General features: G+C 34.9%; 46 protein-coding genes (2 of these 46 only partly in view). 31 read left to right on the top strand and 15 right to left on the bottom strand.

The window, feature by feature from the left end; all coding sequences use genetic code 11:
* The 6 genes from BUB89_RS05220 to BUB89_RS05245 all read right to left on the bottom strand — a co-directional run.
* Nucleotides 1-1,293: the beginning of an efflux RND transporter permease subunit gene (locus tag BUB89_RS05220; protein ID WP_073242642.1), read on the bottom strand. Its footprint begins 1,956 nt before the window's first position; only the first 1,293 of its 3,249 coding nucleotides appear in the window; the start codon lies at nt 1,291-1,293; its stop codon lies beyond the left edge, outside the window.
* Between the two features lie 23 nt (nt 1,294-1,316).
* Nucleotides 1,317-2,399: an efflux RND transporter periplasmic adaptor subunit gene (locus tag BUB89_RS05225; protein WP_073242644.1), complete on the bottom strand. Its 1,083-nt coding sequence runs from the start codon at nt 2,397-2,399 to the stop codon at nt 1,317-1,319.
* A gap of 141 nt (nt 2,400-2,540) precedes the next feature.
* Nucleotides 2,541-2,966: a hypothetical protein gene (locus tag BUB89_RS05230; RefSeq protein WP_073242646.1), complete on the bottom strand. Its 426-nt coding sequence runs from the start codon at nt 2,964-2,966 to the stop codon at nt 2,541-2,543.
* A 158-nt stretch (nt 2,967-3,124) separates the two neighbouring features.
* Nucleotides 3,125-3,778, bottom strand: a complete 654-nt coding sequence (locus BUB89_RS05235) for an HD domain-containing protein (protein WP_073242648.1) — start codon at nt 3,776-3,778, stop codon at nt 3,125-3,127.
* Nucleotides 3,779-3,930: 152 nt separating this feature from the next.
* Nucleotides 3,931-4,917: an acyl-ACP desaturase gene (locus tag BUB89_RS05240; RefSeq protein ID WP_073242650.1), complete on the bottom strand. Its 987-nt coding sequence runs from the start codon at nt 4,915-4,917 to the stop codon at nt 3,931-3,933.
* A gap of 10 nt (nt 4,918-4,927) precedes the next feature.
* Nucleotides 4,928-5,662 (bottom strand): lysophospholipid acyltransferase family protein, encoded by a 735-nt coding sequence (locus BUB89_RS05245; RefSeq protein WP_073242652.1) that lies wholly within the window; start codon nt 5,660-5,662, stop codon nt 4,928-4,930.
* A 125-nt stretch (nt 5,663-5,787) separates the two neighbouring features.
* Here BUB89_RS05245 and rnpA point away from each other — a divergent pair, with 125 nt between their 5' ends.
* The 4 genes from rnpA to BUB89_RS05265 all read left to right on the top strand — a co-directional run bounded on the left by rnpA (nt 5,788) and on the right by BUB89_RS05265 (nt 9,520).
* On the top strand, nt 5,788-6,168 hold the full coding sequence (rnpA, locus tag BUB89_RS05250) for a ribonuclease P protein component (protein ID WP_073242654.1): 381 nt from the start codon (nt 5,788-5,790) through the stop codon (nt 6,166-6,168).
* Between the two features lie 61 nt (nt 6,169-6,229).
* Nucleotides 6,230-7,075 carry a DUF4349 domain-containing protein gene (locus BUB89_RS05255; RefSeq protein ID WP_073242656.1) on the top strand — a complete coding sequence of 282 codons (846 nt, stop codon included), beginning with the start codon at nt 6,230-6,232 and terminating at the stop codon, nt 7,073-7,075.
* Nucleotide 7,076: 1 nt separating this feature from the next.
* Nucleotides 7,077-8,714, top strand: a complete 1,638-nt coding sequence (locus BUB89_RS05260; RefSeq protein WP_073242658.1) for a S41 family peptidase — start codon at nt 7,077-7,079, stop codon at nt 8,712-8,714.
* Nucleotides 8,714-9,520, top strand: coding sequence for an OmpA family protein (locus BUB89_RS05265; RefSeq protein WP_073242660.1), 807 nt, complete (start codon nt 8,714-8,716; stop codon nt 9,518-9,520). The genes BUB89_RS05260 and BUB89_RS05265 overlap by 1 nt, the downstream gene beginning before the upstream one ends.
* Before the next feature lie 6 nt (nt 9,521-9,526).
* Here the strand turns inward: BUB89_RS05265 and BUB89_RS05270 are convergent, their stop codons facing one another.
* The 4 genes from BUB89_RS05270 to BUB89_RS05285 form a co-directional block, all read right to left on the bottom strand.
* Nucleotides 9,527-10,543 carry a DUF4837 family protein gene (locus BUB89_RS05270; RefSeq protein WP_073242662.1) on the bottom strand — a complete coding sequence of 339 codons (1,017 nt, stop codon included), beginning with the start codon at nt 10,541-10,543 and terminating at the stop codon, nt 9,527-9,529.
* 185 nt (nt 10,544-10,728) lie between these two features.
* Nucleotides 10,729-12,714, bottom strand: coding sequence for a LysM peptidoglycan-binding domain-containing protein (locus BUB89_RS05275; RefSeq protein ID WP_073242664.1), 1,986 nt, complete (start codon nt 12,712-12,714; stop codon nt 10,729-10,731).
* A gap of 105 nt (nt 12,715-12,819) precedes the next feature.
* Nucleotides 12,820-14,007: a phosphoglycerate kinase gene (locus BUB89_RS05280; RefSeq protein WP_073242666.1), complete on the bottom strand. Its 1,188-nt coding sequence runs from the start codon at nt 14,005-14,007 to the stop codon at nt 12,820-12,822.
* 463 nt (nt 14,008-14,470) lie between these two features.
* Nucleotides 14,471-15,367, bottom strand: a complete 897-nt coding sequence (locus BUB89_RS05285) for an SDR family oxidoreductase (RefSeq protein WP_073242668.1) — start codon at nt 15,365-15,367, stop codon at nt 14,471-14,473.
* Between the two features lie 116 nt (nt 15,368-15,483).
* Between BUB89_RS05285 and BUB89_RS05290 the strand changes: the two genes are divergently transcribed.
* The 3 genes from BUB89_RS05290 to BUB89_RS05300 all read left to right on the top strand — a co-directional run bounded on the left by BUB89_RS05290 (nt 15,484) and on the right by BUB89_RS05300 (nt 17,364).
* Nucleotides 15,484-15,816, top strand: coding sequence for a winged helix-turn-helix transcriptional regulator (locus tag BUB89_RS05290; protein WP_073242670.1), 333 nt, complete (start codon nt 15,484-15,486; stop codon nt 15,814-15,816).
* 51 nt (nt 15,817-15,867) lie between these two features.
* Entirely contained in the window at nt 15,868-16,740 is an 873-nt protein-coding gene (locus BUB89_RS05295) for a helix-turn-helix domain-containing protein (RefSeq protein ID WP_073242672.1), read from the top strand.
* Between the two features lie 72 nt (nt 16,741-16,812).
* Nucleotides 16,813-17,364, top strand: coding sequence for a cysteine hydrolase family protein (locus BUB89_RS05300; RefSeq protein WP_073242675.1), 552 nt, complete (start codon nt 16,813-16,815; stop codon nt 17,362-17,364).
* 199 nt (nt 17,365-17,563) lie between these two features.
* On the opposite strand, the gene BUB89_RS05305 is transcribed toward BUB89_RS05300, so the two are convergent.
* Together BUB89_RS05305 and BUB89_RS05310 are read right to left on the bottom strand one after the other, a co-directional pair.
* The gene (locus BUB89_RS05305; RefSeq protein WP_200806816.1) at nt 17,564-18,874 is read right to left on the bottom strand and encodes an MATE family efflux transporter; all 1,311 of its coding nucleotides are present in this window, start codon (nt 18,872-18,874) and stop codon (nt 17,564-17,566) included.
* Between the two features lie 271 nt (nt 18,875-19,145).
* Entirely contained in the window at nt 19,146-20,024 is an 879-nt protein-coding gene (locus BUB89_RS05310; RefSeq protein ID WP_073242679.1) for a helix-turn-helix domain-containing protein, read from the bottom strand.
* A gap of 339 nt (nt 20,025-20,363) precedes the next feature.
* Here BUB89_RS05310 and BUB89_RS05315 point away from each other — a divergent pair, with 339 nt between their 5' ends.
* The 12 genes from BUB89_RS05315 to BUB89_RS05370 all read left to right on the top strand — a co-directional run bounded on the left by BUB89_RS05315 (nt 20,364) and on the right by BUB89_RS05370 (nt 34,821).
* On the top strand, nt 20,364-23,393 hold the full coding sequence (locus BUB89_RS05315; protein WP_073242681.1) for a SusC/RagA family TonB-linked outer membrane protein: 3,030 nt from the start codon (nt 20,364-20,366) through the stop codon (nt 23,391-23,393).
* Between the two features lie 30 nt (nt 23,394-23,423).
* Nucleotides 23,424-25,070, top strand: coding sequence for a RagB/SusD family nutrient uptake outer membrane protein (locus BUB89_RS05320; protein WP_073242683.1), 1,647 nt, complete (start codon nt 23,424-23,426; stop codon nt 25,068-25,070).
* A 113-nt stretch (nt 25,071-25,183) separates the two neighbouring features.
* Nucleotides 25,184-27,808 (top strand): glycoside hydrolase family 31 protein, encoded by a 2,625-nt coding sequence (locus BUB89_RS05325; protein WP_073242685.1) that lies wholly within the window; start codon nt 25,184-25,186, stop codon nt 27,806-27,808.
* Between the two features lie 60 nt (nt 27,809-27,868).
* Entirely contained in the window at nt 27,869-28,225 is a 357-nt protein-coding gene (locus BUB89_RS05330) for an L-rhamnose mutarotase (RefSeq protein WP_234982525.1), read from the top strand.
* Between the two features lie 35 nt (nt 28,226-28,260).
* Nucleotides 28,261-29,994, top strand: a complete 1,734-nt coding sequence (locus tag BUB89_RS05335) for an alpha-L-fucosidase (protein ID WP_073242689.1) — start codon at nt 28,261-28,263, stop codon at nt 29,992-29,994.
* A 158-nt stretch (nt 29,995-30,152) separates the two neighbouring features.
* On the top strand, nt 30,153-31,301 hold the full coding sequence (locus BUB89_RS05340; protein WP_073242691.1) for a DNA polymerase III subunit: 1,149 nt from the start codon (nt 30,153-30,155) through the stop codon (nt 31,299-31,301).
* Between the two features lie 5 nt (nt 31,302-31,306).
* Entirely contained in the window at nt 31,307-31,690 is a 384-nt protein-coding gene (locus tag BUB89_RS05345; protein ID WP_073242692.1) for a DoxX family protein, read from the top strand.
* A 112-nt stretch (nt 31,691-31,802) separates the two neighbouring features.
* Nucleotides 31,803-32,312: an acyl-CoA thioesterase gene (locus tag BUB89_RS05350; RefSeq protein ID WP_073242694.1), complete on the top strand. Its 510-nt coding sequence runs from the start codon at nt 31,803-31,805 to the stop codon at nt 32,310-32,312.
* Between the two features lie 65 nt (nt 32,313-32,377).
* The gene (locus tag BUB89_RS05355; RefSeq protein WP_073242696.1) at nt 32,378-32,677 is read left to right on the top strand and encodes a nucleotidyltransferase family protein; all 300 of its coding nucleotides are present in this window, start codon (nt 32,378-32,380) and stop codon (nt 32,675-32,677) included.
* Nucleotides 32,670-32,954 carry a HepT-like ribonuclease domain-containing protein gene (locus BUB89_RS05360; protein ID WP_307723310.1) on the top strand — a complete coding sequence of 95 codons (285 nt, stop codon included), beginning with the start codon at nt 32,670-32,672 and terminating at the stop codon, nt 32,952-32,954. Before BUB89_RS05355 ends, BUB89_RS05360 begins: the two co-directional genes overlap by 8 nt.
* A gap of 273 nt (nt 32,955-33,227) precedes the next feature.
* On the top strand, nt 33,228-34,235 hold the full coding sequence (recA, locus tag BUB89_RS05365) for a recombinase RecA (protein ID WP_073243030.1): 1,008 nt from the start codon (nt 33,228-33,230) through the stop codon (nt 34,233-34,235).
* A gap of 178 nt (nt 34,236-34,413) precedes the next feature.
* Nucleotides 34,414-34,821: a hypothetical protein gene (locus BUB89_RS05370; protein ID WP_073242698.1), complete on the top strand. Its 408-nt coding sequence runs from the start codon at nt 34,414-34,416 to the stop codon at nt 34,819-34,821.
* Nucleotides 34,822-34,873: 52 nt separating this feature from the next.
* Here BUB89_RS05370 and BUB89_RS05375 read toward each other — a convergent pair whose 3' ends face one another.
* Complete coding sequence (locus tag BUB89_RS05375) at nt 34,874-35,635, bottom strand: lysophospholipid acyltransferase family protein (protein WP_073242700.1); 762 nt, start codon at nt 35,633-35,635, stop codon at nt 34,874-34,876.
* Nucleotides 35,636-35,737: 102 nt separating this feature from the next.
* Here BUB89_RS05375 and trpS point away from each other — a divergent pair, with 102 nt between their 5' ends.
* The gene (gene trpS, locus BUB89_RS05380; protein WP_073242702.1) at nt 35,738-36,709 is read left to right on the top strand and encodes a tryptophan--tRNA ligase; all 972 of its coding nucleotides are present in this window, start codon (nt 35,738-35,740) and stop codon (nt 36,707-36,709) included.
* Nucleotides 36,710-36,842: 133 nt separating this feature from the next.
* A complete protein-coding gene (locus tag BUB89_RS05385) occupies nt 36,843-37,655 on the top strand; it encodes a hypothetical protein (protein ID WP_073242704.1) in 813 nt (270 codons plus the stop codon).
* 235 nt (nt 37,656-37,890) lie between these two features.
* On the opposite strand, the gene dprA is transcribed toward BUB89_RS05385, so the two are convergent.
* Complete coding sequence (dprA, locus tag BUB89_RS05390) at nt 37,891-38,991, bottom strand: DNA-processing protein DprA (RefSeq protein WP_073242706.1); 1,101 nt, start codon at nt 38,989-38,991, stop codon at nt 37,891-37,893.
* 103 nt (nt 38,992-39,094) lie between these two features.
* Between dprA and BUB89_RS05395 the strand changes: the two genes are divergently transcribed.
* On the top strand, nt 39,095-40,036 hold the full coding sequence (locus tag BUB89_RS05395; RefSeq protein WP_073242708.1) for an HU domain-containing protein: 942 nt from the start codon (nt 39,095-39,097) through the stop codon (nt 40,034-40,036).
* Between the two features lie 223 nt (nt 40,037-40,259).
* On the opposite strand, the gene BUB89_RS05400 is transcribed toward BUB89_RS05395, so the two are convergent.
* The gene (locus BUB89_RS05400) at nt 40,260-41,210 is read right to left on the bottom strand and encodes a helix-turn-helix domain-containing protein (protein ID WP_073242710.1); all 951 of its coding nucleotides are present in this window, start codon (nt 41,208-41,210) and stop codon (nt 40,260-40,262) included.
* A 278-nt stretch (nt 41,211-41,488) separates the two neighbouring features.
* Here BUB89_RS05400 and BUB89_RS05405 point away from each other — a divergent pair, with 278 nt between their 5' ends.
* From BUB89_RS05405 to BUB89_RS05445, 9 genes are all read left to right on the top strand, one after another.
* Entirely contained in the window at nt 41,489-43,993 is a 2,505-nt protein-coding gene (locus BUB89_RS05405) for an L-rhamnose mutarotase (protein ID WP_073242712.1), read from the top strand.
* A 147-nt stretch (nt 43,994-44,140) separates the two neighbouring features.
* Entirely contained in the window at nt 44,141-45,211 is a 1,071-nt protein-coding gene (locus BUB89_RS05410; RefSeq protein WP_073242714.1) for a Gfo/Idh/MocA family protein, read from the top strand.
* Between the two features lie 12 nt (nt 45,212-45,223).
* Nucleotides 45,224-46,813, top strand: coding sequence for a sodium:solute symporter family transporter (locus BUB89_RS05415; RefSeq protein ID WP_073242716.1), 1,590 nt, complete (start codon nt 45,224-45,226; stop codon nt 46,811-46,813).
* Nucleotides 46,814-46,826: 13 nt separating this feature from the next.
* A complete protein-coding gene (locus tag BUB89_RS05420) occupies nt 46,827-47,681 on the top strand; it encodes a hypothetical protein (RefSeq protein WP_141384360.1) in 855 nt (284 codons plus the stop codon).
* A gap of 52 nt (nt 47,682-47,733) precedes the next feature.
* Nucleotides 47,734-49,935: an alpha-L-rhamnosidase-related protein gene (locus tag BUB89_RS05425; RefSeq protein WP_073242720.1), complete on the top strand. Its 2,202-nt coding sequence runs from the start codon at nt 47,734-47,736 to the stop codon at nt 49,933-49,935.
* A gap of 109 nt (nt 49,936-50,044) precedes the next feature.
* Nucleotides 50,045-51,664, top strand: coding sequence for a glycoside hydrolase family protein (locus BUB89_RS05430; protein ID WP_234982527.1), 1,620 nt, complete (start codon nt 50,045-50,047; stop codon nt 51,662-51,664).
* A 157-nt stretch (nt 51,665-51,821) separates the two neighbouring features.
* On the top strand, nt 51,822-52,952 hold the full coding sequence (locus BUB89_RS05435) for a glycoside hydrolase family protein (RefSeq protein ID WP_073242724.1): 1,131 nt from the start codon (nt 51,822-51,824) through the stop codon (nt 52,950-52,952).
* A 90-nt stretch (nt 52,953-53,042) separates the two neighbouring features.
* Nucleotides 53,043-56,324: a glycoside hydrolase family 2 TIM barrel-domain containing protein gene (locus BUB89_RS05440; protein WP_073242726.1), complete on the top strand. Its 3,282-nt coding sequence runs from the start codon at nt 53,043-53,045 to the stop codon at nt 56,322-56,324.
* 106 nt (nt 56,325-56,430) lie between these two features.
* Nucleotides 56,431-57,671, top strand: the beginning of a protein-coding gene (locus BUB89_RS05445) for a glycosyl hydrolase (protein WP_073242728.1). 2,188 nt of this gene lie beyond the right edge of the window; the window shows 1,241 of its 3,429 coding nt (coding positions 1-1,241); the start codon lies at nt 56,431-56,433; the stop codon falls past the right edge of the window.

Below are 57,671 nucleotides of genomic sequence, written 5' to 3' on the forward strand. Positions count from 1 at the left end.
TTTGAATGGTGTGAGATGTTCTTCTTCCATTTTTACATGGACGGCCTCGACGACGACAATCGCATCATCAACTACAATACCAATGGCCAGTACCAGTGCAAATAAAGTAATCAGGTTGATGGATAAACCAAATAGTTGCATGACAAAAAAAGCTCCAATCAACGAGACGGGTACTGCAATAACCGGAATAAGTGTGGAACGCCAGTCACCCAAAAATAAAAATACTACAATGGATACTAAGACAAAAGCATCTCTAAGAGTGTCTATTACCTGTTCAATAGAAGCATCTAAGAAACTGGAAACGTCATAACTAATTTTATAACCCACTCCGGGAGGAAGGTCTTTTTCTAATTCTTTTAATTTGCTTTTTACGTCTCTGATTACATCGCTACCATTAGTTCCAAGGGTTTGTTTTAAAACAATCGAAGCCGATGGTTTACCATCCAGATTATCGTAGATATCATAAAATTCACTTCCTAATTCTACATTAGCAATATCACCTAGTTTTATTTCTTCACCATTCGCATTTGCCCGTATTATTACGTCTTTATATTCCTGAGGCTCACTAAATCGGTCTCTGTAAGTTAATACATATTCAAGCGATTGTGATTTTACACCGGAACTTTGTCCTAATCTTCCGGGTCTTGCTAAGATGCTTTGTTCTTGCATAGCCTGCATTACTTCTTCTGCAGAGATATTATAAGCACGCATTCTGTCTGGTTTTAACCAAATACGCATGGCATATTTACGGCTACCCAGAATTTGTGCACTGGCAATTCCGTTGATACGTTGTATTTCACGAAGCATGTTTGTATAAGCATAATTGTATAGGAATTTTTCATCTACATCATGTCCTTTCTTGCTATACAAATCAACATACATCAACATACTTGGCTGAACAGGTGTAATGATAACACCTTCACGCTGTACTAAGTCAGGTAATAAAGGCATTACCTGATCTACTCGGGTTTTTACCCTGATTACCGCGACGTTAGGATCGGTTCCTGGTTCAAAAATTACACGAATGGTTCCTTCTCCTGCACTGGTAGCATCCGAAGCTATGTACCGCATTCCGGGTACACCATTAATGGCTGTTTCCAGAGGAATTAAAGTTGATTTTACCAATACATCTGAACTTGATCCCGGATAGGCTATAAAGATATTAACGGTAGTTGGTGCAATTTCCGGAAATTGCGAAATGGGTAATTGTTTGATAGCAAGCAACCCCATAAATACAATAATGACCGAAATAACAATTGCTAAAACGGGTCTTTGAATAAACTTTTTAAACATTTTGTTGTTTTTTAAGGGGGTTTTTATTCGGCGTAAACATCAAGAGTTGCTAGTACCTTTTTAGGATTTTCAACATTGAATTTCACTTTTTCATTGTTTTTAACCAGTCGTAATCCGTCTAATAAAATATGATCGTTTACATCCAGTCCTTTTTTTACTATAAAAAGGTTTTCTAAAGTGGCACCAATTGTAATTTCTCTTTGTCTGACTACACCGTTTTTATCAATTACAAAAACATAGCGTTTGTCTAATACTTCAAAAGTTGTTTTTTGCGGAATGATAAGTACGTTTTTTAAAGGAACAGTCATCAGTATAGTTCCTGTTTCTCCGTGTCTTAAAATACTTTTCGGATTAGGAAATGTAGCTCTAAAAGCAATATTCCCTGTTTCGTTATTGAATTCTCCTTCAATAGTTTCTACAATACCGGATTGATTGAATTGCATGTTGTTAGCCATGCGTAAATTCACTTTTTCTTTCTTGTTTTTGTCAGCACTTACAATATAATTCAGGTATTCTGCTTCAGGAACGTTAAAGTAAACCCACATTTTGCTGTTATCAGAAAGTGTCGTTAATAATTCTCCTTCTTCAAGCATGCTTCCTTCTCTTACATGAAAGTGATCGATAACTCCGTCAAAAAGAGCTTTAATACTGGTAAAGCCTAAGTGTGTCTGAGCAAGTGCTATTTCGGCATTAGCTCTGTCAAATTTAGCTTTAGAAAGCGCTAATTCATTAGGAGATACCACTTTGCTGTCTGCCAGAAGTTTGGTGTTTTTATATTCGATAAAAGCAGCATTTCCTTCGGCTTTTGCTTTTTGCAATTCGGCCTGATAAATGTTTGGCATGATTTGAAACATTTGTTGCCCTTTTCTAACTTTTTGCCCTTCATCAATATTTATTTTCTGAAGGTAACCTTTCTCCATTGCACGGAGTTCGATATGACGAATGGAATGGATCTGGCAAACATATTCTTTAACGATTGAGGTATCCATTGCTACAGGATTAGTTACCACAAATGTCCTTTCTTCTTTTTTTTCTTCTTTATGTGAATTGCAGCCAATAGTGCATAACGCGGCCATTAGACCAATGAAAATTGCGTTTTTTTTCATGATGATTCTTTAACTTTTTAAAACAATAAGGTATGTTGATTTGTATAAGCTGTAAAATGAGCTACAGCTTAGTTTCCCAGACTTACTAGCATAAGAAAAGGACTGATTTGCACAGAATTGTGCTTATAAAAAGTTAAAATATCATATTCGGAAAACCTCGAATATAAGGTAAAGAGAATTGCGTAAAGGTAAGTAAAACAGATTTTTAGAGAAATCTGAAGATTTTTCGAGATACAATATACCCGATTCGGCTATTTGATGTCTGAAAAAAGAGGGGTAAGAAACGGTTTTGTTTACTAATTTTTTATAGATGCTAACTTCGGAATCTTCTTCATCATTATCAACTACAATTTCTTTCTTGCTGTAAAGATCTTTTACCGGATGAGCTATATTAAATTGGTTTTCAAACAGATGTTGTACTATTAATCTGTTCGGTTTTTCTAAAGGAATTTTTTTGGTTACAGAAGTCGCAAAAAAAGGAGCTGTTAGTGTTTGAGCAAACAAAGAACCGGTGCTCAATAACAGCAGCATACATAATGGGATAATATGTCTTAGTGCTTTTTTCATTCCTGTTGCAAATCTATCTCTCGTAAAGTATTCTGGCAAGTATTAGTTAATAAATATTTGTTAATTAAAGCTAAAAACAATAAAAAAACCGATTAAAAGCAGTTTTTAGATTGAAAAATGCAATGTTTTGTTTAAAAACATGAGAAAAATAGTAAGACTTATTTCTCTCCTTCCCATTCGGCATAAAATTGAGCTAAGAAATTTTCCATGAAACGATGCCTTTCTTTTGCGATTTTTTTGCCTGTTGAGGTATTCATTTTATCTTTTAGCAGCAATAATTTTTCATAAAAATGATTGAGTGTAGGTGCCTGACTATTTTTGTATTCGTCAATTGTCATATTGGTATTTGGTGCGATTTCAGGATCGTAGAGCGCTCTGTTTTTAAATCCGCCGTAATTGAATGCTCTGGCAATTCCTATGGCTCCTATGGCATCTAAACGATCGGCGTCCTGAACAACATCTAATTCTGCTGAATGGAATTTTTTATCGAAATTGCCTCCTTTAAAAGAAATATTTTCAATAATTAGCACCACATGATTAATTATAGCATCAGGCACTTTTTCTGATTCCAGAAATTGGCGGGCTATTTTGGGACCAATAGTTTCATCTCCATTATGAAATTTACTGTCAGCAATATCATGAAGCAAAGCACTTAGTTGCACTACTTGCAAGTTGCAAACTTCTTCTTTAGCAATTAAAAGAGCATTTTTGTACACTCTTTCAATATGAAACCAGTCGTGTCCTCCTTCGGCATTTTCTAATTGTCCTTTTACAAAAGTGATGGTTTTGCTAATAATATCGGTGTTGTCCATGTTGTTCTTTTAAAAAAAATGTTGATTTTCAAAGCTTTTAAACTTCAAAAATCAACATTTTAAAATTAACTAATTGTGTTTTTAATTCAATGGCAATGGCAATTTCAATTTCAAAAATCAATTTCAATTTCTAAAAATCTAAAATCTGCATTCTATAATCTCGCCGGTTCTACCCATTTAAAAATATGTGATTCTTTAGGGATTACAATTCTTTCAGAAATTCGGGCCATTCTCGCAGGTAATTTCATTAGATAATCACGGGCTTTTTCAGCTTCATCAGTTAAACCTGCAATTTTATCAATTTCCCATTTATCGATTAATTTTTGCATAATTTCCACATAATCCTGAGCTGTGTACACTCCGATACGCTGTGCAGAATCAGAAAATAATTCGAATGCTGAGCTTATTTTTTGCCCTGATTCTCTCAGGAAATGAGCAGGCATCACAATCTTAGCTTTCATCATGTATTGAAAAGCAAGCATCATTTCGCTTGGATCTACTTTAAAAATTTCGCTCACAAAATGGCTGTAAGCATGGTGGTGACGCATTTCGTCCCCGGCAATCATTTTACACATTTTAGACAATTTCTTGTCACCATAATTTTTAGCTAATTGCGAAACTCTGTTGTGTGAAACATAGGTTGCTAATTCCTGAAAACTCGTGTAAACAAAGTTTTTATAAGGATCTCTTCCGGTACCAATATCAAATCCGTCGTTGATAAGGTGTTGCGTTGTCATTTCAATTTCGCGCATGTTTACACGACCTGATAAATACAGGTATTTGTTCAATAAATCGCCATGACGATTTTCCTCTCCAGTCCATTGGCGTACCCAGGCTGACCAGCCGTTTCTTTCTTCATTATCCACGCCTTCCACTTCCATTAACCAGTTTTCATAAGTAGGAAGGGCTTCTTCGGTAATCATATCACCTACCATAGCTACCCAGAAATCATAAGGTAAATCCTTTGATATTTCGCGTAATTCTTTTACTTCTTCTAAGAAATTATCTCCTTCAGAATTAGGTAAAAAATCGGATGGCTGCCATATTTGTTCTACCGGAATCAAATATTGATCCATATAGCCAGTCACGTTTTTTTCCAAAAACTGCATAACTTCTAATCGAATGTTTTTTATAGACATTGTATTTTTTTTAAAATTTTATTCCTTTTACTACTGCACTTTCAGTCTTCTCCATTAATTCAGGAAAATTATAGTCACTAACCTTTAAAGGCTTATGAACTACAAAGGTAAGATGATTTCCTAAACCTACAGGGAAAAAACCATATTTTACCATTTTCCATGAATTATTGATGCTTATAGGCACAATATAAGCTGAAGGTGCACTTTTACATAATATTTTTAAACCTGTTTGGGCAAATTCCTTTGGTTTTCCCGTTTTGCTTCGGGTTCCTTCGGGAAAAATTACCGCTGAACGTTTATTTTTCTCAATATATTCAGATAATCTTTTAATCTCCGGAATCGCCTGTTTAGGGTCTTTCCTGTCGATTAAAGCTCCGCCACCGTGTCTTAAATTATAAGAAACACTAGGGATTCCTTTACCTAATTCTTTCTTACTTACAAATTTACAGTGAAACCTTCGTAAGTACCAAATCATTGCTACAATATCATACATACTTTGATGATTAGCTACAAAAATTAAGGGTTTACCTTCCGGAATGAGTTCTCTGTTTTCGAATTTATAAGTTGTTCCTACTAAGTTAGTACATTTTAATAAAAAAAAGTTTAAATAGTCAACACTTTTTTTATGGGCATTATAACCAAAAACATTCAGACAAACCCATTGAATAGGGTGGAAAATTACTAACGTAAGTCCAAAACATAAATAATAAATTACGGATAGGGGATACGAAATAAGTTTTTGCATTCTTGAAAAAATTAGCTGCAAAAGTATGAAATAATTTTTTAGCGGTATTTAATTCTTAAACATTAATAGGTTTAGTGTTAAATTGTACCTTTGTCGTTTAAAAAAAATGTCTTTTCCCCGTAAAAATGAGTTTTAGCTATCCAAAAAACGAAAAATTAAAAAGTAAAATCAGCATTGGATTGTTGTTCTCTGAAGGTAAATCAGTTTCTAAATATCCATTGCGATTGGTTTATCATTCCGGTTCTTTAAACGAGAATGAAAAAATAAAAATGGGTGTTTCGGTTTCTAAAAAATATTTTAAAAAAGCCGTGGACAGAAATCGTTTTAAGCGTATTCTTCGTGAAACGTATCGACTCAACAAACATATTCTTCTGGACAATTTAGATCAGCCTTATGCCTTTATGTTTTTTTACCAAACTAAAGAGCGTTTGTCTTACGAAGAAATTAATACTAAAACCATTCAGTTATTCGAAAAATTTGTGGCTCAGAATATAAAAAAGGAATAGAATCATATTTTTTATACGAATATTCATTAATTTTAGTTTCTGATATTCTAAATCAATTTTTATGAAAAAACTATTCTTGTTTTTGATAATTGTACTGTTTTCTTTTAGTTGTAAAAAATCGGAAGCTCTTGGGCTAGATAAAGTAATGAAGGAAGATGAGGTAAATGTGCCTCCACCACCAAAAGTTAATCAGGTTAAACTTTTAAAACCTGTCATTATAAATTCTGAAGAAAGTATTGCTGTTGAAAAAATAGAACAGAAAATCATAAAAACTGGTGATATCCGATTTGAATCCAATGATTTAGAAGAAACTTACAGTCACCTAATTATTGCAGTAAAAAAACACCATGCTATTATTCAAAATGATACCGAAGGAAAAGATTATAGTTCGGTTTTTAGACGATTAGTAGTTCGTGTTCCAAGTAAAAACTTTGATTTATTTTTAGCTGACATTTCTAAAGGAGTAACTTATTTTGACAATAAAGATATTTCTTCTCAAGATGTAACGGAAGAATACATTGATATTGATGCCCGATTAAAAGCTAAAAAAGTACTGGAAGATCGTTATCTGGAACTTTTGAAAAAAGCAACTAAGGTTTCGGAAATGTTGGAAATCGAAGCGCAACTTTCTGCTATTCGAGAGGAAATTGAAGCTAAAGAAGGACAATTGCGTTATATGCAAAGCCAGATTTCAATGAGTACAATGACTATCGAATTTTATAAAACTGTTGCAAATGAAGGCGGTGCAACCATTTCTTATGGATCTAAAATTTGGAATGCCTTTAAATCTGGATTTAATGAAATTTCAAATTTCTTTATTACATTATTAAGTATTTGGCCTTTCTTGATTATTTTAGCATTAATTGCACATTTTATTAGAAAACGATTAAAGAAAAAAACAGTTTAAGATGATAAATCTTGTAAAGAAAAAATACATCCTTCCCGTAGTTGCTTCGGCCTTTTTGTTTATTGGTTCCAGTTTTAAAGATGATTTTTTTGAAATTGCCAAGCAATTAGAGATTTTTACGACGCTTTTTAAAGAATTGAATACCAATTATGTGGATGAAACTAATCCGGGTGAGCTGATGGATAGTGCCATTAAAGGAATGCTGGCCAGTTTAGATCCGTACACGGTTTATTTTAATGAGCAGGATGTCTTGAAATTTAAAATTAACAATACAGGTGAATACACAGGAATAGGAGCTTTAATCACCCAAAGATCCGGGAAATTAATATTGCGGGAAGTTTATAAAAATTTTCCGGCTGATAAAGCGGGATTTAAACCCGGTGATGAAATTATCCAGATAGGTGATGTGGCTATTGCCGATTTTAAGGATGATGCTTCCCAGTTGTTAAAAGGAGCAAAGAACACTAAAATTGATATACAATACATTCGTCAGGGAAAAACAAATACAACCCAGATTTTACTTAATGAAGTCGAAATCAAATCGGTTCCTTTTTACTCTAAAATTGATGATAAAACAGGCTATATCGTCCTGAGCCGATTTAATAAAAAAGCTTCGAACGAAACCAAAGAAGCTTTATTGGAACTTAAAAAACAAGGTGCTACACAGATAGTTTTAGATTTAAGAAACAATCCCGGCGGGCTTTTAGTCGAAGCCATCAATATTTGTAATTTATTTGTTCCAAAAAACGAAATCATTGTAACCACAAAATCCATTAATGAGAAGCATAATAATATTTATAAAACTACTGCTGAACCGGTAGATTTAGAGATTCCGTTAGTGATTATTGTGAATGATAAAAGTGCTTCGGCATCCGAAATTGTATCGGGAGCTTTGCAGGATTTAGATCGTGCTGTGATTATAGGAAGCAGAAGTTTTGGGAAAGGATTGGTTCAAAAACCAGTTGATTTAACCTATAATACGCAATTAAAAGTTACTATTTCAAGATACTTCACTCCTTCGGGAAGATGCATTCAGGCATTAGATTATGCTCATAAAGACAAAAACGGACTGGCAACCCGTACGCAGGCAACTAATTATAATTCGTTCAAAACCCGAAAAGGAAGAACGGTTTATGATGGTGGCGGAATTTTGCCTGATGTACCTATGGATGAGTCAAAAACCAGTGTGATTGCCAATGCATTGATCAAAAATGATGGAATTTTTAATTATGCTACGGCTTATTATTATAAAAATCCAAATCAGGGCAATCAGATTCCAACGTTCTCGAATGCTGATTTTCAGGATTTCAAGCAGTTTTTAAAAAATCAGAAGATCTCATTTGGTACAGAAACCGAAGAATCACTAAAAAACACTTTGGCAATAGCCAAAAAAGAAGCGATTGATGAAGCAATTATAAACGAATACAATCAATTATTAGCTGCCGTTCAAAAAAGTGAAGCCCAGCAATTAGACAATCATCAGGCTGAAATTAAAGATTTGATTTTAGAAGAAATTATAAAGCGCTATCAATATCAGGAAGGTTTTTATCAATATTATATGAAATCCAATTCGGTTATTAAAAAAGCGGTTACTATTTTGAATAATACTGATAATTACAAAACTATTTTAAAAAGCTGATGTTAAAATCAATTCTGATATTTTCTTTTTTTGGCTGGAGTACGTTAAGTGCTCAGGAGAAAAAAATTGGAACTGTTTATTTTGAATTTGACAAGTATGCTGTTGACGCCATTCAGGAACAAAATGTAGTTGATTTTGTTCGTGAGCTGGATACCACACTGGTAGAATCGATTCAGGTTTATGGATATTGTGATGACCGTGGCAATAATAATTACAATTTGAAACTATCAGAAAACAGGGTGAATGCTGTAAAAAGTATCTTGGTTGCCAATGGTTTTAATAAAAGTAAAATAGTCATTGTCGAAGGTAAAGGTCGTGTGCTTGTTGATGATTTTTCAGGCGGAAGTTTAGCTGATATCCGATCTAAAAACAGAAGGGTCGATTTATTAATTGTTAAGAAAAACAGCTTTGGCAAAGGGATTTACACTTCTTTTCAGGACAAGCATGAAGTGGGAGACCGCATTTATCTGGAAAACATTTTTTTTGACTTAGGAAGCAGTACTCTCACAGTAGCTTCAAAAAAAGAACTGGATAAAATAGCCTTGATTTTACAAAATAAAAAAGAAATAGAATTTGAAATCCGCGGACATGTATGTTGTACTCCGGATTATTATAAAGATGCAATTGACAGGGCAACAAAGGAAAGAAAACTCTCTTTGAACCGGGCCAAAAGTGTTTTTAAATATTTGATTTCTAAAAACGTGAATAGTTTAAGAATGGTTTATAAGGGCTTAGGAAATCAATTTTCTTTGGGGAAAGGCGATGAATTTGACCGCCGAGTAGAATTTTTTATTACTAAGAATTAATTTTTTTTACTTAGAAAACATCGCCATGATTTTTGATTTTTCAGAAGCCGGTTTTTTATTGATTTCCACGGATTTTATTATCGCTTCCAGTTCCAGCATCAAATCTCTTTTTTCTTTTGAAGGAGAGTAGCAAAAGCCTTCTAAAACCAGTATGCGATTGTTTTCTTTATCTACAATAGCATAATTGATAAAAGGTCCTGACATGAAATCGTTTTTTAATTCCCAGGTTCCTTTGGTTTCATAAGCTTTAGTATGGTTAAGCACAATATTTGAAAAATAAGGAGCATAAGCCTCTTCAGTAATCATATCTGTGTTTAATTCTTTGCCATGAATGTATAATTTTCCAATGGAATCTCTCATTTTGATAATCTGGGAAACCTTATCTCTTTTGGTTTCAATGCTGCTTATAGGAACCTGATAAAGTAAAATACTGGTGTTTCCGCTGATGATTTCCTTTTTAAACCACATGAAATTTTCTTTCCTCAACATCAATTGATAACTGGAAGGTATTTCAAAGTTAATGTTGAAACTGTCTGTGAAAAATTTTGGACTTAACAGCGATTTTCTGTTAATACGCTGACATTCTTCAATTTCTGTCTGATGAATAATTTTAATAATTTCTGTGGTGTTTTTTTGAATTAAACACAGAATGTCATCAGCTGCTTTTCCTGAAATATAAAATACATTTTGAGGTGCGGCAATTTTATTCTTTTCTATTTTAAAGGATTCTTTAGTGTCTTTTTTAATAACAATAATATTGCGGCTGTCGGTCATAAAACCTTCCATCAGTTTGACAGGATATTGATTGATGGTAAAAAGTGGTTCCTCCTGAGGTAATCCAATTACGGGTGAAGCAAATTTATTTCGGATGCTGTCGCCAATTTCAGCATTCCATAACAAATCGTCTATAATCACCGAAATGCTATTGATTTTTCCATTAGTTTCTTTAGTATTTTCATTTTGCTGATTGCAGGAAATGAAAAAAATGGAAACAAAAAACAATATAAAATAGATTTTATTCATTTTGCTTAATAGTAATGGAATTCAAATTTTATAATCTAAGAGTTTCTAATCTTGAGTTTACTCCGCTAATATCGTTCCATTTTTTCAAAATTAGGATAAAAGAAGGTAATTTAAGTTGGATACATGAAAAAAGGGCTTTATTTGATGTCCAAATAAAGCCCTTTTGTATTTTTTCAAAGTTCTTATTATTCTCCTATTTTTAATCGCATTCCCGGTTTGATATCTTCATTGTTGATATCATTCCATTTTTTAATATCTGAAACAGAAACTCCTGCATATTTTTTGGCAATACTAAATAAAGAATCTCCTTTCTTTACAAGATAGTCATGCTGTAAATCATTACTATTCTTTTTGAATGATGCTGCTGTAGCTTTAGCCGTATTGATGGCAATTTCGTTTTTAGCCACAATCAGGGTTTTGCCTAAAGCAATATTAGTATCAGAGAGGTGATTCCAATCTTTTAAATCGGCAATTGCAGTCCCAAACTTTTTAGAAATAGTACCCAGATTGTCACCTTTTTGAACGGTATATTCAATATTTTTTAATTCAGGAGCTACCGTAGTTGCTGCTACTTCTTTAGCTTCCACTTCTTTTTCAGCTATTTTTAAGCTTGTTCCGGCTTTAATAATAGTTCCGTCAAGATCATTCCATTCTTTAATCTGAGCTACAGTTACGTTATTTGCTTCGGCAATATCGCTTAGATTGTCTCCTTTTTGAACGATATAATTGGTTTTATTACTGGCAATTAAAGTATCTGCTTTAAATTCTTTTTTTACTTTTTCAGTTTTGCTGGTTTTAGTATCAGCAGCAGCAATTGCGGTGTTATTTTTAGCAGTTATGATAGTGAGTACTTTTCCATAGGAAATAGTATTACTGCTTAATTTATTCCATGTTTTTAAGTCACTAACACTTACATTATATTCATCGGCAATACTGCTTAAATTATCACCTTGTTTTATTTTATAATATTGTGTTGTGCTACCCACAGGATAAGTTGGGGCTTCTACGCGGGCAATTTCGGTAGTAGCACTTTTTATATATGGATTGTTGTTTTTTTGATTTGATTCGTGCTCGAGATAAGCATAAATCTTCTCCTCATTGGAAATAAAAACCCCAATTTTGTTCTTAGGTAATCTCAAAAAATGATTTTGATCCTTGTAATAAGGTATTACATTGAGCTTGTAGGAAGGATTGAGCAATTGTAATTGTGAGACTGGAACATCCAGTAAATTAGCTATTTGCTGGAACGACATCTGTTTTTTAATCATTACAGTGTCAGTTTCAAAATGTTGTATTATAGCTTTGTTAGGTTTGATTCCGTGTTCATTATGGTATTCATACAAATACATAGTTGCTAAAAAAGCAGGTACATAACCCTGAGTTTCTTTAGGAAGATGTTTTTTTATGCTCCAGAAATTTTGTTGTCCGCCAGATCTTCTGATGGCTTTTGATACATTTCCGGGTCCTGAGTTATAAGAGGCTAAAACCAGTTCCCAGTCACCAAAAATGGCAAACATATTAGACATATACTGAGCAGCAGCCTGAGTAGCTTTAAGCGGGTCACTGCGTTCGTCAACATAAGAATCTATTTTTAAATTGTATTGTTTCCCGGTGTGGTACATAAATTGCCAAAGTCCGGTAGCACCCATTCTGGAAACAGCTTTAGGATTTAATGCCGATTCAACAATAGCTAGGTATTTTATTTCTAAAGGCACGTTTTGTCTGGCAAAAGTTTCTTCAAACATAGGGAAATAATAATCTGAAATAGCCATTAAGCGTTCAAATGATTTCTTTCTGTTTTTTAAGAACGATTTAATGATGTTTTCAAGCCCCTGATTGTATTGAATGTTAAATGGAGATTTAGCATTCATAGCTTCTAATCTTGATTTTAGTAATTCAGTAGGCAATTCATAATCTACTTTTTCATCCGTATTTATATTTTCAATATCGGTATTGATATCTTTATATAAATCTAAATTAGTCAGTTCTTTAACCCATAAACTGTCAACGCAACTGGCGATATCATCATTTACAAAACTGTGTTTAATAGAATCTAAATAAGAAAGCCTGGTTTCCATTACAGCAATTCCCTTGCTTTCAGCGGTTTCCTGCGAAAACAAGGGAATTGATAATAATAGAAAAAATGATAAGGTGATTTTTTTTATATTCATGTTTTTGTTGTCAACGTGCTTAATTTTAAACGATTACAAAATCGTAATGCAAACTTAATAGGTTAAAACTAAAAAAATCAATAAATATTGTTAAAATTGTTATATTTATTCCAGAATAGCTGCGATACCAGGTAAAGTTCTTCCTTCAAGCATCTCTAACATGGCTCCTCCACCTGTAGAAACATAGCTTACTTTATGTTCAAAACCAAATTGTTTTACGGCTGCAACTGAATCTCCACCACCTACAAGTGAGAAAGCGCCATTAGCTGTTGCCTCGGCAATATAATCTCCCAGAGCAATAGTTCCTTTTGAAAATGTTTCCATTTCAAAAACACCTAATGGTCCGTTCCAAAGAATGGTTTTAGACTCTAAAATTACTTTTTTGAAATTTTCTAATGATTTAGGTCCGGCATCCATACCTTCCCATCCATCAGGAATATTAGTTACATCAACTACTTGAGTGTTAGCATTGTTAGAGAAATCATCTCCGGCAACTACATCAACAGGAATGTGGATTTGAACACCTTTTTCTTTAGCTAATCTTAATATTTCAAGGGCTAATTCCTGTTTGTCATCTTCACAAATAGAATTTCCTATTTTTCCTCCTTGTGCTTTTACAAAAGTAAAAGTCATTCCTCCACCAAGAATCATGTGGTCTACTTTGTCAAGGATGTTTTCGATAACTGTAATTTTAGAAGATACTTTAGAACCTCCAAGAATTGCAATTACCGGTTTTTCACTGTTTTTTAATACTTTGTCAATGCTTTCAATTTCTTTAGCCAATAAAGTACCAAAACATTTAGCTGTTGGGAAAAACTGAGCAATAATTGTAGTAGATGCGTGTGCTCTGTGAGCAGTTCCAAAAGCATCATTTACATAAATGTCTCCTAATGAAGCCAATTCTTTTGCAAAAGCAACATCTCCGGCTTCTTCTTCAGCATGAAAACGTAAATTTTCTAATAATAAAACTTCACCTGCTTTTAAGTCATTTGAAGCTTGTTGTGCAACTTCACCCACACAGTTTGAAGCAAATTTTACAGGAACACCAAGAATGTCAGTTGCTGTTTTTAAGATATGTTTTAATGAATATTTTTCTTCAGCACCTTTAGGACGACCTAAATGAGACATTAAAATTACGCTTCCGCCATCGGCAAGGATTTTATCAATGGTAGGTTTTGCTGCTTCGATACGTGTAGTATCTGTAACATTAAAATTTTCGTCTAGTGGTACGTTGAAATCAACACGTATTATTGCTTTTTTATTAGCGAAATTAAAGTCGTTTAAAGTCTTCATCAGTATTTTTTTAGTTTATTTTTTTGAAAGTGAAACAAATATAGAAATTTTCCAGTAGTATTAAATTTCAAAATTTCAAAAAAATCATTTTTTTGCAACGAAAACGATGTAAGTTCACAAATAATTTGATTTATATTCTTTTATTTCAAAAAAAGCCTAAAAAAGTTAAATTTTCTAATTTGAAAAGTTTTGCTTATTCTAAAATTATTCTTTTGAACAAATAGATAAATAATCAATTCTTAACAATATAATAGTTTCAAATTCATTGCCGTCATTTTATTATACTTTTTTGGAATTTCTGAAAATGCATTTTTCTTGTTTGGGTGAATAATTTAGTTACTAGGCAGTCTAAAAGGATAATATAATTTCTTCATTTCTTTAAAAAGACAGCATTATAATAGAATAAAAACAATAAAACACCAGCATTTAATACTGGTGTTTTGATGCTGCTAATTTTTTTTACTTAATTGATGAAAATTTCTTTATGCATTTTGACCCATTCTTCCATTGGAGTCATTTTTACAGGTAGCTTTTCTAAAACTTCTTGCAAGTTGGGATTGAATTTTGTTGGATATACAGGAAGACTTGCGAGCATTTCATAATATCCTTGTACGCCTCTAGCACTTTCTTCGCCAACAAGAATACTCAATTTGTCTCCAAACTCTTGTGGAGGCATAGCGTAGAAATCAATTTTTTCGCCCAAACCAATAGAGAATTTTTCAGCAAGATCATTTCCTTTTAGGTTGTTCAATCCGCTAATCATAAAAGATTGCCCTGATAATTCTGGTTTGTATAAAGCTTCTACGACAAAGGCACTAACATCTCTTGATGCAATAAAACCAATAGGCATATTTTCTGGAGTTGGGTATGCCACTTTTCGCTCTTTTTGAGTATACTCAGTTGTATAGGGTGCCAATAAGTTTTCAGCATAAATAGACGGTTCAATAATTACATAAGGTACTCCAGCATTTTCAAGATATTCTTTTGTGTCTATTTTTACATCTTCCATCGGAATGCCAATTTTTTTTGGTGCTAAATATCCGCTGGTATTCCAAACAATCATTTTTACATCATTTGACTTAGCTGCATCGATTACATTTTTTGCTAATTGAAATCCATCTGCAGGATTTGGAAGAGAAACAGGAATCAATAAGGCAATCGTATCAATACCTTTAGTGATTTCTTTCATTTTTTCTAAATCAGACATATCGCCTAATACTGGAATGGCACCTGCGTTTTTAAGCTTGTCAAAGTTTTTTTCAGAACTGGTTACTGCATAGACTTCTGCTCCTTTATTTTTTGCTTCTCCAATCACGTGAAACTGTTGTGAGCCTGTAGCTCCAAAGACTAATACTTTCATTTTCTTATATTTATAGGTTAAATTTTTTTTGGTAAAATTATATTAATACTTACTTTTGTACAAGTACTTACTTAATGGTTAAGTACTTACCAAAGGGTTAGAATAATTGATTATCAATGGAAAAAAATTTAAAAAAAAATCCGGTATGTGATGAAAGGTGTCCTGTAAGAGCCTCTTTATCCTTGTTAAGTGGCAAATGGACATTAATGATATTGTTTCAAATTAACAGAAATGTAGTGCGCTATGGCGAATTGAAAAGAGCTGTTACAGGTATTAGTGAAAAAATGCTAATACAAGAATTGAATATGCTCGTTGAAAACAAATTGGTAAGCAAGGAAGTATATCCTCAAATTCCACCAAAAGTAGAATATAGGTTGACTGAATTAGGATTAAAAACGTTGCCTATTGTTGATCAACTGGCTCAATTTGGACTTGAAAATTTAGTTTGATAATAGCTAAGCAATTTTAAAAGGACTAGTGTATTTTAAAACAACAAAAAATTGAAAACTCAGAAATTTCATAAAACAGAATGTGGGGTAGATTTCCTAATTAATGTTTTGCCTTTTGCTGATGTAAAAGAAAGCTATCTTAAAAAGGAAATCTATAATACCGATTACCTTGAGATCGTTTTTTTTAAAAAGGGGAGTGGTCATCTTGTTTTGAATCACGATAAAATAATCATCAGCGACAATAGTATTATATTTATTTCACCTTTTCAAAAACGAGAATGGAATCTGAATCCGGAAGGACTGGATTTTGTGGTTTTGGTTTTTCAGGAAGACTTTCTGAATGATTTTTTTTCTGATAAATTTTTTACTTATCGCCTGTTATATTTTTATCAATTAGAATATCCGCTCAGTATGCAAATTGATGAAGCACTTATCGAAAGATATTATGCGCTTCTTGCCGAAATAAAATCAGAATTGGTAAAAACACGATCCGATAGTGTGCATATTATTCGTTCTTTAATTTATTATCTGCTTCAAAAACTCAACAGAGAATATTCAGAAAAACACCATTTAGTATTAGAGAAAAATCAGAATAGTGAAGCTTTTCAGTTCAAGAAATTGATTGAAATTCATATCAAGGAAAAGCAACGCATTAATGATTATACCGAACTCTTAAAAGTGAATCGTATTGCGCTCAATAAAGCCGTAAAAGAACAATTTAATGTTACGGCTTCGCACTTGCTCAAACAACGGTTGCTGGTAGAAATCAAGGATTATCTGCTTCATTCTAAACTTACCGTTGCCGAAATTGCTTTTCAGCTTAATTTTTCGGAACCCAACCATCTGATGCGCTTTTTTAAAAATCAAACTGGAATTACCACAACCGATTTTTTAAACGAATATCAAAATGGTATCAATCCATAATGTTTTGGTATTAAACAAAGAACAATGCTTTTTTAATTTTGCTTCATAATTATTACGAAAAATAAAATAAATATGAGTAAAAAAGCATTAATTATTATCGACATTCAGAATGATTATTTTGAAAATGGAGCCATTGAATTGGTAAACCCAATAGAAGCAAGTTTGAAAGCGCGTGCGGTGCTTGATTCCTTTCGTGAGAAGAATTTACCAATAGTACACATTCAGCATTTATCGGCTGATCCTGTTAATATGCCCATTTTTGTTCCGGGAACTTTCGGTTCAGAAATTCACGAAAATGTAAAACCGCTGGAAGGAGAGCAAGTAATTCAAAAATATTACCCAAACAGTTTTAGAGAAACGGCTCTTTTAGATTATTTAAAAGAAAACGAAATAACAGAATTAGTAATTACAGGAATGATGACACATATGTGTATCGATGCAACTACTCGTGCGGCATTTGATTTTGGATTTACCTGTACCGTTATTGGTGATGCCTGTGCTTCAAGAGATTTGGAAATTGATGGTAAAACGGTAAAAGCAGAAGACGCTCACAACGCATTTTTAAGTGCATTGACTTTCTTTTATGCTAAAGTTGAAAATGCGGATGCGTTTTTATCGGCGTAAAAATAACTTAAAAGTGAAAGAGCCAAGTTGGACTATTGTTTAACTTGGCTCTTTTTGTTTAGATGTAGTGAATTCGCTTTTAAAAAAATCCGCCACGAATTACACAAACAAACACGAATTATATTTTGTTTTTCAATTACACGAATTCTTAAAAACAGATAAAATTTGTGGCTAACTTTTTTAAAGCGAATGCCTCGGTTTAGATGCTTTTAAGTTTATTTTGAATAATATATTGAGACCTGAAATACAATAAAACAGATGAGGTTAAGAGTCCAAGTGTTAAACCGTACCAAATTCCTTTTACTCCAATATTAAGTTGAATTCCTAAAAAATAAGCCACGGGTAAACCTATAACCCAATAGGCAAAAAAAGTGATGAATGTTGGAGTTTTTACATCTCCCATACCTCTTAAAGTGCCTAAACCCACAACCTGAGCTCCGTCAAATAGCTGAAAAACACCTGCAATAATCAATAGTTGTGCGGCTAGAGGAATAACAGCCGGATCACTAGTTATGATATAAGGAAGGTATTGATTAAAAACAGTGAAAATAACAGCAAAAATTAGCATAAAAACAATAACCAAGTGATAAGAAACCTTGGCAAATTTCTGGATTCTAAAATAATTTTGGCTTCCAAAACTATTCCCTACTTTAATAGTGGCTGCGGAAGCTATTCCGCTGGCCATCATATACGTCATTGCTACAAATGTTATGGCTGTTTGATGAGCGGCCTGTTCCATTGCACCAATTTTACCAGCCATTAAAGCTGCTACTGCAAATGCACCGATTTCAAAAATATATTGCATCGCTACAGGTACTCCAATTTTTATTATTTTATAAATTCTTGAAAAGTCTATAAAACGAACTGAAAAATGCTGTATGTACTGTTTGAAATTTCTTGATTTTAAAACATACCAAATAATTACCACCATCATTAAAATACGATCTGTCAAGGTAGCAATGCCTATTCCTTGTACCCCCATAGGCGGAATTCCGAACATTCCTTTCACCAAAATGACTGCTAGTATTAAATTGAGAACATTTCCCCAAATTGTAATTGTCATAGCTTGCTTTGTAAAACCTAAACCTTCTGCAAATTGTTTGAATGTTTGAAATACCATTAGTGGCAGGATGGATACGCCTAAAAGGAGCAAATAAGGTTTTGCGGTTTTGACCACCCGTGGATCCTGATCCACATGATGCATGGCAAACATAGACCCATAGTATACTAATAGAAAAAGTAGTATGGCAGATATTATATTAAGCCACAAACTATTGGAAAGTAATTGGGCACATTCCTGATAATTTGATTTTCCGTCTTCCTGTGCAATTAATGGAGTTACTCCATAGGCTATTCCTAATCCAATAACCAATACTACCATAAAAACCGAATGAACCAGTGATACGGCTGCCAGAGATATAGTTCCTGCATAATGTCCCACAATGATGGAATCTACTGTTTGTACTAAAGTATGTCCAAGTTGTGAAATCACTACCGGGCCTGCCAGCATTATGGTACTTTGATAATAGATCTTGTTGGACTTATATTGCGATAGCATAGGGAAGAATTATATTTAGGAATAAAATCGCTTGCCGTAAATTGCTTACAGCACACTATTCTATTATTCGAGATTAACTGCAAAGATACGTGTGTAAGTTTGCTGTGAGATACCAAAATTCTTTATAAAGCTACCATTTTGATAATCAAAAAAGTGATTACCATTATTTAAGAATTTAATGAAATCATTAAACTAATTGATTTTTTTTTAATGCTTAGAAAAACTATTTTAATTGATTGTTCTGAAGACGATATTCTCCGGGTGTCAAACTCACTATCTGTTTAAATATTTTAGAAAAGTGGGGCAAATTAGAAAAACCAGTGTCCAGGGCAATTTCCAGAAAACTCTTATTAGTTGTTGCGATAAGGTATTGGGCTCTTTCTATCTTTTTTTCGTGAATGTAATTTAAAGGTCTTTGTCCTGTATGAATTAGAAATTGTTTCGAAAAATAATCCTGATTTTGATTGACTCTTTGGGCTAATTCTGCCACGGTTAAATTTTCACTTAAGTGAAGCTGCACATAACTCATGGTGTCCAAAATTTTAGAAGGGGTACCTTGAGAGGTGTTTTGTTTAAAATACGTAGTATTCATAAACCGGGAAATTAATAGTAATAATGTTCCTTGGTTTTCAAACTTTAGATGCGGTTTGAGTTCGTTATTAAGAGATTGGTATTCCTTATAATACGCTTCCTTTTCATAGACTTTTGGATTATTCGATCGGTTAATTCCTCTCCCGGGATTGTTCTGAAGCATTTTTTTGATAAGAACAATGTCGGTTTCAGTAGCAGCTAATTTCATCACATTTCTATTTTGATTAAATAATGAAATTCCATCAGGAGATTCTTCAAAAAACTGGATGAAATATTGGCTCAAATATTCCTCGCAATTCAAATTGCAAATAGTAAAACTGGGTATAAGATATAAATAACCGGGCTCTAAAATTAATTTATCTGAACTGTTAGAAATAGTTCCCGTTCCATCGTCAATGTAATACAGTCGATAATAAGGGCTAATTACATTGTTGAAATTCCAGTTGTTGTTAAGTTTCACATAATCAATGTGTAACAGCGAAAACGAATATTTGAAAGTGCTTTTTGACATAATATAGTAAAAGGATGAAAAAAAATCGTTTTTGAGTAATAAAAAATCGTTTTTGAATAATTAATTACACAGGTGTGTATTCTACATTTGTTTCGTTGAATTACTACAAATTAAAGTAATAAAATATCAATAATAAAATTTTACACCTAAATAGTTATGTAATATTTATTTTTTAAGATGCTAAAAAATATTTATAATTAAATCTCAGCTGAATTTTTTAGCTGTAGTCATTGTTATGCAATTACGGTAATAACGGAAATGTATAACATCTCATTTAGTGTAAAGTATACTCCTAACCATTTTTAATACATTTTTTTAAACCTTAAAACCAAACTAATTATGACCAAAAAAATTTTAAAGAAAACAATATTTTATATGATATTGTTTATTGGGCTTTTTGCCAATGCTCAGGATGTTCCTGTAAAAGGAAAAGTAACTTCAGCAATTGATGGACAAACTATTCCTGGAGTAAATGTTACTGTTGATGGTACCAATAAATCTACCACGACTGATTTAGATGGTAATTTTACCATTAATGCTTCAAAGACAGACGTATTGACTTTTACTTTTTTAGGGTATATCACTGAAAAAGTAAATGTGATGGACAAAACGGTTTTTGCTATTTCTTTAAAAGAAGAATTAAGTCAATTACAGGAAGTTGTTGTTGTGGGTTACGGTACTCAAAAGAAAGTAAATTTAACGGGTTCTGTAAGTTCAATTTCAACTAAAGAAATAGAAAATCGTCCTATTACTCAGGCTTCACAAGCCTTATCAGGTTTAGCAAGTGGTGTAACAGTACAACAAGGTTCAGGACGCCCGGGGAATGATGGTGCTTCCATTCGTTTAAGAGGAATAGGTACTTTTTCAGGAGCAGGAAATGATCCTTTAGTTTTAATTGACGGACTTGCGAGCTCCTTAAATGATGTTGATCCTAACAACATTAAAAGTATTTCGATATTAAAAGATGCGGCATCGGCTTCTATTTATGGAACTCGTGCAGCTAACGGAGTAATACTTATTGAAACTAAAAGGGGCAGAAAAGGAGAATTGACAGTATCTTATAATGGATATATTGGAACACAAAAAGTAACTGCGCTTCCGGATTTTGTTGATTCGGCAACTTATGCAACTTTGCGTAATGAAGCTAATGCAAACATGAACAGCGGACCTTCTTACACGGATGCAGAAATTGAATTGTTTAAAAATCAATCTGACCCGGATAATTATCCAAATGTTCCGCATTTAAAAAATCTTTTAAAATCAGGTTCCGGATTACAAATGAATCATAATTTTAGTTTTACCGGAGGAGACGAAAAGAATTCTTATCTGTTTTCTTTAGGATACCTTGATCAGGACGGAATAATAGCTGAAAACAATTATAAAAGATATAATTTTCAGTTGAATTTTGATAGCCAAATAAAGAAGAATTTAAAACTTACTGCAAATCTAAGCGGCTATTCTGCAAATACTGAAGAACCTCGCCATATAGGTGGAGATATGACAAACATGATGAATTTTGCAGTAAGACAAGGACCTATTTTTGCTGGAAAAAAATCAGATGGGACTTATGGTTATCAGGATAATTACAGTCCTCAGGCCTGGTTAGACAGTGAGTCTTTTACCAACAGAAAAAATAAATTATTTTTAGGAGGAACTGAATTAGCCTGGGATTTTATGAAAAACTTTACGTTAAGTGGTAAAGTAGGGTATCGTTATACTAATTATCGTGATAAAGAATTCCTTTCAGATCTTCAATTTGATGCTAATAAGTATGTAGGACCTAATAGCCTTAGAGTAAGTTCCGGTTTTGATAATACCATTACATTACAATCTCTTTTAAAATATGCTGTAAATATTGATAAGCATAGTATAGCTGCTTTAGCAGGATTTTCTCAGGAAGAATTTCACTCTGAATTTGTTTCAGGTTATCGAGATGATTTTCCTAATAATCTATTGTATGAAATTAATGCTGGTTCATCAAGTAATATGCAAAATTCCGGTTCAGCTGGTGAGTGGGGGTTAAGATCTTATTTTGGCAGAATTAATTATTCATTCAACGATCGCTATTTGTTTGAAGTAAATGGTCGTTATGATGGAACATCAAGATTTATTACTGATGGCAGATGGGGCTTTTTCCCATCCGTATCAGCAGGATGGAAAGTATCTGAAGAGAATTTCTTAAAAGAGGTGAAATGGATAGATAATTTGAAATTCAGAGCATCCTGGGGACAACTTGGAAATCAAAATATAGGGAATTATCCCTACCAAAATGTTATTGATTTAGGTCAGAATTATACATTTGGCGGAAGCCTTGTTTCCGGAGCCAGATTATCAACATTATCGAATGCTAACATTAGCTGGGAAACTACTACAGTTACTGATTTAGGTTTGGATGTTAACTTATTTGACGGAAAATTTAGTATGGTTTTTGATTATTTTGACAAAATTACTTCCGATATTTTAGATGTAGTAAGTGTTTCGGGTGTATTAGGTCTTAATCCTTCTACTGTAAATGCAGGAGAAGTGAGAAACTCAGGTTTTGAAGTTTTATTGAATTATCAGGATAAAATAGGAGGTGTTAATTTTAGTGTGTCACCTAATTTTTCTTATACCAATAATAGAGTTACTAAATTATCAACTGGTTTAAATCAGGATATAAACAGAGGTTTATTTGTAGGTCATTCTGTAAATTCAACTTACGGTTATGTAGCTGATGGCTTATTTGTAGATGCTAATGATGTTGCTAATTATCCTACTCAACCCTATGCAGCTGAACCTGGATTTGTAAAATACAAAGACATTAGTGGTCCTGATGGAGTTCCGGATGGAAAAGTAGATGCTACTTATGACCGAAAAGTGATAGGTAGTTACTTTCCAAAATATTCTTTTGGAGCTAATTTACAGGCAGATTATAAAGGTTTTGATATTTCTGTTCTTTTACAAGGTTTAGCTGGTTTTAACAGACAAATTGGTGCTTATCAAGCTTATGCTTTTTATAATGGCGGACAGATACAACAGTGGCAGGCTGATAACAGATGGACAGAAGAAAATCCAGATCCTAATGCTGAATACATAAAATTAACGAGTCTTAATCAAGGAAGTGGTACTATCAGACCTTCTACATTTTGGGATAGAAATGCAAGTTTTTTAAGAATTAAGAATGTACAAATAGGATATAATTTCCCAAAACCTTTATTAGATGCATTAAAAATCCAAAAATTAAGAATATATGTAACAGGACAAAACCTTCATACATTTAATAGTTTCTACAAAGGATGGGATCCTGAAATGAGCCAGTCAACTGGTGATAATAGTCCTTTTTATCCTATCACAAGTGTATATACTTTAGGATTAAACTTAAATTTTTAGAGATACTAATTTGTTAAAAAATATAAAATTATGATTACTACTATTAAAAAATATCGAAACATTAGAAGCGTGGCTCTAAAGTTTTGCCTATTTGTACTTGTTGTCTCAAATAGTGCCTGTTCGGATGATTTCTTTGATAAAAACCCGCTTGATAAAGTTTCTGATGCTACTTTTTGGAAATCAGAATCTGATGCAAAACTAGCGTTGGCAGGTTGTTACAACAATGGAGGAGCATGGAATGGAGAAGATTTTTGGACTGCCAGAGGAATTATTTATCTTGATTTTATGGCAGGTCTTGGTTCTGAAAAAGAATTGATTCCGGATCGTTTTACAGATGGAACATTAGATCCAACCAATGGTACTGTAAGAGCATATTGGAATAACTCGTATAGAAAAATTACTGCTTGTAATAATTTTCTAAGTAATATTGATGGAATTGCAATGGACGAAAATACTAAGGCAATAATGAAAAGTGAGATTAGAACCATAAGAGCGTATCAATATTTTAACTTAGCTTTTTTCTTTTCAGATGTACCATTCACTACAGAAGTTTTGACTGTTGATGAAGCTAATACTATTCCGCGTACTCCTAAAACAGAAATTATGGATTTTGTGGAAAAAGAATTACAGGAAAGTGCTGTAGTTTTACCACCTACAAGACCTGTTTCTGAAGATGGACGTATCACTTCGGGAGCTGCTCTGGCAATCTTAGGGCGTGTTCAAATGGCTAATAAAAAATGGGGACCGGCAGCTGTTACTTATAAAAAAATTATAGACAGTCAGGCTTATACTTTAAATGCTAGTTTTAAAACGATGTTTAATGCGAATAATGAGATAAATAAAGAATTTATTCTTACCACTCAGTATCAGGAAGATGTGTATGGACATGTTCTTCCTCAGTATCTTTATCCGGAGATGTATGGCGGATGGCATCAATTTTCTCCTTACAATGAACTTGTGAAACAGTATGAATGTACAGATGGTTTAAGCATTGATGAATCTCCTTTATTTGATCCGGCAAATCCATATAACAATAGAGATCCAAGGTTAGATTATACCATTATGATTTCGGACAGAACGGTTTTTCAGGGTAAAACATTTGTGAGCAGACCTGATAGTAATTCTCCTGATAGATTTACCAGATACAACTGGAGTGGGTACTGCATTAATAAATTTATGGATCCTTCATTTACAGGTGGAAATCTAATGAATTATGGAGGAAATTGGAGTATTATTCGTTATGCTGAAGTATTATTGAGCTATTTAGAATCTAAATTAGAAGCAGGTGAAGCTATAAATCAGGCATTGTTAGATGAAACAATTAATAAAGTGAGAGCAAGAGCAGATGTTAATATGCCAGCAATAACAACAACAAATCCAACCGAATTAAGAAATAAAATTAGAGTGGAGCGCGAAGTAGAATTTGCTTTTGAAGGACTTCATTATTATGATATTCTAAGATGGGGTGTTGCTGCCGAAAAATTGAATCGCCAGTTTACAGGTATGAAATTAACAAATGATCCGGCAAATTATACTGCTTTTGATGTTGATGAAGATGGTTATTTGATGTATCAAAAAAGAAATTTTGTTGAAGGAGTAAATGAATTATGGCCTATTCCTCAGGCAGAAAGAAATGTCAATACTAAATTGACCCAAAATACGGGATATCCTAATTAAATTTTTTCATTTCCTGTTTGAAAAAACAGGAAATGATTTTTTTTAAGTCAAGAAAAAACATCATAGTATAAGTGGCTTTTTTTTAGAATTCCAGATTAAGATTAAATAAAAAAATGAAGCAAATCACAATTTTATTCACCTTACTTATTCCAATGTTTTGTATTGGACAAGCAGTTAAGAGCTATAAAAAACAGAACGATAAAGTAGTTATAACTCTCGATAAAGGTGAACTGTATTTAAGTCCTTTAACCGAAAATACGGTAAGAGTTCAGTATGGAGTGGATATAAAAAGTCAAATGCCTGAATTGGTTTTTACTTCAAAAGTTAATGTGCCTGATTTTAAGGTTTCGGAGTCTAATTCAAGAATTGAAATCGCTATGTCAAGAATGACTGTGGTAGTAGATAAAAAAACTGGTGCATTGTCTTATCGCAATCATGAAGGCAAGGTGTTTTTAAGCGAAAAACCAGAAGCTCGTATTTTTAAAGCAAGTTCAGTACAAGGAGAACCTTGCTATATGGTGGAACAAGGTTTTACTACTTTGCCTGATGAGTATATTTTTGGAACAGGTCAGTTTCAGGACGGACATTTAGATATTAAAGGATTGCCCCGGAGATTAACTCAGGTAAATACACAAATTGCTATTCCGTTTATTATGTCAAGCAAAGGTTATGGTTTACTATGGCATAATTATGGACTTACTGATTTTAATCCGGCTGATTCTATTGTGAATTTAAAGCCAGCAGGTACAAGTGGTGAAGCTGTTACTGTTGCTGTCACGACTACTAATGGAACACAAAAGGAAACGCGCCAGGACGGTGTGTTTACAGGAAATTTTACGGTTAAGGATAGTGGTGAATATGCTATTTTACTGGATGTAGGGCAAAAAATGGCCAGAAAATGGCAATTGACAATCGATGGCAAAGAGGTTATTAATTTTAAAAACCATTGGTTGCCGCCCACAACAAGTACATTGGTAAAACTAACAGCAGGAAAACACAATATAACAGTTACAGCAGAAAAAAACGATCTTCCTGTGGTGTATTATCGCAAAGTTACCAATGAAACAGTGTTTAGATCTCCAGTTGCTAATAAGCTGGATTATGTGGTTTTTGCCGGAAATTCAGATGCCGTTATTTCAAGCTATCGTAATCTTACAGGACAGGCTCCGCTTATGCCTATATGGTCTTTAGGTTATATTCATTGCCGTGAGAGATTCATGACTCAAGGTGATTTGCTTGACAATGCCAGAGCATTCAGAGACAAAAAATTACCCATGGATCTAATTGTTCAGGATTGGCAATATTGGGGAAAATTCGGTTGGAATTCAATGAAATTCGATGAAGATTTATTTCCGGATCCGGCTGCAATGGTAAAAGAATTACATCAAATGAATATGCGATTGATGCTTTCTGTTTGGTCTAAAATCGATAAAGAAAGTGTACTTGGTAAAGAATTCGATAAGAAAAATTTCTACATCCCCAATACGCAATGGGTGGATTTCTTTAATCCTGATGCGGCCAATTATTATTGGAAAAATTTTAGCGAAAAACTCTTAAAACCGTATGAAATTGATGCCTGGTGGCAGGATGCAACCGAACCGGAAAATGATGATTTAGTAAATAGAAGAATCAATAACGGAACAACTCCTGGAGAGCAAATGCGAAATGTGTATCCCATGTACGTAACCAAAACAGTATATGAAGGTTTACGAAAAGATGCTCCGGACAAAAGAGTTTTTATTCTTACCCGAAGCGGGTTCTCAGGGCAACAGCGTTATGCCGCCGCCGTTTGGACTGGAGATGTGGGTAATGACTGGGAAACCCTACGCCGACAATTAACAGCTGGATTAAATTATTCCATAACAGGATTGCCGTGGTGGACTTTTGATGCAGGAGGTTTTTTCCGTCCTGGCAAGAGTCAATTTACTGACATTAAATTTCACGAACGTTTTTTAAGATGGTTCCAGTTGGCTACATTTTCTCCGCTACAAAGAGTTCATGGATATGAAACCAATACTGAATTTTGGAGATACGGCGAGAAAGTAGAAGTCGAATCTTTAAAATACTTAAACCTTCGGTATCGTTTATTGCCTTATATTTATTCCCAGGCAGCTAATATTACCTTTAAAAACGGAACCTTGATGCGTCCGCTGATTATGGATTTTGCAAATGATAAAAAGGCATTGGAACAAAAATATGAGTATATGTTTGGGGCAGCCTTTCTTGTTGCTCCTGTTGTTTCCGAAGGGGTTGAAAACTGGGATGTTTACTTACCAGAAAATCAATCCGGATGGTTTAACTTTTGGACAGGAAAACAATATAAAGGTGGGCAAACGTTGCAAACAGCTGCATCTATTTCAACCATTCCGCTGTATGTTAAATCGGGTTCTGTTATTCCAATGGGTGAAAAAATGCAGTACACCACTGAAAAACCTGCGAAAAATATTGAGATTAGAATATACACAGGAGCAAATGGTAAGTTGGAGCTTTATGAAGATGAAGGAACAAATTACAACTATGAGAAAGGAGCTTTTTCGATCATAGATTTTGAATGGAATGAACAAAAACAAACGCTGACCATTGGTAAACGAAAAGGTAAAAAATTTAATGGATTAATCGAAAATCACGTTTTTAATATCGTTTGGGTTGACGAATCAAACGGTGTTGGTCTTGAAAACGGAAAAACAAATGTTTCGGTAAAATACAATGGGAGTAGTATTACTATTCGAAGAAAATAAAATTAGTAACAGGAAGTTTAGTAATTTAGAATTTCAAGTTCTTTATCTGAATATTTTTTAATGAAAACGAAATGTATGGTTTCGAAAAAATTATGTTATGCCTGCGATTTAGTTGATAATCCAGAATTAATTGAACGCTATAAACGCTATCATTCTCAAGATAGCGCTTGGCCTGAAATCACTAAAAGTATCAGGGATTCGGGTGTTTTAGATATGGAAATTTACCTTTTAGGTAATAGATTATTTATGATCATGGAAGTAGATGATAGTTATACTCCGGAACGCAAGCAAATGATGGATGCTGCCAATCCAAAAGTTCAGGAATGGGAAGAGTTGATGTGGCGATTTCAACAAGCACCTCCGGGAGCAAAAGAGGGTGAAAAATGGTTGCCGATGGAACAGATATATAAATTATAATAATCTTTTAAAAATAAATACTAAAAAAATAAAATATGAGAACAAAAATTTTATTCACGTTTTTATCCCTACTGCAGTTCAGCGCTTATGCTCAGGACAAAAATCCTATGCCGGCGATACCTGCTCCCTTAGCTGTAAATAGTGTGAAAATGGGAGATTTGGAAACATTTCCGGAAGTAAAGTTAGAACTGCCTATTGCAAAAGGACCTTTTGAACCTAACTGGGAATCGATAGAGAAAAATTACCCTGGTGAGCCTGCCTGGCTTCGTGAGGCTAAGTTTGGAATATGGGTTCATTTTGGACCACAAGCTGCCGGAGAAAGTGGGGATTGGTATGCCCGTAATCTTTATAAAACAGATAAAACAGCATATCAAAATCATATTAAAAAATACGGACATCCTTCGGAATCAGGATACAAAGAAGTTTTGCATGATTGGAACCCAACAAAGTTAGACCCTGAGAAACTTACAAAAATTTATCAGGATGCAGGGGCTCGTTTCTTAATGATCCAAGGCGTACATCATGATAATTATGATTTGTGGAATTCTAAATACCAACCTTGGAACTCCGTAAACCTTGGTCCAAAAAGAGATTTGATTGGTGAATGGGCAAAAGCCTGTAAAGCAGTTGGAATGCGATACGGAGTAACTTTCCATCACGAGTATTCATGGTGGTGGTGGCAAACAGCGTTTGGAAGTGATAAAGAAGGCCCTAAAAAAGGAATTCCTTATGATGGTCATCTTACGCTTGCTGATGGTAAAGGAAAATGGTGGGAAGGATACGACCCTAAAATGCTTTACAACATAGATTTAAGAGAATACAAAGGGGTAGAGAAGAATGCGCATACAGATTGGTCACCGCCACCGGCAGGAATATTCAGTAATCATTTAGGGTATGCTAAATGGTATGCCACAAATTGGGCTTTAAGAATGATGGATGTTGTGCAACATTATGATCCTGATTTTATTTATACAGATGGTACAGTTCAGGGACCATTTACAGGTGATGGAACAGGAACAGGTTTAAAGGCAAATGCGATGCAAAGCGTTATAGCTGATTTTTATAATCGAAGTTTAGAGCGTCGAGGTGAAGTAAATACTTTTAGCATTGTCAAGTTTCGTCATAATACCAATGGTACAGTGAATACGGAGGAATTTGGTATTCCTTCAGAAATTAAAAAAGACCAACCATGGATTGCGGAAGCTCCGGTAGGAGACTGGTTTTATGCTCCCGATTTTACCTATGATTCAGGCATGATGATTCGTTATATCATTGAAGCTATAGCACGTGATGGAAATGCAGCAATATGTATTTCTTTACTGCCTGACGGTTCAATTAACGAAGAAAGTCAAAATATGTTGAAAGAAGTAGGGAACTGGATGCGAATTAATGGAGAAGGAGTATACGGAAGTCATGCCTGGGTCATTCCAGCCGAAGGCGAGATGATTAATGGAAAGTTAAAAATGCTTCCTGGAGGGAAATTGGGTCAAAAACAAGCTGAATTTAAGTTTGATGCTCAGGACATCCGGTTTACAGTTGGAAAAAACAATAAGCTATATGCCTTTTGTATGAATGTACCAGCCCCGAATACTCAAATAAAAATTAAGTCTCTTGCCGCAGATGCAAAGCATTACGGTAAAAAAGTTAAATCGGTTAAATTACTGGGTTACAAAGGAAAATTAAAATGGAAAGAAACAGCTGATGGATTAGTAATAATCTGCCCTAAGAATATGCCATTTGCAACAGCTATAACTTTTGAAATAGAGTAAAAAACAGCTTTAAATATTGAAAAAGGCAACTGTGAGTAATTATAGTTGCCTTTTTTAGTATATGAGAAAGGTTCTACATATAGAATTCACTTGGTTTTAGCCTTGAAACTTTATAATCTAAAATTTTAGACTTATCCATTTTCTGCTATCTTTGCCTTATGCAGTTTTCAGAGATTTTAGGGCAGGAACACATTAAAAACCATCTTAGCAGAAGTGCTGATTTGGGTAGAATTCCTCATGCACAACTATTTGTGGGTCCGGAAGGAAGCGGAACTTTAGCTATGGCAATTGCTTATGCACAATATATTTTGTGTGGCAATCAAAACGGAGAAAATAACGGAGAAAATCAGGCTTGTAATATCAAATTCCAAAAACTGTCTCATCCCGATTTGCACTTTGCTTATCCTACCGTCACTACCGATGAGGTAAAGAAAAACCCCAAAAGCATTGACTTTATTGCCGATTGGAGAGAATTTGTACTTCAAAATCCTTACGGTGGTTTGTTTGATTGGTATGCCGTTTTAGGGGTGCAAAACAAACAAGGAGAAATCAGGGTTGATGACGCTCAGGAAATCCTGAAATCACTTTCATTAAAAGCTTATGAAGGTGGTTACAAAATCATGATTGTCTGGATGGCTGATAAATTGAATATTGCCGCTTCCAATAAATTATTGAAACTACTTGAAGAACCGCCGGAGAAAACCATTTTTATTTTAATTTCTGAAAATGAAGAAGATATTATCCAGACCATTCGTTCCCGTTGCCAAATATTACATTTCAACGGATTAAGCGAAGCTGTTATTGCGGATGCTTTGATTTCCCGTGAACAAACAGATACTAAATTAGCTGCAAAATTAGCCCATCAGGCTCAGGGAAATTATAATGCTGCTTTACATTTGTTAAGAGATAAAGACGAAGAACATCCGTTTGAACAATGGTTTGTTACCTGGGTTCGTGCTGCTTTTAAGGCAAAAAAAGATGCGGCTGCTATTCAGGATTTGATTCTTTGGAGTGAAAAAATTGCGACTCTGGGAAGAGAAGCCCAAAAGAAGTTTTTGCAGTTTTGTATGGAAATGTTCCGTCAGGCTTTGTTGATTAATTATGAAACGCCGGACTTAGTTTATTTCGAACCAAAAGTCGATAAATTCAAATTAGAAAATTTTGCTCCGTTTGTAAATGGTAATAATATTCAGGATATCTTTAAAGAACTTTCGGATGCCATGTATCATATTGAACGCAATGGAAATGCCAAGTTAATTTTAACCGATTTATCTATCAAACTAACCCGTTTAATCCATAAAAAATAACGATTATGAATAACCCGGCTTCGCTTTTACTTCTGGTGTTTTTCGGAATAACCTATTTGCAATCCAGTTATGAAAAACTGTTTTACTGGAACGATAATGTGACCTGGCTTAAAGAACATTTTTCGAAAACAAGATTAAAAAACCATGTAAAATTAGCGTTGATTAATCTTGTAATCATGGAGCTGATTTCGACTATTTTATGTTTTGTAGGCTGTATCGAATTATTAGTCAATAATGGAAGATTGTTTGGTTTTTACGGAGCGGTATTTTCAGCAATTACGTTACTGATGATGCTTTTTGGGCAACGATTAGCCAAAGATTATGACGGTGCCAGAACCGTTGTTATTTATTTTATTCCGGCTGTAATGGCGGTGTATTGGTTGAATTAAAAATCAATTTCAATTTCAATGACAATGCCAATGTCAAAAACAATGGTAATGTTGAAAAATAATTCTAATTAAATCTAAATTCAAAAATCGTTAATCTTCAATCAAAAATCAGATGACACCAAAACATCCTTCGGAATCCTTAACGATATTAACTGATATGGTTTTGCCAAGTGAGACTAATGCTTTGCATAATCTTTTTGGAGGCGAATTATTAGCCCGAATGGATCGTGCTGCGAGTATTTCGGCAGGAAGGCATTCGAGACAGGTTTCGGTAACAGCATCGGTAAATCACGTGGCTTTTAATAAGTCAATTGCGTTGGGAAGTGTTGTTATTATTGAAGCAAAAGTGTCCCGGGCTTTCAAAACCTCAATGGAAATCTATATTGATGTTTGGGTCGAAGATCGTGAATCTGGAGAAAGAACAAAAGCCAATGAAGCCATTTATACTTTTGTAGCAGTAGATGCAACAGGGAAACCAGTTGAGGTTCCTCAAATAATTCCCCAAACAAAACTTGAAATTCACAGGTATGATGATGCTTTAAGACGCAAACAGCTCAGTTTAGTATTAGCAGGAAAAATGAAACCCGAAGAAGCTACGGAGTTGAAAGCGTTGTTCTTATGAAAATTATTGAAATTAAATAGATTCTGTTTTATTTTATGTAATTTTGATACTATAATTCTACAAAAATGAACCTAATAGAAAGAATAAATAAAGAGATATTGGCTTTGTGCAAAAGGCATAAAGTCAAATCTTTGTATGCTTTTGGTTCTGTACTAACAGATAAATTTACCCCTGAAAGTGATGTAGATTTAATAGTTGATTTTGAACGCATAGACGTTTTAGAATATGGTGACAATTACTATGATCTTAAATTTTCTCTTGAAAATATTCTAAAAAGGAACGTTGACTTATTAGAAGAAAAAGCCATCAAAAACCCCTATTTCAGAAAAACATTAAATCAAAATAAAAAATTGATTTATGGATAACACTATTAAAGCTTGGCTTTTTGATATTTTAAATTCTATAAATGAAATAGAAAGCTATTTTCTAGATACTCCTAAATTGTTTGAAGTGTATCAAAATGATTTAAGAACTAAAAGAGCAGTAGAAAGAAATATCGAAATTATTGGTGAAGCAATGAGTCGAATTCTTAAAGAAGATAAAGACATTCAAATTTCAAATTCCAGAAAGATTGTTGACGTTAGAAATCGAATAATTCACGGTTACGATTCTGTTTCAGATGATGTGATTTGGGGAATGTGATTAAAAACCTGCCTGTTTTACAAAAAGAAGTTGAAGCCTTATTAGAAAAGTAATAATCAAAAAAGGTTATGGAGTTGAAAGCGTTGTTTATGTAAGATTTGTTTTTTTGCTTCGAAATCTTTTTAAACGAAAAATTCGCATCAAAAAAAGAAGTATTTTTACAAACACAAAAAAAGATATGTAATAGAAATTAGAAGGAGCAACTGCTCCTGATTAGTTTCTAATCACTATAGAAACAATATTAATTTAATGAAAGAAAAGCTAAAAGAGAAGATGAGTACAGAGAAAGAAGCCAAATTAAAAGCGTTACAACTTACCCTTGATAAACTGGATAAAACCTACGGAAAAGGGACTGTTATGAAAATGGGTGATAAAGCCATTGAGGAAGTAGAAACTATTTCTTCAGGATCTTTAGGTGTGGATTTAGCATTAGGAGTTGGTGGGTATCCAAAAGGAAGAATCATTGAAATCTACGGACCGGAATCTTCAGGAAAAACGACTTTAACACTTCACGCTATTGCCGAAGCGCAAAAAGCAGGTGGAATTGCTGCTTTTATTGATGCAGAACACGCATTCGATAGAAATTATGCGGAAAAATTAGGTGTTGATATCGAGAACTTAATTATTTCACAGCCGGATAACGGAGAACAGGCATTAGAAATTGCTGAAAACTTAATCCGTTCAGGAGCCATTGATATTGTAGTAATTGACTCGGTTGCTGCTTTGACTCCAAAAAGCGAAATTGAAGGCGAAATGGGAGATTCTAAAATGGGTCTTCACGCACGTTTGATGTCACAAGCATTGAGAAAATTGACAGGAACAATTAGTAAAACCAATTGTACGGTTTTCTTCATCAATCAGTTGAGAGAGAAAATTGGAGTGATGTTTGGTAACCCGGAGACTACAACGGGAGGAAATGCATTGAAGTTTTACGCTTCGGTACGTTTAGATATTCGTCGTTCTACGCAAATTAAAGATGGCGAGAATGTTATTGGAAACAGAACCAAAGTTAAGATCGTAAAAAACAAAGTAGCTCCGCCATTTAAAGTAGCCGAATTTGATATCATGTACGGTGAAGGTGTTTCTAAAACAGGAGAGATTCTGGATTTAGCAGTAGAATTTGAAATTGTAAAAAAATCAGGTTCATGGTTTAGTTATGGTGAAACCAAATTAGGACAAGGTCGTGACGCTGTAAAATCACTGATTAAAGATAATCCGGAATTAGCGGAAGAATTAGAAGAAAAAATCAAAGCAAGAATTAAAGAATTAGCCGAAAACTAATTGGTTTAATTTTAACTATTTTAAAAATGCCCGGCAATTTTGTCGGGCATTTTTTTATTGAAAATTTAGAATTAGGCTATTTTTTTTAGAAAAAAATATTTTTTAAAGCAACCTTTTTTGTTTATCACAGTCTTTATAAAAAGATAAACAATATAGTTAATTTATAAATTCGAGAAAAATGAAAAAAATAGCCTTGTTTTTGGTCTTAATGACCACGCTGTTAAGTTGTAGTCTGGATGAACCGGATTCTTATACTTATTATGTATTGCCAATTGAGAGTTATACTTTACCCGAGACTTTTGTTAAAGGTCAATCTCATGAAATTAAGCTAAAGTATCAAAAACCCACCGCCTGCTATATTTACGGAGGTATTTATTATTACTCCGAAAACAGCACAAGAACTATCGGGATTAATGCTTCTGTAAAAAATGGAGAAAACTGCTCTGAAACCTTGCCTCCGGAAACGGAAGTTTCTTTTAATTTTACGCCAACAACAGCAGGAGTTTATACTTTTAAATTCTACAAAGGAGAAGATGATGCCGGAGAAGACGAATTTGAGGAAGTAGAAATTACGGTAACAGAATAAATTATTTTAAGAATAACAAAGAATCACCTTCAACGAGGTGATCTTTTTGTTTTTAAGCAGTTTTAAGCGTTTTCCTGGCTTCAAAAACAAGTAGTTGGCTATAGATGGTATTTCTTATCTGTTCCCGAATTATTTTTCGGTCAGCATTCGTTTTGCCTTGAGTATCTACTTGTTTGTGGATTTTTACACGCATAATTCCTGGACTTCCTGCAAAAAAAGTATAAGGAAAACGCTGTTTGTTATCGCCAAAACTGATAGGCAAAACAGGAATCTGGTGTTCAATAGCTAACCTAAAAGCACCTTCTTTAAAATTATCTAAAAGGATAGATTCATCATTGGGAACACCACCTTCGGGGAAAATACAAACACTAAGACCGCTCTCGATTCTTTTTTGAGCTTTTGCAAAAACGGCCATTCGGCTTTGCGAATCACTTCTGTCCACTAAAATACAGGTTCTTTTGTAAAAAAATCCAAAAATAGGAATGCGGGCCAGTTCTTTTTTTCCCACAAATACAAATGGGTTTTTGATAATAGCCAGCATCAGCATTATATCAGCCATCGAAGTATGGTTAGCCACAATCATGTAACTTTTATTTTCATCAACAACTTGCTCACTTTCTACTTTATAATAAAATCCCATTCCAAAAAGAATGAATTTAGCCCATATACGAGCCATGAAAAAAAAGTAAGGATAGCCTTTTTCAGAAAGTATAGAAAGAATTAAAAAGGGAAACATGATTAAAATAGGTATCGCCATAAGGATGTAAAACCAAATGCGCCACAGGGTCCAGAGAATTATTTGTATGCCTTTCATGTGTCCAAAAATAATGAATCAAATGGTATGATTTTTAAAATTTGCGAATTTGCGGTAAAAAATAAAAAACTTTGCGAACTTTGCGTTCAAGAAAAATAAAGCATGGCAAAAATACTTACCGGAGTTCAAAGTACAGGAACTCCACATTTAGGAAACTTACTTGGAGCAATTATTCCGGCAATACAATTATCTAATAATTCTGGAAACGAATCTTTTCTTTTTATTGCCGATTTGCATTCAGTTACCCAGATAAAAAACGGAGAAACGTTAAGAAATAATACCTACAGCGTTGCGGCAGCCTGGCTTGCTTTTGGATTAGATGTAAACAAAGTAGTTTTTTACAGACAATCAGATGTGCCGCAAACAGCTGAATTATCCTGGTATCTGAGTTGTTTTTTTCCTTTCCAGCGTTTGACTTTAGCACATTCTTTCAAGGACAAAGCCGATAGATTAGATGATGTAAATGCAGGTTTATTTTCCTACCCTATGTTGATGGCGGCTGATATTTTATTGTATGATGCCGAATTTGTTCCTGTAGGTAAGGATCAATTGCAGCATTTAGAAATTACCCGTGATGTGGCTTCTCGCTTCAATCATCAATTGGGAGAAACGTTTGTGCTTCCGGAGGCTAAAATTCAGGATGATAGTATGTTGATTCCGGGAACTAATGGCGGGAAAATGAGTAAATCAGCCAATAATATCATTAATATTTTCTTGGATGATAAGGCTTTGCGCAAGCAAGTAATGAGCATTGAAACCGACAGTACGCCGCTTGAAGACCCTAAAAATCCGGATACTTGTAACGCTTTTGCCATTTATTCTTTGTTAGCCAATGAAGAACAAATAACACAAATGAGAGCTAATTATCTGGGTGGAAATTATGGTTACGGTCATGCTAAGCAAGCTTTGTTTGAATTAATTTGTGAAAAATTCAAAGCTGAAAGAGAGAAATACCATTATTACATTAACAATTTAGAAGAAGTAGATGCTTTATTAAAAATAGGAGCGGAGAAAGCTTCGGCTGTAGCCAATGAAGTTTTGAAAAGAGTACGTACAAAACTCGGTTTTTTATAAGATATTTTACAGATAAGAGTCTCAGCAATGTGTTTGTTAAAGTTTTTTTAAGAAAATTTTAATAAGCACATTTCTTTTAAGCAGCATCTATTGTATAATTTTATACGAAATAATGCAATAAAAAAATATTATTATGAAAAAAATACATGTATCCTCTTTGGGGCTTTTGACTTTAGCTTTAGCTACAATGACTTCTTGCAAAGATAAAACAGAGAAAACTACAGAAGATTCAGCTGTTGAAACACCTGTAAAGTCAGAAATTTCAGTTACACCTATCGAAGATTCGAAAATGTTTCCGGGTGCTAAACTAACCGTTACTTCAGAATCAGCCACTGCTGCCGATGCTGATTCAGTAACTTTCAAAATCAATTACAAAGTTGCTAATTTTGAATTAACCCAACATACGGAAGGTCATCATGGTGAACACATGGCTAATTCCGGTCAGGGACAACACATTCATTTTATTCTGGACAACAAGCCTTACTCGGCATTATACAAACCGGAACATGAAGTGAAATTAGAGAAAGGAAGTGAACATTATTTATTGTCTTTCTTATCACGTTCTTACCATGAATCCTTAAAAGACAAAGATGCATTTGTAGTAGAGCATTTTAAAATTAATGATAAAGGAGCTTACGAAAAATTAGCAGAGCCTAAAGAGCCAATGTTGTTTTACAGCCGTCCAAAAGGAGAATATAAAGGAGAAGATGCTAAAACAATCTTGTTAGATTTTTTTGTTATAAATACCACTTTGGCTAAGGATGGTTATAAAGTACAAGCTAATATAAATGGGGAAGATTTTATGCTGGATGAGTGGAGACCTTACCAGATTACCGGACTTCCAATGGGTGAAAATACCATCAAACTAACTCTTGTGGATGCTGACGGAAAAGCTGTTTCCGGCGAAAATACTTCTGTGGAGCGAAAAATTACATTAATGGAATAAGTTTCAATTTATATTCAAATAAAGAAAGCGGTACTATTTTTTAGTATCGCTTTCTGTTTCATGACTGTCCTAAGCGGACTAAATAAAAGAATAGACCACAGATGATACTGATTGAACAGATAAAAACGGATTTTTCATATTTCTTTTAAATTACAATCTGCGATAATCCGTTACAATCCGTTTCATCTTTGTACCATTCTCAATAATGGGTAAAAACGGATAGTCATATTTGTTTTTAAATCGCCTCGAATAGCTTCCCCGGCAATGGACGAATGACACCTTTGAGTTCCATGTTTAATAGTAATGCCGAGATTCTGTAAATAGGAAATTCACATTCCAAAGCGATAATATCCATTAATTCTTTTCCTGTTTTTAAGAGGTAGTCGTATATTTTTTGTTCGTCGTTATCGAGAGAAACAAACAATTGTTTTTGTACTGCTTTGGATTCTTCTTTGATGTCCCAATTCAGTATGTAAATTAAATCGGCAGCACTGGTTAATACATTTGCTTTTTGAGTTTTGATAAGGTTGTTGCATCCTGCACTGTATTTATCTGTCGTGCGACCGGGAACAGCAAAAACATCACGGTTGTAATCATTTGCGATATTGGCGGTAATTAAGGAACCGCCTCTGTCTGCCGATTCAATGACAATGGTGGCTTCTGCAATGCCGGCAACAATACGGTTTCTTTTCACAAAATTTTCTTTATCAGGATTGGCTGAACTCCAAAACTCGGTCATAAAACCGCCGTTTTGTTCCATTTTAGCCATGTATTTCTTGTGCGTTTTTGGATAAATCTGATTTAGACCATGAGCCAGAACTCCTATGGTCTGTAAATTGTTTTCCATAGCCAGTTGATGCGCAACAATATCCACTCCGTAAGCAAAACCACTTACAATTACCGGATTAAGCGGAACTAAATCTTCAATCAATTTTTTGCAGAATTCCATCCCGTAAGAAGTGATTTGGCGTGTTCCCACTATGCTGATTATTTTTCGGCTTTTTAGATTCATATTTCCGGCTGTAAACAATACTAAAGGAGCGTCAACACAATGTTTGAGTTTGTCGGGATAATTTTCATCCTGAAAGTAAGCGACGTTGATGTTGTTGTTTTGTATAAATGCTATTTCTTTATTGGCTTTATCAAATACACTTTGGTCTTTTAAATTTTTAAGCAGGGTAGTGCCTACACCATCAATTGCTGCCAATTGATTGCTTTTAGTTTTAAACACCCCTTCAGCCGAACCACAATGACTGATTAATTTTTTGGCCATGATGTCGCCCACACCTTCTACTCTCTGCAAGGCCAATGTGTAAAATAAATCAGATGCTGTCATGTTAAATATTTGAAACTGAAAAGTATAAATTTTTTAGTTAGATTGTTAATAAAAATTGTGAATAAAATTTTGATAACTATTTTGGTTGTATAACTTTGTAAGTATGAATATAGAACACTACATAAGCCAACTATTGTATCGTTATCAATGTGTTACCGTTCCGGGTTTCGGTGCTTTTTTGACCGAAATTCAGTCGGCTCAATGGGTTGAAAGCGCAAATTCTTTTTTTCCGCCTAAAAAACAGATTTCTTTTAATACCAACATTAAAAACAATGATGGTTTATTAGCCAATCATATTGCCAGAACGGAAAAAACTTCTTATGAATATGCTATTAGTGCCATTCAGTATGAAGTTTTGAACTGGAAAAAAGAATTGGAAAAAAACCGAACACTTACCATTAAAAATGTAGGTAGTTTTTCAATGAATGCTACAGATAATTTAATTTTTACGCCTTCCGAGCAAAAAAATTATCTGACCAGTTCTTTTGGTTTGGCTTCTTTTATAGCTCCGGTTGTGAAACGTGAAGCTGTTGAAGAAGAAACTACAGTTGAGGAAAGAGAAGTTATTTCTTTGGTTACTGAAGAAAGAAGCGGTCGTTCGTATTTAAAATATGCTGCCATTTTTGTCCTTGGATTAGGATTGACAGCAAGTGTGGGTTATTCGGTTTACCAAAATCAAATTACTTCCCAAAGAGTTTTAGTTGAAAAAGCAGTTCAGAAACAAGTACAAAGCAAAATCCAGGAAGCTACTTTTTTTATTAAAAGTCCGATGGCTCCCGTAACGCTTTCGGTAAAAGCGAATAAGGAAACTAAGCTGCCTTACCATGTTGTGGCCGGTGCTTTTAGAGATGAGAATAATGCAAAGGATGTTTTTATAAAATTATCTAAAATGGGTTATAAAGCCAGAAGATTAGAGGTTAACAAACACGGCCTTTATCCGGTGCTTTATGGAAGTTTTGCTACTTATGCTGAAGCGCAAAAAGTTAAAAATAAAGTTAGAGAATCAGAAAACCCCGAAGCCTGGTTGCTGGTGGAATCACTATAATTTAAAGCCTTTCTTAACGGAAAGGCTTTTTTTTGACTCGAAAAAAGACAAAACGGTGTAAAGTCTAGGTCGTCACTTCGAGTGGTTTTAAATGATAATGCGATAGCTTTATTATTTAAAAATGTATCGAGAAGTTTATTTGAACTAAGGTTCTCGATACATTTTTTACTCCATTTCATTACGCAAAAAACACTCGAACAGACGGGTCCTTAATTTGATGTTATTATTTCCTCTTTTTCTGCTGTTGAATCTGGTATTTTCTGGGACTAATCCCGTTGCGTTGTGAAAATGTTGAGGTAAAATGCTGTAGTGACGAAAACCCGCAAACAAAAGCAATTTCTGCCATGTTAATTGTTGAGTTCTCTTTAATCAACTCGATCGCTTTTTCTAATTTTAAACTAATAATAAAACTGTTGGGAGGAAAACCGGTTAGTTTTTTTACTTCATAAGTAAATTTGGTTTTTCCCATATTAAATTCGGATGCCAAATCTTCAATATGCCATTTCTTAGTTAAATCGGCCTGAAGTAATTGAGTTAGTCTTTCAATAAAATGGTCACTTTCCTGATTCTTATGAATTTTATTCGAAAGATGCCGATGTAGATCAATAAAAAGATTCTCCAGAATATTTTGCACTTTTATTTCGAATCCTTCTTCCTGAAAAGCCAACTCATTTCGTAATTCATCAAAATATTTTTTGAAATTTTTTGCTTTTTCAAGTACAGCATTGTTGGCATCACCAATCATCTCTCCCAGATTTTGCTGAAAATTTTTAGAGAGTTTACTCCAGTTGCCCAGTTCTAAAGCAATGTTTTTTGAAAATTCAGCAGGTTTTATAATAATCCAGTTAATTTGCCCAATGTCCATAATTCCGGATATACTTCCGTTTTCATGCCAGGGTGCGGTAACCGATAAATTTTCGGGTAATAACTCAATTTCCCTGCCTTCAATTACCCAATCGTATTTTCCGCTGTTCACATAATGAATCTCGATTCCGTCATTCAAGTGCGGTCGCATGCTGTCATCAATACGAACTTTGGAGAATTTCATACTCCCAAACTGACTGATAAAAGGCAGCTTTTTTAAGGGTCCGGGATTGTTTTCGTGCCACCAAACACCATAATTACCATGTTCGTCTTTTTCTCTTAAGGCTTTTGGTAACAAAAAGGAATTCATAATTTATAATGTATTAAATTGGTATAAAGATAATTATTAAATTTATTTATTGAATTAATGACCGTTTTTATAAAATCGACCGTTGTTTAAAAGTATGATTTTTTTTGAATAAAAATTGGTATCTTGCCCAGCCCAATTTATTTATTTCAAGGATATTAGAGTCGACAGACTTTTTTTTATTATTTAAAATGATAACGTTTACATTTTTTATTTTTTTAAACGAAAGCATTTTTGAAATAAGGGCAGTTAAGAATCCAAATTTATAATTACAATATATTATGTTTCTAAAAAAACGAAATCCTCTGTTAACCTTTTTACTTGTTATTTTCACTGTATTCTCCATGCAGGCTGCTGATATTTGGGTAGCTGTTAACGGAAAGGATACGAATGAAGGTACAAAAGCAAGTCCGCTGGCAACAGTTCACATGGCATTGAGAAAAGCCAGAGAATTGCGTCGGTTGAAAGATGCTTCGATAAAAGGAGGGATTCATATTATTATAAAAGACGGGACTTATTATCTGGATGAGCCATTATTTGTAAGACCGGAAGATTCCGGAACTGCCGATAGTCCAACAACTATTGAAGCGGATGTAAATGCAAAACCAATTTTTAACGGTGGAATTGCAATTAAAAACTGGAAAAAAACCACGACTTCCATCAACGGATTAAAAAAAGGAACAGCGTGGGTTGCTGATGCTCCCACTATTGCAGGAAATGTGATCAATTACCGCCAGCTTTGGGTAAATGATGTTAAAGCGGTGCGAGCTAAAAATACCTTAGGAAACAAAATGGAAAGAATTTTGTCCTGGGATAAGGAAACCGAAACTTGCTGGATTCCTTTTAAAGACAAATCAGTAAAATTCGAACCGGGAATGGAAATGTTCATCATACAATGGTGGGCAATTGCCAATTTACGAATCAAAAATATAGAAGTAGTAAAAGACAGCGCCCGACTTTCATTCGAAAAACCGGAAAGTCGTATTCAGAGTGAGCATCCCTGGCCAGCGCCTTGGATTTCTAAAAACAATGGAAATTCGGCATTCTTTTTAAACAATGGAATGTCAATGCTAAATGAAGCGGGTGAGTGGTTTTTGGACAGAAAAAATGCTAAGATTTATTATATTCCAAGAGCTGGTGAAAATATGGCTAATGCCAAAGTAATTGCTCCTGTTTTAGAGAATTTAGTGGAAGTAAAAGGAACAATTGATACTCCGGTTCACGATATAAAATTCAAAGGAATTTCGTTTCAGTACAGCAATTGGCTTCGTCCTTCACAGCAAGGTCACGTTCCGTTGCAGGCAGGAATGTATTTGCTGGATGCCTACAAATTAAAAATTCCGGGAACACCTAATCAGGCTTCTCTGGAAAACCAGGCGTGGGTGGGGAGACCAAGAGCGGCTGTGGAGGTGAATTATGCCAATAATACTGTTTTTGAAAGCTGTAGTTTTGAGCATTTGTCTTCTACAGGATTAGATTTGAACAAAGGAACCCATCACAATGTTGTACAAGGAAATCTTTTTAAAGACATTGGTGGAAACGGAATTAGTGTGGGCGTTTTCTCCGAAGAAGCATTCGAAGCACATTTGCCATTACAAGTAAAAGATGAAAGAGAAATTTGTTCGAATGAGTTAATTGCTGATAATTTAATTACCAATGTAGCCAATGAAGATTGGGGATGTTTAGGAATTGCAGCAGGTTTTGTAAAGAATCTGACTATTGAGCACAACGAAATTTCGGATGTTGCTTACAGCGGAATCTCAATGGGTTGGGGTTGGACGCACACCAAAAACGTGATGCAAAACAATAAAATCCTCGCTAATAAAATCCATTATTATGCCAAACATTTGCATGATGTGGCGGGAATTTACACACTTTCTTCTCAGCCTGATAGTCATATTGAAGAGAATTATATTGATAAAGTCTACAACAGTCCTTATGCACACGACCCGTTTTTATGGTTGTATTTGTACACTGACGAAGGTTCTCAGCATTTTACGATAAAAAACAACTGGATTCCAATTCAGAAAATCCTGAAAAACAATAATGGTCCTGCCGGAAATATCTGGGAAGACAACAACCAGTTTGTAAGTACTACAATCAAAGAAAACGCCGGAATTCGCGCTCCTTTTACCAATTTAGAAAAAGAAGTTGTTGTTGATGAAGCCTGGGGAATGCAGGAAATGCCAAAATCGGTAGCGATTGAATTAATCGGGAAGGATTTTGATATTGCCAAAATCAAATCGACTATTAAAGGTTTCCGGATTGTTGGGGAAGAATTGTACCAATGGGAAAATCATCTGGTGATTTATGGTTTGATGAATCAGCCGGAGAGAACAAAAAGAAAATTGGCTTTGGCTTTTCCGGAATTAGAAATCAAAATTTATGAAAATCCCATTTATGATTTCCAAAATTCGGAAAGATGCCAGGATTCTAAAACGGCATCAGAATGGGATAATATTGTGTTGACCGCAAATTTAGTTGACGATCCTAAAATGCAAAAAGAGTATGTGGAGTATCATAAAACACAATTCGAAAAATGGCCTGAAATTGCTAAAGGTTTCTGTAATGCCGATTTTCAGCAATTACAGGTTTTCAAAAACGGAAGACAATTGATGTTAGTGATTAGTATCCCAAAAGGAGAAGACTTAGACAAACTCAATCCAAAAACTACCGAAAATAATCCTCGTGTAGACGACTGGAATGCAATAATGAAAAAGTACCAAACCGGAATTGAAGATGCAAAATCAGGAGAAACCTGGATATTCCTGAAAAACATAAAATAAAAAATCAAGCCACGAATTCACGAATGACATCAATAATTTTAGCTTACAATCTCACGGATTTTTATTCAAATCAGTGAAATAATAATGACAAAGATTAAAAAAAATAATTAGTGAATTCGTGGCAAAAAACAATTTAAATACGAATAAATGTTAAAAATAGCCATTTTAGGTCTTGGAGAGGGACGCAGTACCATGTCAGCCGCTATAGAAAGCAGCAAAGTAGAGTTGGTAAAAGTGTGTGACAGAAATGAAGAATTGTGTAAGCAACGCGCTAAGGAATTTGATTTTCCTCATTATACAACAAATTATGATGATTTATTGCAAGACGATGCTATTGATATCATTGCAATTTATACACCGGATCATTTGCATGCCGAACATGTAAAACAAGCGTTATTGCATGGGAAACACGTAGTTTGTACCAAGCCTTTTATTGATGATTTGGCTGCAGCCAAAGAATTAATTGCTATTAGTGAACAAACAGGGAAAAGAGTTTTTGTGGGACAAAGTTCCCGTTTCTTCGAACCTGCTAAAAGACAAAGAAAAGATTTTGAAGCAGGAGTTATTGGAGATTTGATTACCATAGAATCGCATTATCATGCAGATCACCGTTGGTTTTTAAAGAAAGAATGGTCTTTGTTACAATCTTTCAAATGGTTGTATGGTGGATTGAGTCATCCTGTAGATTTCATTCGCTGGTATTTACCCAATATCGAAGAAGTAATGGGTTACGGAATGATCAGCAGCAACGGAAAAACTGCCGGTTTGAAAAACGAAGATACCATGCATTTTATTTTCAAAGCAACTGACGGACGAATTGCCAGAGTAAGTGGAGTTTATACTTCGCCAACACAGCCAACCAAAAGAGACAGCGGAATGAGCGTTATTTTAAGAGGTACTGAAGGTGCAAGTCAGGCCGATTATCACGAATTGCGTTATTCGGTTACTGATAAAGAAGGCGAAGAGAAAATCATTCATTGGGGTGATGCGACTATAAAATATTATTTCCGTTTTGAGGGGCAAAGTCATCATGGTGGAGAATACCAAAATTACCTGGAATATTTTGCTGATAGCATTGAGCAGGGTTTCACCGCTTATCCGGATATGAAAGAAGGAATAGGAACCGTAGCTTTATTGCAGGCAATGGATAAAACATTACAAACCGGAATGCCGGTGAAAATTGCGGATGTTTTAGCAGCATATGATATTCAATTATAAAACCAATACGAAATGAGTAAAATCAGTAGTTTTTTAGAACCCATAGATTATGCCGTCGTTATTGGTTATCTTCTGGTGTTGATTGCCTTTGGTTATTATATTTCTTTTGTAAAGAATAAAAAATCAGAAGATGAGAGTATTTTCCTGGCCGGAAACACTTTAGGCTGGGGAAGTATCGGTTTGAATATGTGGGGAACTAATGTGGGACCTTCGATGCTGATTGCTTCGGCAAGTGTGGGTTTTACCACAGGTATTGTTGCCGGTAATTTTGCGTGGTATGCTTTCATTTTTATCCTGCTTTTAGCTGTCGTTTTTTCTCCAAGATATTTAGGAGCTAAGGTGCTTACTTTACCGGAATTTATGGGAAAACGCTTTGGCGATTCCACCAGAAACATTTTGGCCTGGTATACCTTAATTACTATTTTGATTTCTTGGTTGTCTTTAACCTTGTTTGCCGGAGGTGTCTTGGTCAAGCAGTTATTGGATATGCCCATGTATCTTTCAGTGATTATCATGGTGGTGCTTTCTGGATTTTTTGCGGCAGCAGGAGGATTAAAAGCCATTGCTTATACGAATGTTTTCCAAATGTTATTACTGATTGCGGTTTCTCTTTTATTAGTGGTAATGGGTGTCAACAAAGCAGGCGGATTAGAACATATTTATAATAGTACTCCGGGTTCCTATTGGAATTTATTATTACCGGCAGACGATAAAAATTACCCTTGGCTGGCTATTTTGTTAGGCTATCCTATTATGGGAGTTTGGTTTTGGTGTACGGATCAATCGATGGTACAATCTATTTTAGGAGCCAAGAATTTAAAACAAGGACAATTGGGAGCCAACTTCATCGGTTGGTTAAAAATTCTGGATGTGCCTTTGTTCATCTTACCCGGAATTGTATGTTTTGTTTTGTTTCCAAATTTAAAAAATCCGGACGAAGCTTATATGACGATGGTAACGCAATTGTTTCCGGCAGGATTAAGAGGACTGATTATTGTGGTGTTGATTGCAGCATTAATTAGTACCATTGGTTCGGCATTGAACTCTTTGAGTACCGTTTTTACGATGGATGTGTATGTGAAAAATCATAAACCAAATGCTACCAACAAAGAGATTGTCAAAATAGGAAGGTTAGTCACTTTATTTGGTTCGTTGTTGGCCATTTTAATCACCTTAGCTATTGACAGCATCAAAGGATTGAATCTTTTTGATATTTTCCAATCGGTTTTAGGATTTATTGCTCCGCCAATGTCGGTAGTGTTTTTGTTTGGTGTGCTTTGGAATAAAACTACCACAAGAGCGGCTAATTTGGTGTTGACTCTTGGAACAATTATTAGTTTAGGTACAGGGGTTTTGTATTTATGGGTTTTCCCAAATGGAACTTACAATTGGCCCCATTTCCTGCTATTGTCGTTCTATATTTTTGTGGGACTTTCGATAATGACTTACCTTATTACCATTACAGACAAAGCAGGTCAAAAAGACCATCAAACCTTATTACGAATCAATCCTGCGGCTAAACCCGATAAGCAGGTCAAAATATTATGGGTTATCCTGACTTTAGTTATGATAGCACTTTATGTTATTTTTAATGGACATTAAAATTAAATTGAATATGAAAAAAACTGCTTCTTCAGGAAAAAAGTTGTTTAGCCTATTGCTTTTATTTGCGATTTGGGTTACAACTTACGCACAACAAAATCCTGGTCTTCATATAAAAACTATTAAAAATCCTGATAATACAGTTGACTTTTATTATGAAAAAGAAGCAGCGGGAAGTTTTATTGTAAGATTGAATTTTTCAAAGCTTGAAAATTCTGAAACTAAAAGTGTTCCATTGTTAAATGTAACTGCTAATTCAGGTTTTCTTTTTAAACTAAAACCCTTAGATAAAACTAAAAAGGTTGATTTCTTTTATGATTATTCAATTACTCTTGGATATCTTAATCCCGTATTAGATCCTGCTGTAACGTATGCACTCCCTTTTGAAAAAGGTAAAAAAGTTAAGATTTATTGCTCAACCAGACCAGGTATCAGCCCGGAAAAATGGAAAAGATATGTTGTTTATTCTGCTAATCAGGATAGTGTTTTTGGAATGAGAAAAGGAGTGGTTGTTGATATTAGAACTTTAACAAGATTTGATAAAGATGAGACAACTCAGGAAACTAAAAAAGCACTTTTAAAAGAAATTGTTGTGGAACATGCTGATGGAACTTTTGCTTCTTATACAGGTATAGATGAAAAATCAATTGCAGTTAAAGTGGGAGAAACTATCGATCTTCATTCTTATATAGGCATTATGGATGGATTTAGAGCAGGACGCTACATCTTAACTTTCGACATCTTTTATCATGAGTCAGATGAGAAAAATGATAGAGGAAATTTAGTGACAGTAAATCCAAATTTTCTAACTCAAAATGGTGTTGAAAAATTAGAAAGCAAAAAAGAATATGTAGTTAGTTATAACTAAAACATCTCATTTTAAATAACAAAGAAAATAATTAAACATAAATAAACCTTATATGAAAAATCAATTTTCAATTTTTAGGTCTCTAACGGTTTTTTTCCTTTTGGTAACGGCATTCACTGTTTCTAATGGAAATGCTCAGGTACAGCCAAAAGAAAGCAAAGCCACCTGGATTTGGTATCCGGGCGATTTCGAAGTTTGGTTAAGCAATAAAATGCAGGTAAGACGTACGGAACGCGAAGCAGTATTTCCACCACTTTGGCAATATTACAGCCCTTATGCTTTGGTAACTTTTCAGACAGAAGTAGCTATTCCGCAACCCGATGAGATAAAAATCTATACCGAAGGACCTTTTCAATTACTTTTAGATGGTGTTCAGGTTTACGGACAGCCCAAATCACTGAAAATTCCTGCCGGTAAACACAAAATTTCTTTTAAAGTATATAATCAGGAAGTACTTCCAGCTATTTATATTGCGGGTAAATATGTTAAATCGGATGCATCTTGGAAGGTGACTAATGAAGATAAACTTTGGATTGATGAAAATGGAAAAGCACAACAATCCGGTACACCATGGGTGCCTGTTGGTTCCTGGAATTTTGATGCACCAGAAAACAAGCCTTCCGGATTTAAACTAACAACTACACCATGGAATGCCAAAAAAACAGAAAAAACAGCAGCTGGTCAGTTGGTAGATTTTGGTAAAGAAACTTTTGGGTACATTAAAATTCATGGTTTAAAAGGAAAAGGTAAAGTAGCATTATATTATGGAGAATCTCGTGAGGAAGCGATGGATACGGCCAGATGTGAAACATTAGACCATTTATCTTTTGATGGAAATCAGCCGGAAACCTACACCCATGATGGATCTAAAGCCTTCCGCTATGTTCAGGTAGTCGCAGATGCATCGGTAAAATATGATTCTATTTCGATGCTGTATGAATATTTACCATTAGATTATCGTGGGGCATTTAAATCTTCAGATCAGGAATTGAATAAAATTTGGGATGTGTCGGCTTATACGATGCATTTAACATCCCGCGAATTTTTTATAGACGGTATTAAACGTGACCGTTGGGTTTGGTCGGGCGATGCTTATCAAAGTTATTTGATGAATTATTATTTATTCTTTGATTCGGCTTCGGTAGAAAGAACGCTGTTGGCGCTGCGGGGGAAAGAACCTGTGACGGCTCATATCAATATCATAATGGATTATTCCTTGTATTGGTTTGTGGGTGTTTACGATTACTATTTGCACACGGGCGATACTAAATTTATCAAAACTTTCTATCCACGAATGAAATCATTGATGGAATTCTGTTTAGAAAGAAGAAACAAAAACGGATTTCTGGAACCATTAGAAGGCGATTGGGTTTTTATTGATTGGGCTAACGGATTACCAAAAACCGGCGAGGTGAGTTTTGAGCAAATGCTTTTAGCCAGAAGTTTAGAAGCCATGGTAGTTAGTGCTGAAATTGCAGGTCAAAAGGATGACCAAAAACAGTATCAAAAATTAGCAGATGATTTAAAAACAAAATTATTTGATGTGTTTTGGGACAAGAAAGAAAACGTCATGAAGCACCAGCGTATCGATGGTAAAATACAGGATATTGTAACCAGATACGCTAATATGTTCGGTATTTTCTTTAATTATTTTAATGAAGAACAAAAGCAAAGTATAAAAAAGAAGGTGTTGCTCAACGATGATATTCTTCAAATCACCACACCCTACATGCGTTTTTACGAGTTGGAAGCCTTGTGTGCTATGGGCGAACAAGATTATGTGTTGAAAGAAATGAAAGATTATTGGGGAGGAATGCTAAAATTAGGTGCTACTTCTTTTTGGGAAGAATACAACCCGAACAAAAAAGGAACGGAACATTTAGAAATGTACGGACGTCCTTATGGAAAAAGTCTTTGCCACGCCTGGGGTTCCAGCCCAATTTATTTGCTTGGAAAATATTATTTAGGTGTAAAACCAACGGCTCCAGGTTATGCCGAATATGAAATCAAACCTAATTTAGGCGGATTACAATGGATGGAAGGAAAAGTACCAACACCAAAGGGAGAAGTGACTTTGTATGTAAGCAAATTAGAAATCAAAGTAAAAGCCGCTGAAGGCGAAGGAAAATTGATCATTGATAGTAAAAGCAAACCCAAAACCAATTCGGGAACGATTACAGAATTGGCTAAAAACAAATATCAATTGACGGTAAAACCGAATGTGGAGTATAAAATAAGTTATAAAGCACTTTAGTCATTGCAAGGAACGAGGCAATCTCACTAACAATTACACAAAGCCTTTAAAAATCTAAGAATCTATGTGGTTAAGAAAAACAAAATATACTTTTTTAATAGTGTTTATAATGTGCTTTACTTTCGTAAACGCTCAAAACATTGCATGGAAACCCGCTTCTTTCGAAGTGGTAAAATCCAATTATAAGACTTTCAAAACAACGCAATATGCACATGTTTTTTCGAACAGTAAAAACAATATTGTACGATTAGCACCCGAATTAGAAGGGCTTACAGGAGTTACGCTTCCTTTGGAACAATATAAAAACGGAACGAATGCTCCTTTGAAACTAAAATTCAAGGAGAATGCACAGTTGCTAATTGGTGTTTTTCAGGAAAAAGGAAATGCGGAGTATGTTCAATTAACGGAAGCTGATAATGCGAAACTAGTTTTGGAAAACGGAGTTACCGTAACAGGGTTGCCTGCGGTAAATGTGTATGCAATTCCATTTTCGAAAGGAACACACACTATTTTGCAAAAAGCAAAAGGATTATTTATTGTTTTAGGTGCAGTAAAAAGTAGCCAGAATTTAGTTTCCAGAAATGCCGAATTTCCTGATGGAAAGTTATGGAATCCAACGTTTATTGTCGAAGGATTTTCAGATGAGAAACCTTTATTCGAAATCATCGGCGGCGAAAATGCTCCGGTTATTGACGAAGGTTCTCCGGGAACCGAAGGCATTCAAGGCGGTTTTGAAGGTGGTCGCGTGGTAAAAATAGGCGATACTTATCATATGTTTCCAACAGAAAGAGCAGGTGAAGTTGGTGTCGAAATGTATTATGATCGTGTAAAAACGAAAATCGGACATTGGACGAGCAAAGACGCGATTCATTGGAAACGTGAATCGACTATTTTACAAGCCAGCGGAACCTATGCTGTGACCGAAGATGACAATCCAATGAACGATCGACGTGCTGCAATTTGGTCGTACATGCCGGTTTTTAGTAAAAAAGAAAACAAATGGTACGGCTATTATTTGGCATACACCGTTCACAAGGAAATCGAACCCAATCATTCCTTTGGTCGAATTTGGCGTTGTGAATCGACTGTAGAAGGCATCAACGGAATTGCGGGTCCTTATAAAGATATGGGAATCATTATGGAACCGGGATTGGATTCACAACCTTGGGAAGGACGTCAGGGAGTGGCTTCTTTCTTTCCGTATCAGGTTGGCGATAAATATTTTGGGTTTTACAGTGGCGCTTATCCATTCGCCTCTTGGGCCGATTATCCTAAAAAATCCGGAAAGGGCTGGTTTGTTGCTTTGGCAGAATCGAATAGTTTAGAAGGTCCTTGGCAAAGAAGGAATAAAGGTTTGGAACCGATAAAATCCATACATCCTTTGTTTGTTGAAAATCCTATTGTGAGTCAGTTGCCAAATGGCGTGTACATTGCCATTTTTGATGGTGGACCTGACGGTTGGGGACATCATTTGCCTAATATGATGGGGTATTCGTTGTCTAAAGATGGGGTAAATTGGTCAGAAGCACGTTATTGGCCTATAGAAACTAAGGTTGATAAATGGTGGGATATCATGAGAACACCTTTATGTTTAATTCCGGAAGGGAATGATGTATATACAATTGTGTACAACGCTATCGATTTGAAAAAGCGTTTCCATCCTACAGGAATGGTAAAATTGAAATTGAATAGAGAAGTAATGGAAGCTCGGTTGAAAGAATTGAAGTAAAAGTTTAGGCCACAGATTGAACGGATTTACACGGGTTATTTAATTCAAAAATCTGCTAAAATCTTTTTAAATCTGCGTGCCAAAAAAAGAAAAAAATCCGTGAATATCGGTTAGATCAGTGTCATCCGTGGCCGATTAAAGTAAATTAAAAGTAGAAATGAAAAATACACTCAAATATCTAGTACTTGGAATTACAACACTATTTATAGCTAGTTGTGCTACCAAATACAAGAAAAGAGAAATTACCGATGCTGTAATGCAGGAGATTTATAACGAAATCAAAACGCCTTACAAATACGGATTGGTAATGGTGCCTACGGACAACTCCTATAAAATGGACTGTCCTTCTGTTTTTAGAAAAGATGGGAAATGGTTTATGACGTATTTGATTTATGATGGAAGAGGCTACGAAACCTGGTTAGCCGAAAGCGACGATTTATTGAATTGGAAACATTTGGGGAAAGTAATGTCTTTTTCTAAAGATGAAACACATTGGGATGTGAACCAAAAAGCAGGATACATTGCTTTGCAGGACCCCACCTGGGGCGGAAGTTACGAATGGGAAAAATACGATGATAAATACTGGATGAGTTATTTTGGAGGAAATACTAAAGGATATGAAGCAGGAGTTTTATCAATCGGAATGGCTTATACCAAAGAGGTACCAACAAAACCTCACGAATTTCAAAGATTAGAAAATCCGGTTTTAACGCCAAAAGATAAAGATGTAAGCTGGTGGGACAACAGCACCATGTACAAAAACAGTGTGATTCGGGATAAAGATAAAGTAACAGGACATGATTTTGTGATGTATTATAATGCTCGTGGTGATAGTCTAAATCCGGCTAAAGGTGCAGAACGAATTGGAATGGCTGTTTCGAACGACATGAAAACATGGAAACGTTTCGGAAAAAATCCGGTTTTGAACAATCATAGAGGGATTACCGGAGATGCTTTCATTCAGAGAGTGAATGATACCTGGGTGATGTTTTATTTTGGAGCTTTCTGGACGGGTTGGGATCAGGGTGCATTTAACCGTTTTGCCGTTTCGAATGATTTAATTCACTGGAACGACTGGAAAGGCGATAATTTAATTGAATCATCAGAACCTTATGACAATATGTTTGCACACAAATCTTTTGTGGTAAAACACGACGGAGTGGTGTATCATTTCTATTGTGCGGTAAATAAGGCGGAACAAAGAGGAATAGCCGTTGCGACTTCTAAGGATTTAGGAAAAAGCAAATTGAATTTTGTGGCTCCACCTGAAAAAGTTAAAAAGAAATAGGAATCGTTTAGTATTAATTCAAAAAAATCTGCGGAGATCTGCCACCCGAGCGATAGCGAACTGGCGAAGCAAATCTGCGTGAAAAAGAATATGAAAAACATCAAAATTTTATTATTTATAATTTTAGCTTCAGTTGCTGCAAATGCCCAACTGGTTACGGGTGAACCTGCCGGAATTCCAAAAATCCCGCAGAAATATTCCTTTAATCCTTGGGAGAACCCAATGATTACAAGTATCAACAGAGAGCCGGCAAGAGCCACTTCGTATTCGTATGCTACTGTCGCTGATGCTTTAGAAGGTAACAGAGCTAAAAGCAGAATCAAAATACTCAATGGCGACTGGGATTTTAAATTTGCTAAAAACCTGCAGGAAGCGCCTCAGGATTTTTATAAAAATGAAGTAAAAGGCTGGGACAAAATTGAAGTTCCATCCAACTGGGAGATGAAAGGCTACGGAATGGCGATTTATAAAAGTGCCGTGTATTCTTTCCGACCGGTAAATCCGCCATTTGTTCCTCAGGATGATAATCCCGTAGGTTCGTACCAACGCAAATTTACGGTTCCTGAAAATTGGAACGGAATGACCGTGAGTCTTCATTTTGGCGGCGTTAGTTCGGCATTTCAGGTTTGGGTGAATGGCGATTTTGTAGGTTATGGACAGGATAGTTTTAATTCGTCTGAATTTAATATTACACCTTATCTTAAAAAAGGAGAGAATATTTTATCCGTTCGCGTTTTGCGTTACAGCGATGGTTCGTATTTGGAAGATCAGGATCACTGGCGTTTAAGCGGAATTCAGCGGGAAGTGTATATCAAAGCGGAACCAAAATTGCGTATTGCCGATTTCTTTTACCAAACCAAATTAGACAAAAATTATCAGGATGCCGTGTTTCAATTGCGTCCGCGTTTGGATAATTTAACAGGTGATACCATCAAAAATCATACGTTTGAAGTACAATTATATGATGCTCAAAATAAGCCTTTATTCGAAAAAGCCTTAAGCAGAAAAGCTTCGGATATTATTAGCGAAGTTTCTCCACGTTTGGATAAAGTGCGTTTTGGTTTTTTTCAGGAAACAATTAAAAATCCATTGAAATGGAGTTCGGAAATTCCCAATTTGTACACTTTGGTCATGACGCTGAAAAATCCTGACGGGAGCATTAGCGAAGTAAAAAGCTGTAAATTAGGTTTCCGTTCTGTAGAATTTTCGAAAGAAAATGGCAAAATGCTTATCAACGGAAAAGAAACCTACGTTTATGGAGTCAATCATCACGGGCATCACCCGGAACGTGGTGAAGCAGTCAATCATCAGGATTTAGAAGAAGATGTAAAACTGATGAAGAAATTCAACTTCAATTTTGTACGTACCGCTCATTTTCCAGATGACCCTTATTTCTATGAATTATGTGATAAATACGGACTGATGGTAATGGATGAGGCTAATCTTGAAACCCACGGATTAGGTGGTTTTTTAAGTAATGACCAGCAATGGACACACGCTTATTTAGAACGTATGACCCGAATGGTCGAAAGAGATAAAAATCATCCCAGTATTGTGATGTGGAGTTTAGGGAATGAATCCGGAAAAGGCCCTAATCACGCAGCGATGGCAGCCTGGACACACGATTATGATATTACAAGACCCATACATTATGAGCCGGCTCAGGGAAATCCAAGGTTAGATGGCTACATCGATCCATTGGATCCGCGCTATCCTAAAACTGTCGATCATTCGCATCGTTATGAAAACCCGCAGGACGAACCTTATGTAGATATGGTAAGCCGTTTTTATCCAGGTGTTTTTACACCTAAATTTCTGGTGGATCAAAAGAAAGATACCCGACCAATTTTGTTTGTCGAATATTCGCATTCTATGGGAAATTCAACCGGAAACTTAAAAGAATTATGGGATGAATTCCGTAATACGCCAAGAGTCATTGGGGGTTGTATCTGGGATTTAAAAGATCAGGGAATGCTTAGAAAAGATCCAAAAACCGGAAAAGAATATTTTGGTTACGGAGGTGATTTTGGTGAGAAAAAACACGATGGTAATTTTAATATCAACGGAATAGTAGCAGCTGACGGAAGACCAAAAGCCGCGATGTATGAGAACAAATGGATTTACCAGCCTGCTGCTTCAACTTTAAGTGCAGCTAATAAATTGACTATTCATAACAGACAGGCTGTTCGTTCTTTGGTGGATTTTATTCCGGTTATTAAAATTTTAGAAAACGGGAATGTTGTCAAACAAGTCGTTTTGAAACCAATGGATGTTGCCGCTGGAAGTGATTTGGTTTTGGATATCAACCAATACTTGCCGAAGATGAAAAAAGATGCAGAGTATTTCCTGAATATTGAATTCCAACTTTCGAAAGATGAGTTTTGGGCATCAAAAGGCTATGCTGTTGCTACCGACCAATTTCTTTTGCAAAAGAAATCCGAAGTTACTTTGGCGGAAGCCAGACAAAAAAGCAACTTATCCGAAACAAAAGAGGCTTACACCATCAACGGAACCGATTTTAGTATTAGCATTAACAGAGCAAATGGAGCCTTGAATTCGTATGTTTATAAAGGTAAAGAACAACTGAAATCGGCATTGTTGCCTAATTTTACCCGTGCTTTAACCGATAACGACCGCAAAGGCTGGAAACCGCATAAACTATTGAAACAATGGTTTGCGGCTAAACCTGTTTTGAAAAATTGTAATGTAGAACAGTCAAATACTGGAATAAAAATCAGCAGTGATTACGAAATAATTAAAGACAGTGCTGCTGTGAAAGTAGTGTACAACATCAATCCAGACGGGATTATAAAAGTAGATTACCAGCTAAAAGCAAGTTCGAAATTACCAAACATCCCAAGAATAGGAATGCAAATGGGTATTAACAAAGATTTTGACCAAATTTCATGGTATGGAAAAGGCGAAATGGAAAATTACAGTGATCGTAGTTTTGGGTTCACTGTTGGGAAATACTCATTGCCAATCGATAAATTCATAGAACCGTATATCATGCCGCAGGAAAACGGCAATAGAACCGAAGTAAGATGGATGGCTTTTACAACCCCGGCAAAAAGTTCCGGCTTAGTTGTAGTTAACGAAAACAAGGTTTTAAATATGAGTGCCTGGCCTTATACCCAGCAAAATCTGGATGATGCCAAGCATACTTTCGACCTTGTAAATCCTGGTTTTCTAACAGTAAATATCCATTTAAAACAAATGGGTGTGGGTGGAAATGACAGCTGGTCACCAGTTGCCGCCCCAATAGAAAAGTACCAGATTCCATCAGGAGATTATAATTACAGTTTTTATTTGGTTCCTTTTACGGAAGCGAAAAACGGATTGGAAACACAATTGAAAAGTTTTAAATATTAAGTCAAAGTTTGTCATTTCGAGGAACGAGAAATCACATAATCTATATCACTTGATGAGATTCCTCCTTCGTCGGAATGACAAAAACAAATGAATAATAAGAGTTACAATGTTCAACAAAAAAATCATCTTTCTGTTTTTACTCTTTGCGGCAATGCTTTCTGCACAGGAGATTCATAAAAAAGAAAACACTCCTTTTCAGCCCACTCTCGAATCCTCCAAAACCTGGGTGTATTGGTATTGGATGAAATCGGCTTATTCTAAAGCGGGTATTACTGCCGATCTGGAAGCGATGAAACAGGCAGGAATTCGCGGTGCTTATTTAATGACGATTAAAGGACCGGCAGAACCACCTTTAATTGATCCACCCGTTTTGCAATTGAGTCCTGAGTTTTGGGATATGGTGCGTTGGGCTTTTATAGAAGCTGATCGTCTGGAATTGAAATTAGCTTTTCACGCGGCTGACGGTTTTGCAGTTGCAGGCGGACCCTGGATTACTCCCGAAACGTCCATGCAAAAAGTAGTTTGGTCAACAACTGAGTTTTCCGGCGGTAAAAAACTTGCTGTAAAATTGCCTGTTCCGGAACATTACAAGGATTTTTATAAAGACATTGCCACTTTTGCTATTCCAATAAAAGAATGGGAACAAAATTCTAAAATTTTACTTCCTCAAGTGAACACTTCAAATGGAGAAGAAGCTTCATTTTTGGCAAATCCAACGAAAGACGGGAATCTGAAAATTAGCGGTAAGGGATGGATTTTATACGAATTTAAAAATCCATTTTTGTGCCGAACGATTACAATTGAAACCAAAGGACTTGATTTTCAGGCTCAACGATTGATTGTAGAAACCAGTAATGATGGTGTCAATTTTAGCTTCCATCAAAGGTTACAGCCGCCGCGTCAAGGTTGGCAAAACACGGATTATGGCACAACATCGAGTATAAAAGCGGTTACAGCCAAATATTTCCGATTTGTTTTTGATCCTGCCGGTACCGAACCCGGTGCTGAAGATTTGGATTTTGCCAAATGGAATCAGGCCAATCTAAAAGTGAGTAAAATCACCCTCTCTAATCAGCCACTAATTGATAATTACGAAGGAAAATCAGGAGCTGTATGGCGATTGAGTCCAACTACATCTGAAGAATTGATTCCAAATTCGGATGTGTTTCCTAAATCAGCAATGATAAACATTTCCAAATTTGTGGATGCCAATGGTAATTTAAGTTGGAAAGCTCCAAAAGGGAAATGGAAAATTATTCGAATGGGACATACTTCTACTGGGCATGAAAATGCAACGGGAGGAGCAGGAAAAGGTTTGGAAGTAGATAAATTCAATCCGGATTTGAT

Origin of the sequence: Flavobacterium flevense, from assembly GCF_900142775.1 — a bacterium.
GTDB classification, from domain to species: Bacteria; Bacteroidota; Bacteroidia; order Flavobacteriales; family Flavobacteriaceae; genus Flavobacterium; species Flavobacterium flevense.

Excerpts from the sequence above, each read along its gene's own strand:
- BUB89_RS05225 (WP_073242644.1), bottom strand. The coding sequence starts at position 2,399 with ATGAAAAAAAACGCAATTTTCATTGGTCTAATGGCCGCGTTATGCACT.
- BUB89_RS05230 (WP_073242646.1), bottom strand. The coding sequence starts at position 2,966 with ATGAAAAAAGCACTAAGACATATTATCCCATTATGTATGCTGCTGTTA.
- BUB89_RS05235 (WP_073242648.1), bottom strand. The coding sequence starts at position 3,778 with ATGGACAACACCGATATTATTAGCAAAACCATCACTTTTGTAAAAGGA.
- BUB89_RS05240 (WP_073242650.1), bottom strand. The coding sequence starts at position 4,917 with ATGTCTATAAAAAACATTCGATTAGAAGTTATGCAGTTTTTGGAAAAA.
- BUB89_RS05245 (WP_073242652.1), bottom strand. The coding sequence starts at position 5,662 with ATGCAAAAACTTATTTCGTATCCCCTATCCGTAATTTATTATTTATGT.
- rnpA (WP_073242654.1), top strand. The coding sequence starts at position 5,788 with ATGAGTTTTAGCTATCCAAAAAACGAAAAATTAAAAAGTAAAATCAGC.
- BUB89_RS05255 (WP_073242656.1), top strand. The coding sequence starts at position 6,230 with ATGAAAAAACTATTCTTGTTTTTGATAATTGTACTGTTTTCTTTTAGT.
- BUB89_RS05260 (WP_073242658.1), top strand. The coding sequence starts at position 7,077 with ATGATAAATCTTGTAAAGAAAAAATACATCCTTCCCGTAGTTGCTTCG.
- BUB89_RS05265 (WP_073242660.1), top strand. The coding sequence starts at position 8,714 with ATGTTAAAATCAATTCTGATATTTTCTTTTTTTGGCTGGAGTACGTTA.
- BUB89_RS05270 (WP_073242662.1), bottom strand. The coding sequence starts at position 10,543 with ATGAATAAAATCTATTTTATATTGTTTTTTGTTTCCATTTTTTTCATT.
- BUB89_RS05275 (WP_073242664.1), bottom strand. The coding sequence starts at position 12,714 with ATGAATATAAAAAAAATCACCTTATCATTTTTTCTATTATTATCAATT.
- BUB89_RS05280 (WP_073242666.1), bottom strand. The coding sequence starts at position 14,007 with ATGAAGACTTTAAACGACTTTAATTTCGCTAATAAAAAAGCAATAATA.
- BUB89_RS05285 (WP_073242668.1), bottom strand. The coding sequence starts at position 15,367 with ATGAAAGTATTAGTCTTTGGAGCTACAGGCTCACAACAGTTTCACGTG.
- BUB89_RS05290 (WP_073242670.1), top strand. The coding sequence starts at position 15,484 with ATGGAAAAAAATTTAAAAAAAAATCCGGTATGTGATGAAAGGTGTCCT.
- BUB89_RS05300 (WP_073242675.1), top strand. The coding sequence starts at position 16,813 with ATGAGTAAAAAAGCATTAATTATTATCGACATTCAGAATGATTATTTT.
- BUB89_RS05305 (WP_200806816.1), bottom strand. The coding sequence starts at position 18,874 with ATGCTGGCAGGCCCGGTAGTGATTTCACAACTTGGACATACTTTAGTA.
- BUB89_RS05310 (WP_073242679.1), bottom strand. The coding sequence starts at position 20,024 with ATGTCAAAAAGCACTTTCAAATATTCGTTTTCGCTGTTACACATTGAT.
- BUB89_RS05315 (WP_073242681.1), top strand. The coding sequence starts at position 20,364 with ATGACCAAAAAAATTTTAAAGAAAACAATATTTTATATGATATTGTTT.
- BUB89_RS05320 (WP_073242683.1), top strand. The coding sequence starts at position 23,424 with ATGATTACTACTATTAAAAAATATCGAAACATTAGAAGCGTGGCTCTA.
- BUB89_RS05325 (WP_073242685.1), top strand. The coding sequence starts at position 25,184 with ATGAAGCAAATCACAATTTTATTCACCTTACTTATTCCAATGTTTTGT.
- BUB89_RS05330 (WP_234982525.1), top strand. The coding sequence starts at position 27,869 with ATGAAAACGAAATGTATGGTTTCGAAAAAATTATGTTATGCCTGCGAT.
- BUB89_RS05335 (WP_073242689.1), top strand. The coding sequence starts at position 28,261 with ATGAGAACAAAAATTTTATTCACGTTTTTATCCCTACTGCAGTTCAGC.
- BUB89_RS05340 (WP_073242691.1), top strand. The coding sequence starts at position 30,153 with ATGCAGTTTTCAGAGATTTTAGGGCAGGAACACATTAAAAACCATCTT.
- BUB89_RS05345 (WP_073242692.1), top strand. The coding sequence starts at position 31,307 with ATGAATAACCCGGCTTCGCTTTTACTTCTGGTGTTTTTCGGAATAACC.
- BUB89_RS05350 (WP_073242694.1), top strand. The coding sequence starts at position 31,803 with ATGACACCAAAACATCCTTCGGAATCCTTAACGATATTAACTGATATG.
- BUB89_RS05355 (WP_073242696.1), top strand. The coding sequence starts at position 32,378 with ATGAACCTAATAGAAAGAATAAATAAAGAGATATTGGCTTTGTGCAAA.
- BUB89_RS05360 (WP_307723310.1), top strand. The coding sequence starts at position 32,670 with ATGGATAACACTATTAAAGCTTGGCTTTTTGATATTTTAAATTCTATA.
- recA (WP_073243030.1), top strand. The coding sequence starts at position 33,228 with ATGAGTACAGAGAAAGAAGCCAAATTAAAAGCGTTACAACTTACCCTT.
- BUB89_RS05370 (WP_073242698.1), top strand. The coding sequence starts at position 34,414 with ATGAAAAAAATAGCCTTGTTTTTGGTCTTAATGACCACGCTGTTAAGT.
- BUB89_RS05375 (WP_073242700.1), bottom strand. The coding sequence starts at position 35,635 with ATGAAAGGCATACAAATAATTCTCTGGACCCTGTGGCGCATTTGGTTT.
- trpS (WP_073242702.1), top strand. The coding sequence starts at position 35,738 with ATGGCAAAAATACTTACCGGAGTTCAAAGTACAGGAACTCCACATTTA.
- BUB89_RS05385 (WP_073242704.1), top strand. The coding sequence starts at position 36,843 with ATGAAAAAAATACATGTATCCTCTTTGGGGCTTTTGACTTTAGCTTTA.
- dprA (WP_073242706.1), bottom strand. The coding sequence starts at position 38,991 with ATGACAGCATCTGATTTATTTTACACATTGGCCTTGCAGAGAGTAGAA.
- BUB89_RS05395 (WP_073242708.1), top strand. The coding sequence starts at position 39,095 with ATGAATATAGAACACTACATAAGCCAACTATTGTATCGTTATCAATGT.
- BUB89_RS05400 (WP_073242710.1), bottom strand. The coding sequence starts at position 41,210 with ATGAATTCCTTTTTGTTACCAAAAGCCTTAAGAGAAAAAGACGAACAT.
- BUB89_RS05405 (WP_073242712.1), top strand. The coding sequence starts at position 41,489 with ATGTTTCTAAAAAAACGAAATCCTCTGTTAACCTTTTTACTTGTTATT.
- BUB89_RS05410 (WP_073242714.1), top strand. The coding sequence starts at position 44,141 with ATGTTAAAAATAGCCATTTTAGGTCTTGGAGAGGGACGCAGTACCATG.
- BUB89_RS05415 (WP_073242716.1), top strand. The coding sequence starts at position 45,224 with ATGAGTAAAATCAGTAGTTTTTTAGAACCCATAGATTATGCCGTCGTT.
- BUB89_RS05420 (WP_141384360.1), top strand. The coding sequence starts at position 46,827 with ATGAAAAAAACTGCTTCTTCAGGAAAAAAGTTGTTTAGCCTATTGCTT.
- BUB89_RS05425 (WP_073242720.1), top strand. The coding sequence starts at position 47,734 with ATGAAAAATCAATTTTCAATTTTTAGGTCTCTAACGGTTTTTTTCCTT.
- BUB89_RS05430 (WP_234982527.1), top strand. The coding sequence starts at position 50,045 with ATGTGCTTTACTTTCGTAAACGCTCAAAACATTGCATGGAAACCCGCT.
- BUB89_RS05435 (WP_073242724.1), top strand. The coding sequence starts at position 51,822 with ATGAAAAATACACTCAAATATCTAGTACTTGGAATTACAACACTATTT.
- BUB89_RS05440 (WP_073242726.1), top strand. The coding sequence starts at position 53,043 with ATGAAAAACATCAAAATTTTATTATTTATAATTTTAGCTTCAGTTGCT.